Raw genomic sequence first — 54,591 nt, forward strand, 5'->3', positions numbered from 1 at the left:
TGGCGGCGGCGCGTCGGTTCGTCGAGCTCACGCTCGACGGTCTGCGATCGCGCGGAGCCGACTGAGGCAGTGGCGGGCGAGCCGCCAGGCGAGCCACCACGAGAAGCAGAGCCGCCGCGCGGGGGTCGTCGGAGTCACGATCGGATGCTCCTGAGCCCGGCCCTGATCTCGTCGACCAGGAGGTCGGGCTGCTCGAGCGCCGCGAAGTGACCGCCGCGGGGAGCCGAGCCGAAGTGAACGAGGCCGGGGTAGGCGGCCTCGATCCAGGTGCGCGGCAGCAGCGGGATGTCGCGCGGGAAGAGCGTGACGGCGACCGGAAGGCTCAGCGTCGGGCCGCTGAAGCCGCCGGCGCGGTTCTCCCAGTAGATGCGGGCCGACGACGCGGCGCTGTTCGTGAACCACGTCAGCGAGATCACGTCGAGCATCGTGTCGAGATCGATGGCGTCTTCGGCGCGGCCGGTGTTGTCGGTCTTCGACTGGTACTTCTCGTAGATCCAGACGGCCTGACCGACCGGGGAGTCGGCGAGGGCGAAGCCCACGGTCCCGGGCTTCGTGCCCTGCAGGTGGTTCGACCCGCCGAGCGCGCCCGTGTAGAGGGCCAGGGTCTCGAGCGCCCGCTGCTCGTCGGGCGTGGGCGAGGTCGGCAGCTCGGCCGGCACCGCGAACGCCGTGGTCAGGTGGATCCCGGCGAGGCCTTGGGGTCGCATCGCCCCCAAAGCGGTCGTGACCGCGCCGCCCCAGTCGCCGCCCTGGGCCGCCCACCTCTCGTAGCCGAGGCGTCGCATGAGCTCGGCCCACGCCCCGGCGATGCGCGGTGCCGTCCAGCCGGTCGCCGTCGGCTTGCCCGAGAACCCGAAGCCGGGCAGCGACGGGATGACGACGTCGAACGAGTCCGCCGCGTCTCCGCCGTGCGCGACCGGGTCGGTGAGCGGCCCGATGAGCTTCAGGAAGTCGGCGTTCGACCCCGGCCAGCCGTGCGTCAGGATCAGCGGCAGCGCACCCGGGTTCGCCGACCGCACGTGAATGAAGTGGATGTCGACCCCATCGATCTCGGTGACGAACTGCGGGTGGCCGTTCAGCTCACGCTCGAAGCGACGCCAGTCGTAGCCGTGCTGCCAGTGGTCGACGAGCGCGCGGGCGGCGTCGAGACGGACGCCCTGCGACCAGTCGTCGACTGTCTCGCGGTCGGGCCAGCGGGTTCGGGCGAGGCACTCGCGGAGGTCGTCGAGGTCCGCGTCGGGGATCGCCACCGTGAACGGGCGGATACCGTCCGAAGCGGCGGGGGTGGGGGTCGGGGTGGTCATGTCGGGCTCCTTCGGGATCCTGCGCATCAAGTCGTTGCACAGTGATGTGCAATGCACACCGGTGTGCAACCTACCCCGTTGCACACGGTTGTGCAATGATGAGTTTGTGGAGAACGACACGGCCCGAGCCCGCGCGCTCGACGAGACGCGCACGCGAATCCTCGACGTGGCGCTCGACGTGCTCGGGGCGAATCCCGACGCGGGCATGGCAGACATCGCCGCGGCGGCCGGTGTCGTGCGGCGCACCGTCTACGGCCACTTCCCGAACCGCGCCGAGCTCGTCCACACGCTGGCGCAGCGGGCTGTCGACGAGGTCGCGGGCGTTCTCGCGGAGGTCGATCAGGGCGCAGGAGCAGCCGACACCGCCTGGGTCGACTTCATCGCCCGGCTCTGGCCCCTCGCCGCCCGATACCGGGTGCTCGTCGCCCTCCGCCGGGGTGAGTTCGGCGCCGACATCCACGCCCTGCTGGCGCCGGTCGACCGTTCGCTCGCCGCCCTCGTGCAGCGCGGGCAGGACGCCGGTGTGTTCGCCCGCCACCTTCCGCCCGATGTGCTGAGCCAGATCGCCTACGGGGTGGTGTTCACGGTGGCCGACACGGCGCTCGCCGCGGGGGGACGGGGTGCCGGCGGCTCTGACGGTGCCGGTGCCGAAGCCGGTGCCGACACAGCGGCGGGTGGCGCGAGGGCCGACCTCGCCGCGGCCACGACGGCGAGCCTCCTCGTGCTGGGGGTGCCGGAGTCGCGCGCGCGGGAGCTGCTGGGCGGGCGTTCGTGAGCCCCAGGGCTCTCGGGCGAGGGTGAGTCGCGTGGCTCCTGCGCCCATGAGCGACCCCGACCCGATCGAGCTCGACGACCTCGTCGGGCCCGGCACGCGGCTGCTCTTCGTCGGCATCAATCCGAGCATGCGGTCGGTGGCCGACGGCGCTCCGTTCTCGTCGCCGAGCAATCGCTTCTGGCCTGCGCTGCAGCGGGCGGGCATCGTCGCCCCCTCGATTCGGCCCTCTCCGGAGCTGTCGCCGGCCGACCGCCGCGAGGTGATCGACCGCGGCATCGGAATCACGAGCCTCGTGCGCCGGGCCACCCCGTCGATCGCCGACCTCTCGCGCGACGAGCTCCGCGACGCCCGCGAGGGCCTGGCGGAGCGGGTCGAGGGCATCGCGCCGGTCGTCGTGGCGATCCTGGGGGTAACGGGCTTCAGGATCGCCTTCCGGCAGCCGACCGCCGGTCTCGGCCCCCAGCCCTCGCCGTTCGGCGGCAGTCGCCTGTGGGTCGTGCCGAACCCGAGCGGGCGCAACCGGAGTGCATCGCTCGACGCGCTCTCGGAGGCGTATGCGGCGGCGGCTGTTGCCGCAGGCGTCGAGCTTCTGCGGGTGGCCGGCGCCTGACGCGGCGCCTGCCGCCGCGCCTGCTCGCACGTTCACTGGTCCGGCCGAACGGCCGCCGAGTGGACTCGTTCTTGCCTTTCCGCCGGTCTTACCGTGGAGGCGTGGGGCCGCCGCGCCGGCCTCGAGAAAGGACTCCCCATGAGGATCTTCGTCGCCGGCGCGTCCGGCGTGCTCGGCTGTGCCTTCCTTCCGCTGGCGCTCGCCGCCGGCCACGAGGTCGTCGGCATGGCCCGGTCGTCGCAGGGCGCCGCCACGATCGAAGCGCTCGGCGGCACTCCCGTGGTCGCCGACGCTTTCGACCGCGAGGCCGTCACCGCAGCCGTGGTCGAGAGCCGCCCCGATGTCGTCGTGAACCTCCTCACCGACCTCGGCTCGGGAACCTCGGCCAGCAACGCCCGAATCCGCGTCGAAGCGGGTGCCACCCTCGTCGAAGCCGCTCAGGCAGCAGGATCCGACCGCGTCATCGCCGAGAGCATCTCGTGGGTGCACCCGCCCTCGCCCGAGACCGCGGACGAGTCCACTCCGCTCGACGTCGACTCCGGCGAGCCCCGCCGCACCACGATCCTCGCCGTGGAGTCGCTGGAGTCCGCGACGCTCGCCGGGCCGAACGGCGTGGTTCTCCGCTTCGGGCAGCTCTACGGCCCCGGCACCTGGTACGCGCGAGACGGCCGGTTCGCCGAGCTGGCCCGCGCCGGCGGATTGCCCGCGACCGAGACCGTGACCTCGTTCGTGCACGCCGAAGATGCGGCCGCAGCCGTGCTGCTGGCGCTCGACTGGCCCGCGGGCGTCTACGACGTCGTCGACGACGAGCCGGCCGCGGGCACGGAGTGGGGGCCGGTGTTCGCACGAGCGGTCGGGGCCCCCGATCCTGCGCCCTCGACCAGCGGCGACCTCGGCCGGCCCGTGAGCAATGCCGCTGCCCGGGCTCTCGGCTGGGCCCCGGCTCGCAGGAGCTGGCGGGAGTTCCTCGGGGCCTGAGCTCCCGGCGCCGGCCTCGAGACACCCTCGACCCGACATGACGTGGGCCCTTGCGGGCTCCTCCGCGTCGGGTCAGGGGTGCCTCGGCGTCGCGACTACGTGTGGGCAGCGGCGAGGACCGTACCGACCTGGACGGCGAGCAGGAGGAGTCCCCAGTGTCGGGAGGGGCGGCCGGCGACGAGGACGAGGACGTCGAAGACGACCGTGCCGAGCCAGAGCAGGAACGCCACGGCCACGATCGCCAGGGCGACGAACATCGACGGTGCGGGACCGCAGTACACGTCGCAGGCGGGCGACGCGGTGGCGCCGCCGAACGTCCAGGCTGCGGCGGCTGTCGCGGCCAGCCCGGCGGCGTTGACGAGCGCCAAGGGGAGCCACGTCGGGCGCGTCGCTGATCCTGCGGCCTGAGGCGCGTCGATCGCGCTGTCACCGGTCGGGATCACGGTAACGACGCTACGGGCTGTCCGGGCAGTGCGCCTCGGTCGCGCGGACGATGTTCCTCACGAAGGCCGGGCGAGCAGCGCGTCCCGGCAGGCCTCGAGCAACTCTGCGAGCCGGCGGGCGTCGGCGTCGTCGAGCGGCGCACGCATCGCACTGGCCACCACGGCCACGAGCGCGCGTGCCTGGCCGCCGAGCTCGACGGCGGCGGGCGTGAGGGTGGCGGCGCGCTCGCGGCGCGGGCCGGGCGACTCCGACCGCGTGACGAGCCCCCGATCCTGCAGCCCCTGGAGCAGCACGTTCATCGACTGCCTCGACACGAACGCTCGCCGGGCGAGCTCGGACGACGTGATGCCGGGGCTGTCGGCGAGGCCCTGGAGGCAGGCGTACTGCGGCACGGTGAGGTCGAGCGGCCGGAGCGCATCGCCCATGCTCTGGTGCAGCACCGACTGGGCGCTCTTGAGCAGGATCCCGAGCCTCTCGTCGAGGGTGACCGGCGCTGAAGCGTTCATGTCAAGAGTTTGACACACTCGTGCACGAGTGTCAGAATATTGACACTCACCACGACAGGCCAACAGACGGGAACCACCATGAGCACCTCCGACATCGACTTCGTGTCGTTCCAGGTCCGCGACATCGAGGCCTCGGCCCGCTTCTACACGGAGGTCGTCGGCCTCACCCCGATCCCCGTGCCGAACCCGCACGCGAAGGCGTTCTCCGACGGAACCGTCACGTTCGCCGTGCGAGTGCCGATGCCCGGGTTCGACCTCGACGCCGTCGGCACGCCCGGCGCCGGCATCGCGGTGTGGTTCAAGTCGCAGGATCCTGCGGCCGTCCACGAGAAGCTCGTCTCTGCCGGCGCCACCATCGCCGAACCTCCGTTCGAAGGTCCGTTCGGAACGACGTTCTCGTTCCGCGACCTCGACGGCTACCTCGTCACCATCCACGCCGCGTAGCGCTCGGTCCGCCGGTTCGGCCCCTGCCCCTCGCCCCGTCGCGCCCACGAGGGGCCCCAAAATGCTGATGCCGGCTGTGCCGGATCAGCAGATCGAGGCAACTCGCCGGACGGGGCTTGCCCGGCGAGCTACTCAGGCGAGCGAGCGCAGCGCAGCCAGCAGAGTCTCGCGCTGCGCGACGGGCAGGGCGTCGACGAGATGCGCGCGCACGGCACGAGCGTGAACGGGGAGCGCCGCGGCGATCGCCCGCGAGCCCTCCGTGGTGAGGGCTGCGGTGGCGCTCGAGGGGGTGTGGAGCTCTCGCGTGACGAGTCCCCGATCCTGCATTCTCGACAGCTGGTGAGACAGGCGGCTCTTCTGCCAGCCCATCGAGGCCGCGAGGTCCGCCTGTCGCATCGCGCCGTCGCTCAGGCGCAGCCGGTCGAGCACGCCGAACTCGGCGCCGGTCAGCCCCGTGGTCGCAAGGAGATCTCGCTCGACTGCGGCCGTCACGGCCTCGGACGCGCGCTTGAACGCGTGCCAGACGTCGAGCTCGTCGCGGGTGAGCGGACCCTCATCGTCAGACATGTCGGCTCCTCGTGGGTTGACACATCAACCCTAGCAGCGCATTCTGGTTGTCATGACAACCCAGACAATTCAGCAGGATGCGACAGCCGTCGCCATCGTCACGGGCGCGTCCGGCGAACTCGGCCGTGCCATCGCGCTGCGACTCGCTCGTGACGGGTTCGCCGTCGTCGCCCACTTCTCGCGGGGTGAGGCGGCGGCGCAGACCCTCGTCGCCGAGATCGTCGCCGGCGGTGGCCGCGCGCTCGCGGTCGGGGGCGACATCGCCGACCCGGCCACCTCGTCGCGACTGTTCGACGCCGCAGAACAGGAGTTCGGCGGTGCCGACGTGCTCGTGAGCAACGCCGGCGCGAGCATCCTCGGTCGCCTGGCCGACATGACCGACGCCGACTACGACACCGTGATGGACGCGAGCGCGCGCGGAACGTTCGCAGGGCTGCGCGAGGCGGCCACCCGCCTTCGGGACGGCGGGCGGATCGTCACCCTCTCGACGACGTCGCTGGCCGTCGGCACACCCGGGATGGGTCTCTACATGGCCGCGAAGTCGGCCGTCGAGACGCTCACGCGTGCGGCGGCGAAAGAGCTGGCGCCGCGCAGGATCACCGTGAACGCCGTCGCCCCGGGCGCCATCGCGTCGCGGATGTTCTTCGAGGGCAAGTCGCCCGAGCAGATCGCGCGAATCGCCGACGGGCATCCGGCAGGACGCCTCGGCGAGCCCGACGACATCGCCTCGGCAGTCGCCCTGCTCGTCGGCCAGGATGCCGGCTGGATCAGCGGCCAGGTGATCCGGGTCAACGGCGGCGTCGCCTAGACCCGCGCGGCCTCCCACTCGGAGCGCAGCAGACCCATGAGCACGATGTCCTCGTAGCGCCCGCGCACCCAGGCGTGCTCGCGCAGGCGACCCTCGACGACGAAGCCCGCCTTCTCGTAGGCGCGGAGGGCGGCGGCGTTCGACGAGATGGCCTGCAGGTGGATCCGGCGCAGGTTGCGACGCACGAACCCGAACTCGACCACACGAGCGATCGCCGCCGATCCGAAGCCTCGACCGCGCGCCTCCGGGACGAGCGCGATGCCGATCTCGGCGTAGCGGGCGAGCTCGTCGCTGTCGAAGAGGCCGATCGTGCCGACGGCGAGACCGTCGACGTCGATCACGAAGCGGACGTTGCCGTCGGCCGCCTGCGCCTCCTGCCGTGCCTCCCACTCGGCGCGGCTGAGGGGAGCCGGGCCGAGGGGTCCGCGCTCCTCCCACGAGTCGAGGTCGGCGGCCAGCGAGTACAGCGCGTCGAGGTCTTCGGCGGCCCGGGCGCGGAGGGTGACGGGTGGTTCGTCCATGCCCCGCACGCTACCGCGCTCCTGCGACAGGGGCTCGCCCGCTCGCGGCGCCCGCCTCGCGGCGCACGCTCGGCAACCGGGCGTAGGTTCGCGCCGACGAGTGTCGTCCGGCCTCGCCACACGCGCGACGCGCACCACTCGACTCAGGAGACAACCGTGACGGCTACGGCCACCTCGACGCTTCTTTCGGCAGGACCCCTTCTCTTCGCCCCCGACATCTCACCCGACGGCTCGGCCGTGCTGTTCGCGGCGGATGTCGCGCGGGCTTCGGTGATCGCCTTCGAGCTTCCTGCGGGCGACGGGCCCGCTGCTCCTGCGCCCGCCGCCGTCAGCGTCGACCGCCTCGGGGCCAAGCTCGCGTCGCTGCTCGGGGTGGAGGCCGACGACGTCGCGATCCGCGGCATGAGCGCGCACCCGGTCACGCACGACGTCTACCTCTCCGTCGCGCGGGGGCGCGGCGCCGAGGCAGCGCCCGCGATCGTCCGTGCGACGCCGGCGGGCGACGTCGAGGTGGTCGACGTCGACGGGCTCGCGTCCACCTCGTTCGCGCTCGACGACGCTCCCTCTCTCGATGACGAGCGCACCGACGTGTGGCTCGACGGAATCGACCCGTCGTCGCAGCCGCGGGAGTTCCAGGGGATCAGCCTCGACATCGCCCAGGTGCCGCTGCAGCGCTCGACGATCACCGGCCTCGCCTGGGTCGACGGCACGCTCTTCGTCGCCGGGACGAGCAGCGACGAGTTCACCTCGCGCCTGCGCCGCGTCAGCTACCCGTTCGACGGGGCGGCGATCGAGACGTCGGTCGAGATCTTCCACGTCGACCACGGCAAGTACGAGACCCAGTCGCCGATCCGCGCGCTGACGGCCTTCGGCGGCGGCACCGGGATCCTCGCGACCTACACCTGCACGCCGGTCGCCTACTTCGCCGTCGACGACCTCAAGGGCGAGGGCCTGGTCCGCGGGCGCACGGTCGCCGAGCTCGGGCCGATGAACCAGCCGTTCAGCATCGTCTCGTACGAGCGCGACGGCGAGGAGTTCCTCCTCGTGTCGAACACCCGCCACCCGCTGCTCCGCATCCCGGCCGCGTCGATCGCCGGTCAGGAGGCCCTCGACGTCCCGATCTCCGACGAGGGCGCCTCGCGGGGCGTGCCCCGCGACGAGCTGCCGCAGCCCGGCGTCACCTGGATGGCGAACCTCGACCGCTCCAACGTCGTCGTCGTGCAGCAGGAGGGCGGCGACCTCCACCTCCGCACCCTCCCCGCCGCCGAGCTCTGAGCGGCGGCGTCGGTCGGCTCGTCCAGGCGTCGTGGCGCCACGGCTCCTTCGTCGTGTCGGGCCTCGACCGGGCGCAGGAGCCGGCGATCGTCCCCCTCGGCGCCCTCTCCCTCGGCCCCGACCTCGTCCCGACCGCGGGGGTGTGGCACCGCTCGAACGAGGCCGACGTGTTCACCCCGCGCTTCCCGCCGGCACCGGGAGGCGTCTTCGTGGTGCTCGCCGGGCCCCCGTGGAGTGAGCTCGCACGCGTGGCGATCCCGGCGACCGTTCGGCGCCCGACGACCTCCGTCGTCGCGATCGAGACCGACGTCGACGTCGTGCCGGCGAACCTGCTCCGGTTCGCCGTGACGTTCTCCGGCCCGATGGACGAGGGGTCCGCCGCCGGGCGGGTCCACCTGCTCGACACCGACGGGGCGGAGATCGACGGTGCCCTCATGGAGATGCCGCCCGAGCTCTGGAGCCGCGATCGGCGTCGGCTGACGCTGCTGCTCGAGCCCGGGCGGATCAAGCGCGGACTCGTGCCCCACCTCGAGGCGGGCGCGCCCCTTCACGAGGGGGCCTCGGTGACGCTCGTCGTCGACGACGCACTGCTCGACTCGGCCGGAGCGCCGCTCGTGGAGTCCGCGCGGCGGACGTTCCTCGTGGGCCCGGAGATCCGCTCGCGCGTCGATCCCGGCCGGTGGCGGGTCACGTGGCCCGACCGCGAGCAGGAGCCCGTGATCGTCGCCTTCGACCGCCCGCTCGACCGGGTGCTCGTTCAGCGGCACCTGCAGGCGCTCGACGCAGGCGGGGAGCCGGTGGCCGGGAGTGTGGTGGCGGCTCCTGCGGGCTGGTCGTTCACGCCCGACGCCGGCGGCCGTGTCGCGGCCGTTCGCGTCGATGCGCTCCTCGAGGATCTCGCGGGCAACTCGGTGCGGCGGGTCTTCGACCGCGACCTCGCCTCGCCCGCCGACGACTCCCTCGCCGCTCCCTTCGTCGAGCTGCGCCCGCCCGCCTAGCCCCCGCCTCGCCTCGCCCCGCCCGTCCCGCCCACCCCGCCCCCACCTCCGCCGAGTGCCAAGAAAGTGCGGATGCACGGAGGCGCGCATCCGCAGTTTCTTGCCACTCGGCGGAGGAGGTCCTGCGGCGGACGAGGGCGGACGCGGGCCGGCGCGTGCGGAGGAGGTCCTGCGGCGGACGAGCGGGAGGGCTGGGGCGGCGGGGCGCCGGGCTAGAGCGGGACCTCGCGACCGACCACGATCGTGCGGTCGCGGGGCAGGGCGATGACGTCGAGGGGGTCGGGCGCGAGACGGTCCATGGCGAGGAACAGCATCTGGGCCCACTTGAGCATCCTGCTGCCCCGGTTGTAGCGAGGCACCGGGGTCGAGATGAAGAACACCGCGCGCGAGGCCGCGAAGTCGTCGAGGCAGCCGTCGTCGACGTGCGCCGCCTCCGTGAGCAGCGCCGTCATCTGCGGGCTCTCGCGGTAACCGACCTTGGCGGTGACCTGCACGATGCCGTCGCCGAGCGAGGTCACCGAGATGCGATGCGGCAGCCCGCGGGTCGTCGGCACGTCGACGGTCTTGTAGCTCAGCAGGATGGCGCGCTCCTGCAGGGCATGGTTCTGCGTCACCATCGTGCGCAGCGCGATCGGCACCACGCCGGGGCTGCGCGTGATGAAGACCGCGTCGCCCGGCACGCGGTGCACTGCTCCCCCGCCGCCGAGCAGGGCGGGCAGCTCGTCGAGCGGCATCTCGTTCAGCCGCCGCCCCGCAGCGATCCGCCGCAGCCCCACCCACGACGTCGCCATGACGACGAAGGCCACCGCCCCGAGGGTGAGCGGAAGCCAGCCGCCCGAGGTGATCTTGGGCAGGTTCCCGCCGAGGAAGGCGAGCACCAGCACCAGGATCGCCGACACCACGACCATCCGCAGCGTCCACCTCCGCCCCCGCGCCCACGAGAAGGCGAGATAGATGATCGAGGTGATCGAGATCGTCGCCGTGACCGCGATCCCGTAGGCGGAGGCCAGCGACGCGCTGCTGCGGAACCCGACGACCACGCCGAGCACCGCGACGGCCAGCAGGATCGTGATCGCCGGCATGTAGATCTGTCCCTCGCTCTCGGACGACGTGTGCACCGTCTTCACGCGCGGGAACACGCCGAGGTGCCCGGCCTGGTGGATCACCGAGAAGGTGCCCGAGATCACCGCCTGCGAGGCGATGATCGTGGCGAGCGTGGCCAGCACGACCATCGGCACGAGAGCCCACGACGGCACGAGGCCGAAGAACGACGTGCCCGCCTTCGACGGCTCCCGGAGCGCCAGCGACGCCTGCCCGAGGTAGTTGAGCACGAGCGCGGGGAACACCACGAACAGCCAGGCGCGCGTGATGGCGCGGCGGCCGAAGTGGCCGAGGTCGGAGTAGAGCGCCTCGGCTCCTGTGACCGCCAGCACCACGGCCCCGAGGGCGAGGAAGGCGAGCCCGGGCTGGTCGACGAAGAATCGCACCACCCACGTCGGCGACAGCGCCTGCAGCACGCTCGGGTCCAGGCCGAGCGACGCGGCGCCCGAGACGGCGAGGGCGGCGAACCAGAGGATCATGACCGGCCCGTACAGGCGTCCGATGAAGTTCGACCCGAACTTCTGCAGGGCGAACACCCCGAGCAGGATCACGAATGCCGCCGGAACCACGTACCTCGCGAACCCGGGTTGCACGACCTCCAGCCCCTCGACGGCCGACAGCACCGAGATCGCGGGCGTGATGACGCTGTCGCCGAGGAACATCGCGGCGCCGAACATCGCGACGACGGTGAAGACGCCGACCGTGCGGGCCTTCAGACTGCTGCGGCGGAGCAGGCCGAACAGCGCGAGGAGCCCGCCCTCGCCCCGGTTGTCGGTGCGGAGCAGAAAGCGGACGTAGAGCACCGTCACCACCAGGAAGAGCGACCAGATCAGCGTCGACGTCGCGCCGAGCACGAACTCGGGGGCGGGGCCGCCCGTGGTCCTCGTGTCGATGCCGAAGGTCGTGCTGGCGGCGTAGATGGGGCTGGTGCCGATGTCGCCGAAGACGACGCCGAGGGCCGCCAGGATCGGGCCGACGGCCTTCACCGCGCTGCGGCGGCGGCCGGCGGGGGTGGGGGCTTCGCGCGGGGTGGGCTGCCGATCCTGCGCCCTGACGGCCGCGGTGGCGGGGGTGGTCACAGCAGGCCCTGCTCGCGCTCGGCCTCGGCGACGGCCGTCACGAGGCGGTGCTGCTCGGCGGCGCGGCGCGGTTCGGTGACGTGTTCGCGGGCGAGGGCGTCGGCGAAGGCGGCAGGATCGGCGCCGACCACGTCGGAGAGAGCGTCGCCCCGGCTTTGGGCCGTCTCGAGCCGGGAGACGAGGTCGTCGAGGGCGTCGAGGAGACCGTCGCCGGCCGGGCAGGTCAGGACGAGGTAGCGCTCGATGGCGGTGAACGCGTCGCGGGCCGCCATCGGCAGCTGTTCGACGCGGAGGCGGAGGGCGTGACGGCGGCGGCGGTCGCCGCGGGTCGCGGGGATGTCTGGCATGGTGCGCCTCGAGATGGTCAGGCTCGCTGGAGCCGGCGCCCGTCCGGGCACCACGACGAGTACAGCCCCGACGCGGCTCGGCCGCCGCGATCCTCACGACATCCCTACGGCCCCGCGCGCGCCCCTAACGCTTTCCTTACGTGCGCTGCCCGCGCGCCGCCCGCGCCTCGCTATGTCCGTTCAGTGGCAAAAAACTGCGGATCCGAGTGGCCGCGCATCCGCAGTTTGGTGCCACTCGACGGAGGTGGGCGAGCTAGGGCACCAGCACGAGCTTGCCGTGGGGAGAACCGGAGAGGCTCAGCTCGGTCGCCTCCCGCCAGGCGTCGAGCGGGAAGGTACGCGCGACCGGGATCCGGAACGACCCCTCGGCCATGGCGCGCGCGTACTCCGGAAGGAAGTCACTCGACGGGAACCCTCCCTGCGCCATCAGCGCGTCGATGTTGACGGTCACGCCAGCGGCCCGCGCCTCGTCGTGGTTGCTCACCGTCATGATGCGGGCCGGGTCGCCGGCGATCTCGACCAGCTGCGCGATGGTCCCCGCCTGCGGGCGCGACGCGTCGAGCACGTGGTCGACGTCGCCGCCGACGATCTCCCGCACCCGCGACACCATGCCCTCGCCGTACGGCGTCACCGTCGCCCCGAAGCCCTCGAGATCGGGCGTGAACGTCGGCCCCGCAGTGGCGATGACCTTCAGGCCCCGCCGCAGAGCGACCTGGACGGCGGTGTAGCCGACCATGCCGCCGGCCCCGTGCACGAGAAGAGTGTCGCCCTCCGACAGCCCCATCAGGTCGAGGGTCCACACGGCGGTCTGGAGCACCATCCGCAGGCTGGCCGCGTCGACGGCGCTGAGACCCGACGGCACGGGGAACCACAGGTTCAGGATCGCGAAGTCCGCCGCACCCCCGCTGCTCTGCCCGACGAAGTCCGTCGCCCCGAAGACGAGATCGCCGACCGCGACATCGTCCACACCGTCGCCGACGGCGTCGACCACCCCGGCCACGTCGCAGCCGATGCCGCGCGGCAGGGTGCCCGGCATGAAGCCGCGGCAGAGCTCCCAGTCGGCGGGGTTGAGGCCGGCCGCGGCGACCTTCACGCGGATCGTGCCCTCACCGGGGTCGGGGATCTCGGTCGTCTCGAGGACCAGGACATCGAGGGGCTCGCCGGTCTCGTGGAATCGGACGGTGCGGGATGCGACTGCGCTCATGGGAGTCTCGCTTTCTCTGCGGTTCGTGTAGTGACAGTCGCTGACGCTATCACGTTGTGACAGCGACTGTCACTACGCTAGGCTGACCACGTGCCACGCAGCGGAAGAGAAGCCCGGGAGCGCCTCGAGAAGGCCGCCCTCGCCCTGTTCGCCGAGCGCGGGTTCGACGCCGTGACGACCGCCGAGATCGCCGAGCGGGCCGGCGTGACCGAGCGGACTTTCTTCCGGCACTTCCCCGACAAGCGCGAAGTGCTCTTCGACGGCGAGCGTCGCCTCTCGCAGTGGGTGATCGACGCCATGCAGGCCGTCCCTGTCGACGTGCCGGCGTGGAAGGCGCTGCGGCGCGCCGTCGACGCCGTTGTGCCGCCCCTCGAGGCGAACCGGGCGGAGAGCGACCGCCTCGGGCAGATCATCGCGGTGACGCCCGCGCTGTGGGAGCGAGGCGCGGCGAAAGAGGCTCACCTGGTGGTGCTGGTCGCCGAACTCCTGCTGGCTCGGGGTGTCGCCGACGACGAGGCGGACCTCCTCGCGCGCGTCGGCTGGGGTGCTCTCGCGCACGCGATGAAGACGTGGCGCGCCGATTCTCCGGATGCAGCGCTGCAGCCGCACGTGGATCGCGCGTTCGCCCGGCTGTCGCGGCTCACGGATGCCGCCGTCACGCGCTGACCGCCAGCGATGCGGCGCGTTCGACGCGATGCGGCGTGACGCGTCGCGCCGTGATGCGTGAAACGCGCCGCATCGTGCGCCCGTCGCACCTGGAACTCGACGCCGCGCCCGGAAAGCGACGCCGCGCCCGGAACGCGCCGTCACGCTGGAAAGGTGCCGCATCACGCGGCCTGCGACGTCACACCCAGCGCCTGAAGCCGCCCTCCGACGAGATGACCTGCCCGACGACCCAGCGGCCGGCGTCGCTCACCAGCCACTCGATGAGGCGGGCCGGGTCGTCGGGCTCGCCCATGCGATCGCGGGGGAAGTGCCGCAGCACCTCGTCGTGCGCCTCGGGCGCGAGCGACGCGTCCAGGTAGCCGGTGTTCACCGGCCCGGGATTGATGGTGTTCAGCACGATCCCCCGGTCGATCAGGTCGTTGGCCACCGACACCGTGATGCCTGCCAGCGCCGCCTTCGACGTCGCGTAGGCGATCTCGCCCGACATGGGGCCGGTCTGCTGCCCTGACGTGATCCACACGACGCGGCCACCGGGCCGCTCGTCGTCGTGCTGCGCGGCGAACGCCTGCGTCATGAGCAGCGAGGCGCGCGCATTCGTCTGCCAGTGCGCGTCGAACATCTCCGGCGTGAGGTCGGCGAGGCGCCCGTCGCTGCCGCTCAGGGCCTGATTGCAGACCAGGATGTCGATCGGCCCGAGCGACTCTCGGGCGGCGGCGATCAGGCGGGCGGGGTTCGAGGCGGGGGCGAGGTCGAGCTCGAGGTGGTCGAGCCGGGCTCCTGCGCCCTCGTCGGCACCGGTCGGCAGATGGGTGCGGAGCGCGGCGAGCACGTCGTCGAGCGAGTCGGCGCCGTAGGGCTGCGCGGCGTCGTGGGGCGCCCAGTGCTGCACGAAGACGCTCGCGCCGCGGGCGAGGAGCCTGGATGCGATCGCGAACCCGATGCCCCGGTGCCGACTGACGCCCGTGACGACGGCGGTTCGGCCCGCGAGAGTGTGCTCGTTGCGGAATCGCGCGTCGTCGTCGAAGCTCATGCCCCCACCCTGCCAGGCGGACGGGCCTAGCGCGTGAAGTAGTGCCCGGCGTCGAGATCCTCGATCAGGCGAGGGTGCGTGGGCTCCCAGCCGAGGAGCTCGCGCGTCGCGGCGTTGGGCATCGGCACGTTCATGCCCATGAAGATGAACGGCGCGAAGAACGCGGGCGCCTCGGCCGCGGGGACGCTCACGGCGGGAAGGCCGAGGTGCCCGGCGATGTTCTCGGCGATCCTGCGGACCTCCACGCCCTCGTCGCTCGAGCCGATGAGCTGCGAGCCGGCCGGGGCCTTCTCGAGCGCGAGGCGGAAGAGCACCGCCAGGTCGAGCGTGTGCACGGCCGGCCACACGTTGAGGCCCTCGTCGATGTAGCCCGAGGCGCCCTGGCGCTTCGCGATCCCGATGATCGTCGGGAGGAAGCCGTGCACGTCGCGGTCGCTGTGCGTCACGGGCGGGACGGCCACGAGAAGGGCGCGCACGTCGCGCGACACGAGCTCGAGCACCGCACGGGACACGAAGACGCGCGGGTTCGCCTCGAGGAGCCTGTCGCGCTCGGCGTCACCGGTGCGGGCGATTCCGATGCCGATGAACGTCTTGCCGGTGCCCGCGAGGGCGTCGCCGAAGGCGTTCACGACCGCGGTGTCGGCGTCGACGGCGGTCTGCATGTCGCCCTGCGCGACGCTGCCGTGGTCGAAGGCGAGGTGGATGACGGCGTCGACGTCGGCCGCCGCGCTCGCGAGGAGCGAGAGGTCGTTGACGTCGCCGTGCAGGGCGGTCGCGCCGAGCTTCTCGACGGCGGCGGCGGACGACTCGGAGCGGACGAGGCCGGTGACCTCGTGGCCGTGGCCGATGAGCTCGGCGAGGACGGCCTGGCCGATGTGGCCTGCGGGGCCGGTGACGAGAACGCGCATGATGACTTCCTTCGTGTGATGTGACTCGGTACCGTCACTGTACACCCGTCACGGTACCGAGTCACATCACTTCACGCCGAACCGATAGGCTGGGGGCATGGCGAGATGGGAACCCGACGCGCGTGGCCGGCTCCTGCGCGCTGCTCTCGACCTCTTCGCCGAGCAGGGCTACGAGCGCACGACGACCGCGCAGATCGCGTCGCGGGCGGGCCTCACGAAGACGACGTTCTTCCGGCACTTCCCCGACAAGCGCGAGGTGCTCTTCTACGGCCAGCCGATGCTGATGGAGCTCGCGACGAACGGGGTGCGCGACGCGCCTGCCGATGCCACGCCCCTCGATGCGGCGGCCGCCGGGGTCGACGCGATGGCCTCCGCACACGTCGAGGGTCAGCGCGAGTACGCCCCGCAGCTCGGGGCCGTCGTCGCGGCGAACGACGAGCTCCGCGAGCGGGCGGCGTTCAAGCGCGCGAGCATCGCCGGAGCCATGGCGGACGCCCTCGTCGTCCGCGGAGTCGACGAGAGGGTCGCGGCGCTCGCCGCCGAGCTCGGAGCCCGGGCGTACTACACGGCGTTCGACCGCTGGATCGCGCCCGCCAACACGGAGCCGATGCCCGACCTCGCCCGCACGGCCCTCACCGAGCTGCGCGCCGCTGCCGCCGCCCTCGCCTAGCAGCCCTCCGCCCTCCGCCCCCGCACCACCCCGCCCCCGCGAGTGGCAAAAATCTGCGGATGCGCCTGCCCCCGCATCCGCACTTTCTTGCCACTCACGGCATGCAGGGTGAGGCGCGGCCGAGGGCGGTAGGGTCGGCTCGAGACGACGCTCGCGCAACGACTTCAGGAGGCCCCGTGTCGAAGGTCCGAGTCCACAACTTCGCCATCTCGCTCGACGGGTTCGGCACCGGCGCCGACCAGTCGATGGAGGCTCCCTTCGGCCACGCCGGCGGCCGCCTGATGCAGTGGTTCATGTCGACGCCGACGTTCCGCGCGATGCAGGGCGCCGACGGCGGCACCGAGGGCGTCGACGCCGACTTCGCCGCCCAGTGGGCCGACGGCATCGGCGCCGAGATCATGGGCCGCAACAAGTTCGGGCCGCAGCGCGGCGACTGGCCCGACGACGGCTGGGTCGGCTGGTGGGGCGACGAGCCGCCGTTCCACACGCCCGTCGTCGTGCTCACCCACCACCCGCGCGAGGCCATCGCCGTCGGCGAGACGACCTTCCACTTCGTCGACCAGACGCCCGCCGAGGCGCTCGAGCTCGCCCGGTCGCTCGCCCCCAACACCGACATCAGGATCGGCGGAGGCGTCGACACGGTCCGCGAGTTCCTGGCCGCGGATCTCGTCGACCACCTCCACCTCGTGCAGGTGCCGATCGTGCTCGGCCGCGGAGAACGCCTCTGGGACGACGGTGCCGGCCTCACGCTCGAGGGCCTCGAGGAGCGCTTCGACATCGAATCGACGCCGTCGCCGAGCGGCGTGACGCACTTCGTCTACACGCGCAAGCCGCGCGACTAGCGACCGCGGCGGGCGGGGGCCGGGCGGCCGGGCAGCGGGGCTGCCGCCGGGCGGCCGGTCAGCGCGGCCCGGTGCCTCGGGCGTTGTAGACGGTCGCTGCTCCTGCGCCCACACGCCGGCCGTACTCGGCGAACACCTCGACGGCCTCCGCACGACGCACCCCGTCGACCACCTCGATGCCGCGCGCCTCGAACTGCTCGGCCCAGTCGTCGCGCACCGGGCCCTCGTCGAAGCGGGTCAGGTCTTCGCACTCCGGGCCCGAACCGGCCACGACCAGCCGCTGCACGCCCGACCACATCGTCGAGCCGAGGCACTGCAGGCACGGCCGCCAGTTGTTGATCAGGTCGAGGGCCGGGCGGTCGGCGGCGCCGAGATCCCAGGAGCCGAGGCGCGTCTGAGCCAGCGACAGCGCGACCACCTCGGCATGGGCCGACGACAGCCCCGAGGCCAGCACGACGTTCACGCCGACCGACACGATGCGCCCCGACTCGCGCTCGGTGACGATCGCGGCGAACGGCCCGCCGTTGCCCTCGGCCGGGTTGCGGGAGGCGAGGCGATTGACGAGGCGCATGCGGTCGTCGAGCGTCGGCAGCGACTCCGGCCAGTCGGCCAACTCGTCGGGCACCCAGGCCGGCAGATCGACGGAGAAACTGGTCGCGAGTACCGAGGTGTCCATGGTCTGACGGTAGCGAAGAGCGTGTTTCCGTCGTTTTTCACGGGCGCGGGCGCCGGAGTGGGCCGCAGGGTGGGGGCCGCGGGGCCAGGACGCCCCCACCCGCCCCGCGTTAGCGTGGAAGCATGACCGACGACCCGAACCCGCTGGGCGAGTACCTCCGCGCCCGCCGCGAGCTGGTCACGCCCGACCTGGTCGGCATCCCGGTGCTGGGCGTCCGCCGCGTCGCGGGCCTGCGCCGCGAGGAGGTCGCGATGCTGGCCGGCGTGAGCGCCGACTACTACCTGCGGCTCGAGCAGGGTCGCGACCGAAATCCGTCGGCGCAGGTGCTGGAGTCGATCGCTCGGGTGCTTCAGCTCGACGACAACGCCACGACCTACCTGCTCGGCCTCGCCAGCGGCAGCACGAGCCGCCCTCGCCGCCGCCCCCGCAAGCGGACCGTGCCGATCGGCATCGCGACGCTCATCGACACGATCGGGCTGCCCGCGTTCGTCGAGGACCGCTACTTCGACGTTCTGGCCGCGAACCGTCTCGCCACGGCGATCTCGCCCTGTCTGCGCCCCGGGCAGAACCGGCTGCGCGACGTCTTCCTCGACGACGCCGAGCGAGCTCTCTACCCGCAGTCGCAGCGCGCCGCCGAAAGCCTCATCGCCGGCTTCCGCAGGTCGGTCGGCAGCGACACCGACGACCCGCGGTTCATCGAGCTCGTCGGCGAGCTGTCTCTGGCGAGCCCCGAGTTCCGGCAGCTGTGGGCCCGCCACGACGTCGGGGTTCTGGCCGGCGCGACCGTGACGCTCGACCATCCGCAGGTCGGCGAGCTCACGCTGTTCCGCGAGAAGCTCGGCATCGGCGAGACGGGCGGCATGATGCTCGTGATCTACTCGGCCGAGCCCGGGTCGCCCGACGCCGAGAAGCTGTCGTTTCTCGCGTCCATGTCTGTGGAAGCGAGCCGGTAGACGATGTCCGACCCGACCCTCAGCGCCCTGAACGGCCAAGGCCTGCTGCAGATCGGCGAGCTCCTGCTCGCCTTCGCCCTGTCGTCGCTCGTCGGCCTCGAGCGGCAGCTGCGGGGGAAGCCGGCGGGTCTGCGCACGCAGGCTCTGGTCGGCACGACGTCGGCGCTGCTCCTGCTGGTGTCGAAGTACGGCTTCACCGACGTGCTCGTCACCGGCCACATCGTGCTCGACCCGTCGCGTGTCGCCGCCCAGATCGTGTCGGGCGTCGGGTTCCTCGGCGCCGGCCTGATTCTCACGAGGCGCGGGGCGGTGCGCGGGCTCACCACCGCCGCCGCCGTGTGGGAGACCGCCGCGATCGGCATGGCCGCAGGAGCCGGGCTGTGGCTCCTGGCGCTGATCGTGGTGGCGCTGCACTTCTTGGTCACCTACGGCTACACCGCCCTCTCACGGCGAGTGCTCGGGGGTCAGGACACCGCTGTGCAGCTGGAGCTCGCCTACCGCGACGGCAAGGGCGTGCTCCGCGAGGTGCTCGCCTCGATCACGGAGTCGGGCTGGGCGATCCGCCAGCTGTCGACCGGCGAGCCCGTCGACGAGGAGGGCACGGGCAAGCCGCTCGTGCGCGTCACGCTCGACGTGTCGGGCTCTGGCGACCCCGCGATGCTGCTGCAGCACATGAGCGACGCCCGCGGGGTGAAGTCGGTCGGCTTCGTGGCCCAGGAGGACCTCGACTGAGCCGACTCGCGCGCGAGCCGGCTCAGCCGAGAGGAACGACTAGTGCGACTCGTGCACGAGCCGCACCGGGCCCACGAGCCCGTACGGCTGCGGGCTGGTCTGCTGCGTCTGGTCGATCCCGAGGAACTCGGCCCCGATGTCGTGCAGCTCGTCGTAGTAGCCGCGCGCCAGCAGGCGGTTGTTGAGCGACGACGACACCCGCACTGTGAGCTCATTGGAACCCGACCGCACGAGCGACGTCACGTCGACGACGGGGTGCGAGGTGTCGAACCCGACCGGCTCCGACCCGTTCACCTGCACCGCACCGAGACCGCCCGAGGTCGAGCCCAGATCGAGCAGGATCCGATCGCCGCCCGCCGGCAGCGCTTCGACGGTGAACACGGTCTCGTACGACCCCACGCCCGAGACGTCCGGGCCGACCTCGGCCAGCTCCGTCCACGGGGCGAGCGTGCGCGTCGCCGCGGCCAGAGGAGTAACCGCAGTGAGGGGTTTCACCTCGGTGGTGACGTAGCCCAGCCCGCGATCCTCGGTGATCACCTGCAGCTCGCCGGCGTCCCAGCTCTCGACGGCGATGGTCCAGTCGTCGAGCGTGGCGAGGTCGCGGCGCAGCGGCAGCGACGAGTCGGCGGCCGGCGCGGCGGAACGGTCGAGCGTCACGAGGGCGATCTCGCCCGGGTCCAGCTCGACGGTGATCAGCGTGCGGTCGCCGCCCTCGGGCGTCGAGACGCTCCGCGATCCTGCGACCGGCCGGAGCGCGCCCGACCACGGGTCGAGACGCCAGGGCGTGCCGTGACCGGGCAGCGACACCTCGACCGCGGTCGGCGAGCCGTTGTCGTAGAGGAAGTTGTAGAGGTAGAGGTGCGTGAGGTCGCCGTCGTGCCGGAGGTGGCTCAGCACCGTCGTGTTGTCGGCGGTGAACTCGGCGCGGCCGACCACGCCGAGGTCGCGCAGCGCCTGGAGCGACGCCGCGGGAGAGTCGACCGCGACCACGCTCGGCTGCTGCAGGAGCTCGGCGACCACCTGCGCGAGCTCGTCGTCGCGCCCGTCGAGCCCCGGCGTCCGCGACCCGGCCTTCTCGTGCGTCGTGTACGTGCCCGCCGCGAGGCAGGCGAGCTCGCGCGCGCCGTGCACGAAGACGACCTTGAGCCCCTGCTTCGCCCAGTCGAGCAGGTGCGCGGCGTCGTCGACCTCGAGCGTCGACTGGTAGACGATGAGCGCCTGGTAGCCGGGGCCGCCGGGCTGCACGAGCGTGCCGTCGAACGACACGTCGTCGCGGCGCAGCAGCGAGCCGTCGAAGAACTCGTAGGTCCATCCGGCGTCCTGCATGCCGAGGTCTTCCCACCAGAAATTCTCTCGGTTGCGCATCCACCAGGTGCCGTAGGCGACCTCGTCGGGCCAGCGCTTGCCGTCCGGCCCGCGGAACGTCATGCCCGACGTGTTGTCGGTGAAGTGGTCGGTGCGCAGGATCCCCACGTCGATCCGCGGAAGGCCTCTCCGCAGCAGGTACTGCACCCGGCCCACCGCCGCCGTCCACTCGGGGTAGAACTCCGACGCCGGCTGCCTCGTGTCGAAGCGCTCCGAGAACATGCCCCACATGCCCTCGTGGCCGGGCCAGGTGGTGACGCCCTCGGCTCCTGCGGTCGACGCCCAGCCGTGCAGCACGGTCTTGGTGATGCCGGCGGCGAGCTGCGTCGCGATGATCTGGTCGTAGAAGCGGTGGTTCAGGATGTGGTTGCGCGTCGTCGCACCGGTCTCGGACGAGTACTGCTTGCCGAAGAGGTGCGCCGGCCCGGCGAGCAGACGGTACGCGTCGATCTGCGAGCCGAACTCGAGCGACTCGTTCTCGATGCCGTCGACCTCGGGCCCGGGGCGGGTCAGCTCGAACGGCAGGCCGTACGAGATCTCCGACCGGAGGGTCATGCCGCTCTCACGCAGGAACTTCCCGAACGGGCGCAGCATGTTCTCGATGTAGAGGTCGGTGAGCGTCTTCACGTAGTCGAAGCGCACCTTGTCGATCGTGATCGCGTCGGCGGCCTCGGCGTCCCAGTGGTAGCGGGTCGTGCTGGCCATCATCGGCACCGTCCGCGTGAGGAACGGCAGCCAGGGCAGGATCGAGTACCCGCGCCGCGACTCGAACTCGGCCGCCACCGTGTGCCCCCAGAACAGCCCGCCCGCGCCGTAGACGCTGAGCTCGAGGGAGTCCATGTACATCTGGGCGCGCGGGTTCTTCGCGATCTCGGCGCGGAGCTCGGGCGTCAGGATCACGGTGTCCCAGTAGTCGATGACGGCCTGGGCGCCCTCGGGGTCGAGGTAGGTCACCGTGTAGTTGATGCCGGCGGACGGGGAGGCGGTCTGGCCGGTGCCGTGCGACCAGAAGACGAAGAGCTTCCAGTCGCCGTCGTCGGGGGCCGTGAAGTCGAGGGTGGGCTCCGCGGATCCTGCGCCCTGCACCTGGTCGGTGAGGTCGACGACGCTGTCGACGGAGAGGACGCCCGGCGTGTGGCCGTCGCGCTCGGCCACGACGCGTGCCGCGATCGCGGCGACGAAGTGCTGGTCGTGGATCTCGCCGCGCTCGCCGGGAAGCATGCTCTCGGCGGGCGGCGGCGCGGCCAGGTCGACCTGGGGCAGGGCGCCCGTGCGGCCCGCGCCCGCGGCGAGGTCCTCGACGAGGACGTCGAGCTCTTTGGCGCTCGCGACGTGGTCGGGCGTGATGTTCGGGAGGTTCGCATTCGACCAGTTCGTGCCGGAGGTGAAGCTCACGGCCATGTCGCGCTTCGTCGTCTCCTCGACGACGATCTGCGAGTCGTGCACCCATTCCTCGGCTCCCCAGCCGTAGCGCGAGTGGTCGATCGCCTGCTCGTCCATGGCGAGGAACTCCATGCCGCCGAAGCCGAGGCGGTGCGCGGTGTCGATCTCGTCGCGGAGCGTCGCGTCGGTGTGGAGACCCTCGGCGAGCCACCAGCGGACCTCCGGCCGGAATTCGATGGGCGGATCCTGGAAGTCGCGTCGGATGTCGGCGAGTGCCACGTCGTTCTCCTTCGAACGGGATCAGAACTGTTTGGTTCGGGGTGTGTATAGTCACCCTCGCATGCTTTTGAAAGGATTCAACTCCATCATGGTGTGAGCGTGCAAGAGCGACTCAGGGGATTCGCACTCGCCGCACACGCGGCGCCGCACGTGCCGCAGCCGGCAGTTCAAAGGAGAACGCAATGACAACGAGTGTCGCCGAACAGAAGAAACGGCCCAACGAGTGGTGGGTGGCGGTGATCTCCGGCATGGCGTCGTACATCGACTCGGCCGCGATCGTCTCGTCGGGCACGGCGCTCGTGCTCTACCAGCAGGCGAAGACCGTCAGCGCGACCGAGATCGGCGTGCTCTCGGCGGCCCTCACCTTCAGCATCGCCATCGGCGCGCTGTCGGGCGGGCGTCTCGGCGACCTGTTCGGGCGTCGCAGCGTGTTCCTCGCGACGATGACGATGGTCGTGATCGGATCCGGGCTCCTGGTGCTCGCCAACGGCTACGTGCTGCTGTTCGTCGCGACGGTGCTCGTCGGCCTGGGCACGGGCGCCGATCTGCCCGTGTCGCTCGCGACGGTGTCGGAGGCGGCCAGCGACAAGTCGCGCGGCAAGCTCGTGTCGTTCTCGCAGGTGCTCTGGTACGGCGGAATCCTCGGCACGTACATCATCTCGTCGATCGTCGGAGGCATGGGGCGCACCGGCGGCCAGATCATGTTCGGCGCGGTCGGCGTGATCGCGCTGCTCGTGCTGATGTTCCGCCTCACGATCCCCGAGTCCGACAAGTGGACCGGCGCCCGCGACGAGAAGCGGTCAGGAGCGAAGACGCTGCGCTCCGAGCGCGTCGGAATCCGCGACGTCTTCAAGCAGCGGATCTACCTCGTGCCCTTCCTGGCGCTGCTCGTCTTCTACACGCTCACCAACCTCGGCGCGAACACCGGTGGCCAGTTCGGCACCTACGTCGCCGTGAACGTCGTGCACATCTCGGTGCAGCTGAACTCGCTGATCAACCTCATCGGCGTTCCGGTCGGGCTGCTGCTCGCGCTGCTGTTCACCCGCATCGCCGACACGCGGCTGCGGATGCCGTTCTTCATCGGCGGCGCGATCTTCTACGTGATCGCCTTCGGCGCCCCGCTCGTCATGGGCTTCTCGTTCGCCACGCTGATCGTCATGCAGTTCGCCAACGCGATCGGCGGCGCCTTCGCGTTCGAGGCGATCATGAAGATCTGGAGCCAGGAGTCGTTCCCGACGCTGCTGCGCTCGTCCGTGCAGGGCACGATCATCGCCGTGGCGCGTGTGGCCGCCGGTGCGCTCGCTCTCGTGACGCCGTCGCTGCTGACGATCCCGCTGACGATGTACGCGATCCTCACGGCCGTCGTCTTCGTCGGGCTGCTCGTCGGCTACCTGGCGTTCCGCAAGGCGCGCTTCAACGCGTTCACGGTCGAGGCGAAGGACCTCGACGAGGCGCGGGCGGAGCTGCGCGAGGCCGGCATCCTGCGGCCGTAGGCGGTCCTGCCGGCCCGCCGTCCCGTCGTGTGCGGGGGCCCGTCGGCCTCAGCGGTCGGCGGGGTCGATCAGGTCGAAGACGATCACGTCGTCGAGCAAGGGCCCGACGAAGGCCTTGTAGGCGTCGTGGGCGGCGCAGAAGTAGGCGGGGTCGGTGACGACGGGCTGCCCGACGTAGTAATTGCGGTCGCCCTCCGACGCGAACGTCACGATGAAGCCCAGGTCGACGACGTGGTCGGTGTCTTCGGGCGACGTCTGCGGGCCCGCGACGATCGACACGACGTAGGGGGCGCCGTCGTGGCGAGGCGCGTCGGCGAGTGCCCGGAAGCGGGCTTCCGCCTGCTCCTGCGCCGCCTGGTCGACGCCCTCGCGGAAACGGAACAGCACGACGTGCCGCACCAGCCCCGGTCGGTAGTCGCGGGCGGTCACCTCGGCGGCCTCGGTGCCGGTCAAGTTGCGGGTGGTCAGCGAGACGGTCGTCATGGGGCCACGCTAGCGCTCGCGTGCGTCGGGAGGATTACGCGGGAGTAGCGTCGGCTGCATGCCCGCTCTCATCGACACGTTCACCCTGTCCAACGGCGTCACGATCCCGAAGATCGGCTTCGGCACGTGGCAGATCCCCGACGGACCCGTCGCCTACGACTCGGTGGCCGCAGCCCTCGAGGCCGGCTACCGCCACATCGACACCGCCCGCGCCTACGGCAACGAGGCCAGTGTCGGCCGCGCGATCCGCGACTCGGGGATCCCGCGCGACGAGATCTTCGTCACGACCAAGCTTCCCGCCGAGGTGAAGAACGCCGACGCCGCCCGCGCCAGCTTCGAGACGACGATGTCGGCCCTCGAGATGGACTACGTCGACCTGTACCTGATCCACGCGCCGTGGCCGTGGAACGACATGGGCTCCGACCACCGCGCCGGCAACATCGAGGTCTGGAAGGTGCTCGAGGAGGTCTACGACGCCAAGCGCTCCCGCTCGATCGGCGTGTCGAACTTCAACGTCGCCGACCTCGAGAACCTGGCCTCGGCGACCGACATCACGCCGCACGCGAATCAGATCCGGTGGTTCGTCGGCTTCACGCAAGGCGACACGACCGCCTACTGCAAGGAGCGCGACATCCTCGTCGAGGGCTACTCGCCGCTCGCGACCGGCGCCATTCTCGACAACGCCGACGTGGCCTCGATCGCGGCGAAGTACGACAAGAGCGTCGCGCAGCTCTGCATCCGCTACCTCCTCGAGAAGGACGTCCTGCCCCTGCCGAAGACCACGACGCCGTCGCGCATCGTCGAGAACGCCGACGTCGACTTCGTCATCTCGGGCTCCGACCTCGAGTTCCTCGACGGGCTGACCGACACGACCGCGTAGGCGGCTGGAGGCGGGCCAGCCGCCCGCCTCACGCTGCGCGATTCCGGGCGACTTCACGCACTCCGGGCGATCGCGTTCGCCCGGGGTGACGGAAGTCGCCCGGACTCCGCCCGGCTACAGCGACGTCATCCCGCCGTCGACCCGGAAGATCGCCCCCGTGGCGAACGACGACTCGTCGCTCGCGAGATAGACCATGATCCCCTCGACGTCCTCGGGGCGGCCCGGGCGGCCGAGCGGCGTGCGCGAGACGATCGCCGCCCGCGACGACGGATCGCCCGAGATAGTTGTCACGAGCGGCGTCTCGGTGTAGCCGGGAACCACCACGTTGGCGCGCACGCCCTGCCCCGCGTACGCGGCGGCGACGGTGCGAGCCATGCCGTGGATCCCCGCCTTCGTGGTCGAGTACGCCGTGAAGTCCTGACCCTCGCCGTTGAGACCCGTGGGGCTTCCGGTCAGGATCAGCGACCCTCCCCCGTGCTCGACGAACCCGCGAACCGCATGCTTCACCGTGAGGAACGTGCCGGTCAGGTTGACATCGACGGTCGCCTTCCACACGTCGAGGTCGAGGTCGGCGGCCTTCGCGTCGCGCCCGAACAGCTGCACGCCGGCGTTCGCGACCACCACGTCGAGCGTCCAGCCGCGGTCGGCGACGGCCGCGTACGCCGCGGTGACCGACTGCTCGTCGGTGATGTCCATGTCGATGGCGAGGGCCTCGGCTCCTGCGCCAGCCGCCTCGAGTGCGGCCTGGGCGGCCGTCGCGGCGCCGGGCTGGTCGCGGTCGGCGAAGGCCACCCTCGCCCCCTCGGCGACGAACCGGGTGGCGACCTGCCGGCCGATGCCGGAGGCCGCCCCCGTCACGAGGATCTTCTTGCCGGTGAGTCTGTCGGTCATGTCATCTCCGTCGATGGTGGCTGTCGTCGTCGGCGTGCGACTGGTGCACCGCCTGCCGCCACCCTAACCGGTTGACCGATTTCGACGCTATCCGCCAGGACCTCGATCATCTGGTCGATCACGCCGTTACCCGAGCGCGAGACACCCTCGGCCCGACGCGAAGGGGGCCACACAGGGCCTGGCGGCGTCGGTTCGAGGGTGTCTCGGCGGGCTCGCGGCGCGGGGCGGCGCGGGGCGGCGCGGCGCGGCCGCTACGCGAGGGCGTTCAGAGCGGAGAGGGCCTCGTCGTCGAGCGTGAGCGCTGCTCCTGCGACGTTGTCGCGGAGGTGCGCGACGGACGACGTGCCCGGAATCAGCAGGATGTTCGGCGATCGCTGCAGCAGCCAGGCGAGGGCCACGGCCATCGGCGTCGCCCCGAGGCGGGTCGCGACGTCGTCGAGCGTCGACGACTGGAGCGGCGAGAATCCGCCCAGCGGGAAGTACGGCGCGTACGAGATGCCCTGCGCGGCGAGCGAGTCGATGAGCGCGTCGTCCTGCCGATTGGCGAGGTTGTAGAAGTTCTGCACCGTCACGATCGGCGCGATCGACTGTGCCTCGGCGATCTGCTCGGCGTTCACGGTGCTGACTCCGAGGTGCTTGATGAGCCCCTCCTGCTGCATCGCAGCGGCCGCCTCGAAGGGCCCGGCGATCGACCCGGGAGTCGGGCTGTCGAAGCCTCCGACGCGCACGTTCACGACGTCGAGCTGGTCGAGACCCAGGTTCGTCAGGTTGCTCTCGACCTGCTCGCGCAGCGACTCGGGGCTGTGCGACGGGATCCAGTTGCCCTCGTCGTCGCGCACCGAACCGATCTTCGTGACGAGGTGGAGGCCGGCGGGGTAGGGGTGCAGCGCCTCCTTGATGAGGCGGTTGGTGACGAAGGGCCCGTAGAAGTCGGACGTGTCGATGTGCGTGATGCCCATTTCGACCACGGTCCGGAGCACGCGGAGAGCCTCGTCGTGGTCCTTCGGCGGCCCGAACACGTGCGGGCCGGCGAGCTGCATCGCGCCGTAGCCCATGCGCGTGACGGTGAGGTCGTCGGCCATCGTGAAGGTGCCGCCGGGAAGAGCGGGGAGTGCGTCTGCTGCTGTCGCGTCTGTCATGCCCTCCACTCTGCGCCCGCTGCCTCGGGGCAGGCAGAGCCCCGGTCGTCCCTAGGAGCGAGGGGACCAGGATCCGACGGTCGCCGCACCCACGCCGGGCGTACCCTTCCGCCATGGCCGACGCCACGTCTCTCTACGAGGCCGCGGGCGGTGCCGAGGGTCTCCTCGCGCCCGCGGAGGCCTGGCACGCGCGCTGCCTGGCCGACCCGGTCGTGAGCCACGCCTTCTCGCACCCCGGGCAGCACCCCGATCACCTGCGTCGCTTGGCCGCCTACTGGGGCGAGGCGCTCGGCGGGCCGGCCGTCTACTCGTCGTCGATCGCCGACGAGAGCTTCGTCGTACGGCTGCACTCCGGCAACGGAGAGCACCGCGACATGGACGACCGCGCCATCGCGTGCTTCGAGGGGGCCATCGCCGACGTGGGGCTCGACCGTGACGCGGCGGTCGGAGCCTCTCTCGTGTCGTACTTCGCGGCAGCCACTCGGCGGCTCGCCGAGCATCCGGCCGGGGTCGCGGGGATCCCGGACGGGCTGCCCGTGCCCCGATGGAGCGTCAGCGGCCCGGGGTAGCCTGATCGCGTGGACCAGTCACGCATGAACGTCGAATCCTTCAACCTCGATCACCGCACCGTCGAGGCTCCCTACGTGCGCCTCGCCGACCACAAGGCGCTCCCCACGGGCAGCGTGATCGACAAGTACGACGTGCGCTTCACCCAGCCCAACCAGGCCCACCTCGAGATGAAGACGGTCCACTCGATCGAGCACCTCTTCGCCGAGTACTCGCGCAATCACAGCGACGAGGTCATCGACTTCTCGCCCATGGGCTGCCAGACCGGCTTCTACCTGACGCTGCACGGCGAGCCCTCGTACGACGACGTGCTCACTCTGATCGAGGCGACGATGCGCGACATCCTCGATGCCACCGAGGTGCCCGCGGCCAACGAGGTGCAGTGCGGCTGGGGCGCGAACCACTCGCTCGAGGGGGCGCAGGAGGCAGTCCGCGGCTTCCTCGCCGAGCGCGACGGGTGGAGCACGGTCACGGCGTCGTCGGCGGCTGGTGCGTCCGCGCCGGCTTCGCCCGCGCCCGCGTCGGGCTCAGTGGCCAGCTCCACGTCGGGCTCCGCGTCCGCGTGAGCGGCTTCCCCGCCGGGTCCGTGTCCGTCGACGCCGTCGTCATCACGGCGATGGCCGAGGAGGCCGAGCCGTTCCTGTCGCGCGCGACGACCGTGGCGGACCCTGCGCGGTACGGGCACGCCGAGCACCGCATCGTGACCCTCGACGGGCGCACCATTCTGGTCGTCCGCTCGGGAATCGGGCTCGTGAACGCGGCGGCGGCGACGGCCGAGGCGCTTCTGCTGGTCGGCGCTCCTGATCCTGCTGCCTCTCGGCCCCTGGTCGTGAGCGCAGGATCCGCGGGAGGCGTCGGCGCGGACGTGCGCGTCGGCGACGTGATCGTCGGCACGACCACGGTCAACGGGGGTGCCGACGCGCAGGTGTTCGGGTACGCCCCCGGGCAGACGCCGCAGATGCCGGCGTCGTATGCGGCGGATGCCGGGGCGCTCGCCGCGGCGGCGAGCCTGACGTCGGTCGCCGACGCGGCCGGCGTGCCGATCGTGGTGCGGCAGGGACTCATCGTGTCGAGTGACGCCTTCGTGGCGACTCCGGACGCCGTGGCCCGCGTGCGCGCGGGGTTCCCGGGAGTGCTCGCGACCGAGATGGAGACGCTCGCCATCGCGCAGGTGTGCTCGGTCTACGGGTTTCCGTTCGTGTCGATCCGGGGGATCTCCGACCTGGCCGTGCCGCCGCCGTCAGGAGACTTCGACACGCACGTCGACGACGCCGCCGATCGTTCCGCGAGGGTCGTGCTCGCCCTGCTCGCCGCTCTCTCTTCCTCGCCTGCGAGCTGAGTGTCCTCGATCTGCTGATCCGCCGAGCCTCACACCCGCAGAACGTGGAACCTCACGGCTCAGGGCGTGGCGGGGCGGGGCACGACGCGGGCGCGGGCGGCGTCGAGCATGTCGGCGAGGACGGTTCCCGTCGATCCTGCGTCTTCGGGATGCCACTGCACCGCCCACAGAGGCGCCGACTCGTGCTCGACCGCCTCGATCGTGCCGTCGTCGGCCCGGGCGACGATGCGGAGGCCGCGGCCGGGGCGCCCGACGGCCTGATGGTGCGACGACTGCACTGTGAGCGTCGTCGAGCCCACGATGCGCGCGAGGTCGCTGTCGTCCTCGACGTCGACCGTGTGCGCGAGCATGGGGCCGTCGGCCGGCCCGTCGCTCACGTGCCCGCCGCCCTCGAGATGCTGTACGAGGTCGCCGCCGAGGGCCACGTTGATCACCTGCATGCCGCGGCAGATGCCGATCAGCGGCACGGCGTCGGTCACGCACTCGCGCACGAGCGCGACCTGGGCGCGGTCGGCGTCGGCGAAGATCTGGCCCCGGTGCGGGTAGCTCTCGGCCCCGCCGTAGAGAGCAGGATCCACGTCCTCACCCCCGGTGAGCACCACCGCGTCCGCGCGGTCCAGCTCGGCCACGAGGCTCGGGCCGTCGGACGCAACGCGCTGCACGGCGAATCCCGCCCGGGCTGCCGCATCGGCGACGCTCGCGCTCAGTTCGCGCAGGCTCTTGCCGTAGAGGGGGTCGTCGCGATCGCGATCGGAGACGTCGACGATGAGGAGGCGGGGTCGATCTGCGGTCACGTGACGATCTTTCCGTATCGGTGGTGCGACCCATGCCAAGGTTTGCGGATCGCCTTGACAGTACGTGAAATGTCTGGTGTTAATAATTCCTGAGTCGGCGGAGTCGCACGACGGATCAGGAGCATCATGCGCACACCTACTTTCATCACGACGGCCGTGGCGGCCGGCCTGCTCGCTGCGGCGTGGCCATGACTTCGAACTCGACGAGTCGTCCGTCGCGGGGCAGGTGGATCTGCATCGTGGCCGTCGTCACGGCCGGTGTCACGGCACTCGCCGTGGGGATCACCTTCAATGACGCTCTGATGCGGACGCTCGGCGCCGTCCTCCTGGCGCTGCAAGTGGGCGCCCTTGCGGCGTGGTGGCTCCGCGTGCACAGGCGCTGAGGCACGACGAAGGCCCCGCCTCCTGGTGGAGACGGGGCCTTCGGGTGCAGCGCGCTGGGCTCAGCGACGACCGGCGGGGCGGGCGACGACGCCGTTGCTGGCGTGACGGGCCTCGGTGACGATGGCGGAGAGAGCGCGGACGATGGGGTTCGTGGTGGTCATGATGACACCTTTCTGTCGGGGTGGCGGCGGCGGTTCCGCCGAAGTCTTGATTCCATTGTGACGACGTGTCACCATCGGAACAACCGGCTCTTACCTGGGGTCAGCGTAAGGAGAACCGATGCTCGATCTGCACCGACTAGAGATCCTGCAGCGCTTCCGCTCGCTCGGCAGCATCGCCGCGGCCGCGGCCGAACTCGGGTACTCGTCGTCGGCCGTCTCGCAGCAGCTCGCGACCCTCGAGCGCGAGGCCGGCGTCGCCCTGATCGAGCGCACGGCGCGCAGCGCGAACCTCACCGCGGCGGGCCGCGATCTGGCCGAGCAGGCCGACTTCATCCTCGGGGCCGTCGAATACGCGCAGAACCTCATGCGAGAGCGGGCGGGCACGATCTCCGGGAGCGTCGAGATCCACTGCATCCCCGGTCTCGCGGCTCTGCTCGCGCCGCAGTTCGCACAGTTGCAGGACGACCACGCCGGCCTCCAGATCCTGGCCCGCGAGCAGCGCACCAACGAGGGCGGGGTCAGCGCCCTCCACGACGGTGCCGCCGACCTGGTCGTCACCGACGACTGGTCGCAGCGCACCCCAGCCGCCCCGGCCGGGCTGACTCTCTCCGTATTGCGGCGCGAGCCCGTCGTGCTCGCGGTGGGCGAGATGCACGAGGCGGTCGACTGGCAGGACGACGCCCCGCTCTCGACCGCGTCACTGCGGAAGATCATCCCGCTCTACACCTGGCTCTCGGCGCCCGTCGGCAAAGACAGTCGCGCCGCCGCCGACGACTGGCTGTCGCGACTCGCCGTCGAACCGCGCCGCCGCTGGGAGTTCGAGGGCCTCGACGTGCTTGCAGCCGTCGTCGCCACCGGCGCCGGCATCGCCCTCCTGCCTGAGACCATCGCCCGCTCGAACCCCGACATCGTCGCGCTCGAGCTGAAGCCCGACCTCTACCGCAGCATCGTCGGCCTCACGCGCACCACCAGTCAACGCGACCCCGCCATCTCGGCCTGCCTCGCCGTGGCGCGGGCCGCGGTCAACGCGCAGGATCGGGCACTCGCCTCGTCCTGAGTCTCGTCACCCCGCCCCCGGCGTTCGTGCCGCCGCATTTCGCGACCGCGGCGCGCGCCGGCCCGCAGGCCTGCGGTGACGGGTGTGGCGCCGGCCCCGATTCGGTCGCGAATTGCGGCGTGCGGCCGGGGCTACTGCGCCCGAAGGGCCTCCACGAGCCGATCGAGGAGGGCGGCGGTGCCGACCAGGAGCGCGCGTTCGTCCGGGGAGAGAGCCTGGTCGGCGGCGTTCTTCAGCCGGGTGGAGCGGTCGATGCGGGACTGGCGGATGACCTCGGCTCCTGCGGCCGTGATCGACACGAGGACACCTCGCGCGTCGGCAGGGTCGGCGGCGCGCGAGACGAGTCCGCGGTTCTCGAGCTCGGCGACCGTGGCGCTCATGCTCTGGTGGCGGATGCGTCGCAGGCGGGCGAGCGAGGCGATGCTCTGGGCGCCATCGCGCGCCAGGTAGCCGAGGGCCTCGAGCTGACCCTCGGGGTGCGGTTCGGCGAGGCGGCTGGCGCGGACGCTCTCGCCGATCGCGCGGCGCAGCTCGTTGGCGTCGTCGAGGGTGAACTCTCCGGAGCTCGGGACCGTGTTCGCGTCGTCGACCATGCGCCAACAATACAGTCTGACTGTATAGTGTGAAGCACCGAACTCGAGAAGGGCCACATGGAACTCACGAAGTACACCCACGCCACCGTCGTGCTCACGAAGGGCGATTCCACCCTGGTCATCGACCCGGGTGCGTACACCCCGAACTCCGCGGAACTGGTCGCCGGCACCACGGCCGTGCTCATCACCCACGACCACCCCGACCACTTCGACGCCGGTGTCCTGAACGCCGCCCTCGACGCCCAGCTCTCGCTGCGCGTCTGGGCGCCCGCGAACGTCGCCGCCGAGCTCGGCGACCACGACGGCCGGGTCACCGCGGTCAAGGCCGGCGACACGTTCGACGCCGCGGGCTTCGACATCACCGTCTTCGGTGAGGACCACGCGATCATCCACCCCGACATCCCGCTCATGTCGAACGTCGGCTACCTCGTCGACGGGAACGTCTACCACCCGGGCGACGCCTACTTCGCGCCGGCTGCCGAGGTGCAGACGCTGCTCGTGCCGACCAGCGGCCCGTGGGCGAAGCTCGGGGAGCTCGTCGACTACGTGCGCGAGGTCAAGCCCGCGAAGGCGATCCAGATCCACGACCTGATGCTGAGCGAGGCGGGTCGCGGGTCGTTCGCGCAGTTCTCGCAGCAGCTCACCGGCATCGAGCTCGTGACGCTCGCCGACGGCGAGTCGACCGAGGTCTGATTCGCCCCGCCGCCGACGGCTGCTCGCCCCTCGGGGTGGGCGGCCGTCGTCGTCTGCCGCCACCCGTGCGGCGTGTTCGGCAATTCAGGTTCCGCGTGCGCGACCCGCGGGTGCGTGGCCGTCGTTGCACGGGCGTGCGCCCGGGCGCGTCGAGTGGAGCCTGAATTACCGAATCCCGGCACGACCGGGCCCCGGCGCGGCAAGGCGGGGCGGGCGACACGAAGAGCGCGGGCTGGCGGAAAGGTTGGCTCAGACGGGGAACACCAGTAGCGTGCTCGACGCCGTCGCCACCAGCTTCCCGTCGGCGTCGCGCACCTCGCCCTCGGCGAAGCAGGCGCGGCGTCCGGGCTTGGTGACGCGGCCGACGGCGGTGAGCTTCCCGCTCGACGCGGTGAGCCCGCGCAGGTAGTTCACCTTGATCTCGAGCGACGTGTAGCCCTGCCCGGCCGGCAGGGTGGTCTGCGCGGCGCACCCGAGCACGGAGTCGAGCACCGTGCAGACGAACCCGCCGTGCACCGACCCGATCGGGTTGTAGTGCGACTCGTCGGGCGTGCACTCGAAGACGACCTCGCCTTCGACGGCCGAGACGGCGGTGAGGTTCATCAGCGACAGGATCGGCGGCGGCGGCAGTTCCCCGGCGAGCAGCGCCTGCATGAACTCGAGTCCGGCCATCTTCCGCGCCGCGAGGGCCGACTCCCGCGGGTCGTGCCACGTGACCGTCTTCTGGCGGGTGGTGGTCTCTGCCGTGGTGCTGTCGGATCCTGCGTCTGTCATCTCGACCCCTTCGTCGTGCGCCGCCTGCTGGCTTGCCGGGTGAAACCCAGGCTCACCCTAGCGTCACCGACGGGGTCTACGCTCACGGCCATGATCGGCGAGCAGAGAGATGTCACGGTCGGGGGCCGCACGCTGCGGGTGCACGACACCGGGGTGGTCGGCGGGGCGCAGGAGCAGCCCACGCTCCTCTGGCAGACCGGTTCTCCGCAGACGGGAGCCCTGCTCGCCCCCGTCGTCGAGGCCGCCGCGTCGCGGGGTCTGCGGGTGGTCTCGTACGGCCGCCCCGGGTACGGCGGTTCGACTCGTCTGCCGGGGCGCGCCGTGGCTGATGCCGTGGTCGACGTCCGGGCGATCTGCGACGCCCTCGGGCTCGGAGAGCTCTTCGCGGTCGGTGCCTCGGGCGGCGGACCCCACTCGCTCGCGGCCGCCGCGCTGCTCGGCGATCGTGTTGCGGGCGCGGCGACTCTGGCGGGGATCGCGCCGTACTCCGACGCGCCCGGGTTCGGGGGCGACTGGTTCGCCGGCATGCAGGCGCCGGGAGGTCTGCGGGCGGCCCGTCGGGGCCGCGGCGCCCGGGAGGAGTTCGCGCTCACCGACGAGTTCGACCCGTCGAGCTTCATCGACGCGGACTACGAGACCCTGCGGGGCGAGTGGGGCTCGCTCGGCGAGGACGCCGGTCGGGCGGGCGCGGAGGGCGACGAGGGCCTCGTCGACGACGACCTGGCGTTCGCGGGCGACTGGGGGTTCGACGTGCGGGCCATCACCGTGCCGGTGCTGGTGGTGCAGGGCGGGCTGGACCGCGTGGTGCCGGCGTCGCACGGGCAGTGGCTGTTCGACGCCTGCGGCACGGAGCTGTGGATGCGGCCGGACGACGGCCACATCTCGATCCTGCGAACGCTTCCGATGGCGCTGGACTGGCTGCTCGCGCGGTAGGGCGCGTGGCCGTGGCCTACCCGCGAGCGGGCAGCGCCAATCGGCCGGGGCGCACGTGCCGCACGTGGTGCACGCCCCAGATGATCAACCCGACGATCGGCAGCGCCGCCTCGAAGACGCACACGACCGGCCAGCCGCCCGCCGAGTAGAGCGCGCCGGTGATCGCCGACGCGATGGACCCGCCGACGAACAGCGTGAACATGTAGACGCTGTTGATCCGCGAGCGAGCGCCCGGGTCGAGCGCGTACACCTCGTGCTGGCCGATCACCTGGTGGCTCTGCACCGCGAAGTCGAGGAGTACGCCGCCGAGGGCGAGCAGGACGATGTCGCCGCCCGAGACGAGCGCGATGACGGCGGCGAGCAGCGCGAGCACGAGCGCCCCGCCGCTGGCCACGTGCCCGAGGCCGCGGTCGGCGAGCCGCCCGGCGACCGGGGCCGCGAGGGCACCGGCCGCGCCGACGAGGGCGAACAGGCCGATCGCCGTCTGCCCGAAGCCGAAGCGCGAGATGAGGTGGAACGAGATCGCCGTCCAGTACGCCGTGAACGCCCCGAACATCAGCGCCTGGCTGAGCGCCCGGCGCCGCAGCGGCTCATGCCGCCGAACCAGGGTGCCCATCGACTTCACGAGCGCCCAGTACGTCGCGGGCGAGTGCGGAACCCGACGAGGCAGCACGCGGAACAGCGTGATCGACAGCACCACCATGACGCCCGCCGAGATCAGGTAGATCGTCTGCCAGCCCCACGCCGCCGCGACGAAGCTCGACAGGGTGCGGGCCAGCAGGATCCCGAGCAGCAGCCCCATCATGACCTGGCCGACGACGCGCCCGCCCTGCCCCTCCGGCGCGAGGTTGGCCGCGATCGGCACGATCACCTGCACCACCACCGACGTGATGCCGACGAGCACCGACACGGCCAGGAACACCGAGAACGTCGGCGCGAGCGCGGCCACGAGCAGCGCCGCCGCCGTCCCGAGCAGGGTCCACGCGGCCAGCCCGCGATTCTCCAGCTTGTCGCCGAGCGGCACCACCAGGATCATCCCGAGCGCATACCCCAGCTGCGTCAGCGTCACGATCAGCGCCGCCGCGCTCTCGGTGACTCCGAAACGCGACGCGATCAGACCGAGCAGCGGCTGCGAGTAGTAGATGTTGGCCACGGTGAACCCGCAGGTCAGGGCCATCACGATCGTGACGAGTCGCAGATTTCTCATTTGGATCTATTCTCGCTCGCCCGAGTGCCGCGCTCCCGCGAGATGGCAGGTACCACCGCACCCCGTCTCGCGAGACCCCACTGCGATGTCGTTTTCTCGCCAGTCGATGTCGGCGGCACGAGGGAGACTGGACCCATGCTTCTCGACGACACCCTCTGCCTCGGCGCAGTGAAGAGCCGCGACCCGCGGTTCGACGGCTTCTTCTACACCGCCGTCTCGTCGACCGGCATCTACTGTCGGCCGAGCTGCCCGGCGCGCACGCCCAAAGACGAGAACATGACGTTCTATCCTTCGGCCGCCGCCGCCCAGGCCGCCGGCTACCGCGCCTGCAAGCGCTGCCGCCCCGACGCGACGCCCGGCTCGCCCGAGTGGAACGTCCGCAGCGACACCGTGGCCCGGGCCATGCGTCTCATCGCCGACGGCGTGGTCGACCGCGACGGCGTCCCCGCGCTCGCCGAACGCCTCGGCTACAGCACCCGTCAGCTCGAGCGGCTCCTGCGCGACGAGCTCGGCGCCGGCCCCGCCGCCCTCGCCCAGGCGCAGCGCGCCCAGTCGGCCCGAACGCTGATCGAGGGCACCGAGCTGTCGATGGCCGACATCGCCTTCGCTGCCGGGTTCTCGTCGATCCGCGCCTTCAACGACGTCGTCCGCGCGACCTACGCCTCGACGCCCCGAGAGCTGCGGGCCTCGCGCCGCCGCGTCGACCGAGCCGGGCAGGGCGCAGGATCGGGGGCGGCCGGCTCCTCCGTCGTCTCCCTCCGCCTCCCGTTCCGCAAGCCGCTCGATCCGTCGAACCTGCTTGGCCACCTCGTCGCCACCGCCGTCCCCGGCGTGGAGGAGTACCGCGACGGTGCCTACCGCGCCACGCTCCGACTCCCCCGCGGCGCGGCGATCGTCGAGGTGCGACCGCCCGTCGACGGCGCCTTCCCGGTGACACTGCGGCTCGGCGACGTCCGAGACCTCGCGGCGGCGGTCAGTCGCTGCCGGCGCCTGCTCGACCTCGACGCCGATCCGGTGGCGATCGGCGACGCCCTGCGGCACGACCCGCACCTCGCGGCGCTCGTGGAGGCGGCGCCGGGGCGTCGCGTGCCCCGGATCCTGGACCCGGAGTCGTTCGCGATCAGAGCCGTCATCGGCCAGCAGGTCTCGACGGCGGCCGCCCGCACCCACGCCGGCCGTCTCGTCGCGGCGCTGGGCGACCGCGTCGACGACCCGAACGGCGGGCTCACGCACCTGTTCCCGACGCCGCTGCAGATCCTGGCGGCGGCGCAGGAGCCCGCCGACGGCCCGACCGGGGCCGACGCCCCCTCGCGCCTCGACGCCGCCCTCCGCATGCCCGCCGCACGGAGGCGCACGCTCCTCGCCCTGGCCGAGGCCCTCGCCGACGGCCGGGTCGACCTCGGGGCCGGAGCCGACTGGCAGAAGACCCGCGCGGCTCTCCTCGACCTCCCGGGGGTGGGGCCGTGGACCATCGAGACGATCGCGATGCGGGCTCTCGGCGATCCTGATGCCTGGGTCGGAAGCGACCTCGGGGTGCTCAAGGCCATGGCGGCGCTCGAGCTGATCCCCACCGCGACCGTCGCGTCGCGTGCCGCCGCCGATCGGGCCTCGCTCGCCTGGTCGCCGTGGCGCTCCTACGCCGTCCAGTACCTCTGGGCCACCAGCCCGCACGCGGTCAACGCGCTGCCCGACACGTCACTCCCCCGCATCGACGCGGGCACCAGCCTGGCCGTCCCCGCGGACGACGACGAAAGGATCTCCGCATGAGCTACACCGTGATCGACTCCCCGCTCGGCGAGCTGACGCTCGTCGCCGACGACGCGGGCGCCCTCCGAGCGCTCTACATGGTCGAGCACCGGCACGCGCCCGACGTGTCGACGTTCGGCGAGAGGCTGGCCGGCGACGACGCCGACGAGGTGTTCGGCGAGGTGACGAGGCAGCTCGGCGAGTACTTCGCGGGCGAACGCACGACGTTCGATCTGCCGACGGCGCCCGCGGGCACGCCGTTCCAGCTGGCCGTGTGGGAGCAGTTGCGGGCGATCCCCTACGGCGAGACTCGCACCTACGGCGAGCTCGCGGTCGCCCTCGGCAACCCGAAGGCCGTGCGCGCCGTCGGGTTGGCGAATGGCCGCAACCCGCTGAGCATCATCGTGCCGTGCCACCGCGTGATCGGCGCCTCGGGCGCGATGACGGGCTTCGGGGGCGGCATCGAGCGCAAGGAGTGGCTGCTCGGGCACGAGGGCTACCAGGTCGTGCCGTCGCAGCCGGCGCTGTTCGCGTAAGGTCTCGGGGTCCGACCACGGGGTGGCCGGCGCCGCCCCTGCGTCGTACGCCGCAGGTGCGGCCCGCAGGGGCGGTTACGGGGTGGCCGACGCCGCCCCTGCGTCGTAGCGTGGAGGCATGGCCCGCCCCGACGACCACGCCACGCCCGACCCCTCGGTCGCGGCCGCGCGGTACCGGCTCGCGCGGGGCTCCGGCGCAGGCCCTGCGGCCGCCCGAGGCGGCCTGACGGGAGTTGCGGGCGGCGGCGCGACCACCGGCGGCGACGCCGACGAGCGCCCGCGCCCGACCGCCGATCAGCTGCGGTCGATCGCCAAGACGTCGCTCGACCTCGCGATCGAGCGCGGCGAGTTCGATCACCTGCCACTGGCCGGCAAGCCGCTTCCGGGGCTCACGGGCACGCACGATCCCGACTGGTGGATCAAGGCGAAGATCGAGCGCGAGGGGCTGACCGGAGTCGCGCCTCCTGCCCTCTCGCTCCGCACCGAGAACGAGCAGCTCGACGATCTGCTCGACACGATGGCGACCGAGTCGTCCGTGCGCGCGACCGTCGCCGGCTTCAACGACCGCGTCGTCGAGGCGCGACGGCAGCTGACCGGGGGCCCGCCGGTGGTGACGCCGACGCGCGATCCCGACGTCGAGGTCATCAGGTGGCAGGAGCGCCGTGACGCCCGCCGAGCCGAAGCCGCGCGGCAGGCCGCCGCCCTCGTGGCGGCGCAGCCCCGCACGTGGCGGGAGCGCCGCGCCGCCCGTGCCGCCGCTCGGGCGTCCCGCCGCCGTCCGTCGTAGGTTCGCGCGCGCCGCTCCGGCCGCCGCGCGCCCCCTAGGCCGCGCGTGGACGCCGCCGGCGCGCGCGGATGCCGCCGCCCGCGCCTACTGCGGCGCGTGCCCCGTCTCGGGCACGACCTCCTCGGCCGCGCGCTCCTCCCCCGCCTCCTTCGAGTTCGAGGGGCCGGAGCCGAGCTCGGGCGCCAGCGGCTTCCCGCGCCAGTCGCCGCGGGCCACGTAGCTGATCATCACGTTGAGCACGGCGATCGTCGGCACCGCGAACAGCGCCCCCGGGATCCCCGCGACGTACGACCCGCCGGCAACCGCGAACACGACGGCCAGAGGGTGGACCTTGACGGCGTTGCCCATGACCAGCGGCTGCAGCACGTGCGCCTCGAGCAGGTGCACGCCGAGCACGCCGGCGAGCATGATGATCGCCTGGATCGGCCCGACGAACACGAGCGCGATGACGACGGCGAAGACGCCGGACACGATCGCGCCGACCACGGGGATGAAGGAGGCCAGGAAGACGAGCACGCCGATCGGCACCGCCAGCGGCAGCCCGAGGAAGAACGCGACGAGCCCCACGCCGAGGCCGTCGACCGCGGCGACGAAGATCTGCACGCGCACGAAGGTGGTCAGCGTGATCCAGCCGCTCTGGCCGGCTCCGTCGACGGCGCCGCGAGCGCGCTTCGGGAACAGCCGCACGACCCACTTCCACACGCCGTCGCCGTCGATCAGCATGAAGATCGTCGCGAAGACGCACAGGAGCGCGTCGGCCAGGAGGTGCACGCCGGTCACGGCGCCGGTGAGAGCGCCCGAGAGCAGCTTCGAGCTCGACGACTGCAGCGCCTTCACGGCGTCGTTGATGTACTTCGTGTAGTCCGACGTCGTCAGGTTGAACGGCGGCCCGGCGAGGAAGTCCTGGATCACCTTGATCCGCGACGTCGTCTCCTTCTCCAGCGCCGGCAGCCCCGACCTGACCTCGAGCACCACGAGCAGGATCAGCCCGCCGAAGACGACGATGGCGGCGAGCAGCACGGCCACGATCGCGATCCACTTCGGCCAGCGCCGGTGCACGAGCCCCGTGACGAACGGCTTGAGCAGCGCCGAGATGAGCAGCGCGATCAAGAACGGCACCACGATCTCGCTGAGCGTCTCGATCAGCCAGACGAGGGCGGCGAGGCAGGCGAGCACGACGAGGATCCGCCAGCCCCACGCGCCCGCGATCTTCATGCCGCGCGACACGGTGTCGTCGGCCGACGCGGTCGCCGGGCGGGGGCTCTTCTCAGCGGACGTGCCGCCGAAGCTCGGAAGTCTCATTGCTGCATTCTGCCCGTGCGCGCCGGGGCGGGGCCGACGCCTGGCCGCAGAGCGACGACCCGACGACTCCTGCGAGAGGCATCAGGGCGCAGGATCGGCGAGAGCTACCCGTTCCCCCCGCCCGACGACCCGCCCGAGGCCTGCGCGCCCGGCGACGCCGTCGACGTGCCGGTGCCTGTGGCGCCGGTGCCCGTCCCCCCGGTCGACGTGCCACCCGTCGACGTGCCGCCGGTCGTGCCGGTGGAGCCGCCGGCTCCTGCGGATGTCGACGACGACGACCCGCTGCTGTACGAGGAGCCGCCGACCAGGGTCGCGTCGGGCGTGCCGAACGTCCCGCCGCCGTACGCGGCGTCGAGCGACTGCAGGATCGGCTTGGCGATGTAGAACTTGATGTTGTAGCCGTACGTGCCGTTGATGTACGTGTCGTAGAAGTCGGTGCTGCCCGACACGTTGCCCACCCACGTGGCGGTCGCGACCTTCGTCGTCGAGGTGACGAGCCAGTTCTGCTCGGCGTTGTCGTTCGTGCCGGTCTTCGCGAGCATGTCGACGCCGTCGTTCGGGTTGGCGAGCACGCCGGTGGCGCCGCTCTGCGTGAGCACCGTCTTCAGCGCATACGCCATCGTGTTCGCGATGTTGGTCGGGACGGCCCGGGTGCAGGTCGTCTTGGTCGGGGTGATCGACCGGCCGTTCGCGCCCGTGATGCTGTCGATCGCGATGGGCGTGCAGACGACGCCGCCGTTCGCGATGCCCGCGTACGCCGTCGCCATGGTGAGCGGCGAGATCTCGTTGACGCCGAGGATGCTCGACGGCGTGCTGCTCAGGGTGCCGCCGGTGGCCGCCGTGTGCACGTCGAACGCCTTCGCGATGTTGCGGATCGTGCACAGGTCGAGCTGCTTGCCCATCTGCGCGAAGACGGTGTTGATCGACTCCGCGGTGGCGTCGAGCACCGACATGCTGCTCGGCACCGACTCGGCGTTGGCGACCGACCAGTCGGGTGTTCCGTTGATGTTGACGCAGGAGTTCGAGAACTCCGACACGGGGTAGTCGTGCTGGGTCGTCGACACGTACTCCGACAGGGTGTGCCCCGCCTCGAGCCACGCGGCGAGCGTGAAGGCCTTGTACGAGGAGCCGGTCTGGAAGCCGGTGGACCCTCCGAACGCCTGGTCGGTGTTGTAGTTGACCGCCGTGGATCCTGCGCCCGCTGACGCGCTCTGCGTGTAGCTGGTGTTCTGCACCATCGTGAGGATCTGCCCCGTGCCGGGCTCGACCGAGACGTTGCTCGCGCCGACGTTGAGGCCCGAGACGGTGGAGGGCATGTAGGCGCTCAGGGCGTCCTGCGCCACCTTCTGCTGCTTCAGGTCGAGCGTCGTATAGATCTTGAGGCCGCCCTGGGTGAGGGTGTCGTAGCGCTCGTCGACGGTCTTGCCGAAGGCGGTGTCCTGCTTGATGCTGTCGACGACGTACTGGCAGAAGTAGCCGGCGTCGTACTTCGTCGCCGCCTGGCAGCCGTTGACCGAGTCGGTGATCTTCGGGGTGATCGGCTGGGCGATCGCGGCCTTCTCGGCGGCGGCGGTGATCATGCCGTGCTTCAGCTCGGAGCGGAGCACGTAGTCGCGCCTCGCCTTGGTGAGCTTGTAGCCGTTGGCCGAGCCGTTGGCGGCGTTGCCTGGCAGGTCGATGCGGAGGTTCGACGGGTTGTTGATGATCGCGATGAGCGTCGCCGCCTGGTTCGCGTCGAGCTGCGCGGCCGAGACGCCGTAGTAGTACTCGGCGGCGGCCTGGATGCCGTAGACGTTGCCGCCGAAGCCGACGATGTTGAGGTAGCCGCGGAGGATCTCGCTCTTCGTGTACTTCTTCTCGACCGTGATCGCGTAGCGGAGCTCCTTGAGCTTGCGCTGCGGTGTCACGGCGGTCACCTGGGCGTAGCAGGCGTCGGCCTTCTTCGCGTCGGAGTACTCGGTGGCGCACCGCTCGACGAGCACGTTCTTCACGTACTGCTGCGTGATCGACGAGCCGCCCTGCACGTCGCCGCCGATGGTGGTGGCGAGGATGCCCCGGATCGTCCCGGAGATGTCGAGCGCACCCTCGGTGTAGAACCGTGGGTCTTCCGCCGCCACGGCGGCGTCCTTCGCGGTCTGCGCGATCTGGTCGGAGGCCACGTCGGTGCGGTTCTCGGTGTAGAACGTGGCGATCTTCACGTTCGCCGAGCCGTCCTTGGCGTAGATGCTCGATGCCTGGGCCGGCTGGGTGATCTGCAGGTAGCTCGGCAGCGAGTTGAACGCGTTCACGCCGGTCGCGACGGCGTTGCCGGTCACCACGGCCCCGGGCAGCGCGAGAACGCCCACCAGCACCCCCGCGACCACGGCGAGGCCGACGAACGACACGAGCGCCGCGAAGATCCCGGGAGGGCGTCGAAGCGTCGAGGGTCGCGGCTGCACGGGTCGGGTCGGGGCAGAGGAACTCACACTGCACGGTAGGTCGGCGCCCTGTCGATTTCGCTGGGGTGAGGCCCGGCTCCAGGGTTTCCGGGGTCACTCGATAGGGTTTTGTCATGAATCCGGCTCCCGAACCCGACTCGGCACAGGTCGTGACCACCCCGGGCATCCTCCAGCCCGGCGTCGACGTGCCCGACGGAGCCCTGTACCTCCCCGCCACCGCCGCCCACACGCTCTGGGGTCGGCTCCCCTGCGCGACCGACGTCGCCGTGCTCACCGTCGAGCCCGGCACGGAGGTCGTCATCGACACCGTCAGCCACGAGGGGATCCTCGACGACCAGGGGCGTGACCCCGTCGCCTTCTTCGGCCAGCACGGGGTGCCGCGCGACGCGGTGCTCGACGACGCCATCGAGATCGCCGCGTCCGAGGGGCGACGGGACGCAGGATCCGACGGCCCGCACGTGATCACCGGCCCCGTCGCGGTCACCGGCGCCGAACCCGGCGACCTGCTCACCATGACCCTGGTCCGCGCCGAGCCCCGCGTGCCGTACGGCGTCATCTCGAACCGACACGGCCGCGGCGCGCTCCCCGACGAGTTCCCGCAGGGCGTCATGAACGTCAGCGTCTTCGCCGCCGCCGACGTACATGCCGGTGTCGGCATGCTTCCGCGAGTGGCGGGCGGCGAGCGGGACGTCACGTTCCCGCTACGCCCGTTCCTCGGCATCATGGGCGTCGCCGCGGCCGGGTCCTCGCGGCCCCATTCCGTGCCGCCCGGGCCGTTCGGCGGCAACATCGACATCAATCTCCTCGTCGAGGGCGCGTCGCTGCACCTGCCGGTGCAGGTGCCCGGGGGCCTCGCCTACGTCGGCGATCCGCACTTCGCCCAGGGCGACGGCGAGGTGGCGCTCACCGCGATGGAAGCCTCGCTGCGCGTGACGGTGCGCTTCGATCTCACCAAGCGCGACGAGGCTCTCGCCGCGTTCGGGGCGATCGCCGGGCCTCTCGCCGAGACGGCCGAGTACCTCGTGCCGACCGGGCTCTCGGAGGACCTCGACGAGGCCGTCCGAAACTGCGTCCGTGCCGCCATCGACTTGTTACATGCCCGATACGGCATGGACCCGGACCTCGCCTACGCGTACCTCTCGGCGGCGACGGACTTCGACATCTCCCAGGTGGTGGACCTGGTCAAGGGCGTGCACGCCCGCATCCGGAAGGCGGACTTCGGTGAGTGACACGAGCGGCTCGACGGCGCCGGCGGGAGCCTCGGCTCCTGCGCCCCTGATCTCGACCATCGACGGAGATGTGCCCGACGGGCTGCTCGACGCGTTCGACGCCTACGAGGCCGCGCTCGCCGCCAACGACCAGGAGGCGCTGGCCGACGCGTTCGAGGACTCCCCCGGATCGCTGCGCGCCGACGGCAACGGGCTGCTCGTGGGGCACGAGGCGATCACCGCGTTCCGCGGGCGTCGCGGCGTCGCCCCGTCACGCTCGGTGGTGCAGCGGCACATCCGCGTGCTCGACGACGGAGCGGCGCTCGTGGTGTCGGTCAACGCCCCCGCGTCGGGCGGCCGCGGCGTCGTCACGCAGCTCTGGCGCCGCAGTGCCGCCGACGGCACGTGGCGGATCGCCGTCGCGCAGGTGCAGGCGCCGACCCCGGTCTTCGACACTCGCATCTGGCGCGTCGTCGGCGCCCCGCTCGTGCCGTCGTCCGCCGACTCGGCCGCGGCCGACGCTCTGATCGACGGGCTCGGATCCGCCGACGACGAGTCGGTGCCCGGCCCTCTGACGGGCGAGACCGTGGCGGTCAAGGACCTCTTCGCGGTCGCCGGGCACCGGGTGGGGGCCGGGGTGCCGTCGTTCCTGAGCGAGCAGGATCCTGCGCCCTTCCACTCCCCCGCTGTGCAGGCGCTGCTCGACGCCGGCGCGTCCATTCTCGGCATCGCGCAGACCGACGAGTTCGCGTTCAGCATCGCCGGTCGCAACTCGGCGTACGGCACCCCGCCTAACGGCGTCGTGCCGGGCGCCATCTCGGGCGGGTCGACCAGCGGGCCCGCGTCGGCCGTCGCCCTCGGGCACGTCTCCATCGGGCTCGGCACCGACACCGGCGGCTCGATCCGCGTGCCGGCGTCGTACCAGGGGCTGTGGGGCCTGCGCACCACGCACGGCGTCGTGCGCCGGACCGACGTGCTTCCGCTCGCGCCGACCTTCGACACCGTCGGCTGGCTGACCCGGAGCGCGTCGCTGCTCGGCGCCGTGGCCTCGGCGACCCTCACGGGGGTCTCGGCGTCGGCCGTGCCGCAACAGCGCCCGGTTGAGTCGTCGTTCGTGGTCGATCCGCGGCTGCTGTCGTCGCTGTCGGAGGGCGTGCGCGATGCGTTCGAGGGGTTCCTCGGGGCGTCGATCGAGTCGGGGCTCATCGACGCGCCGGCCGAGGTGGCCCTCGGAGACATCGCGCACCTGTACGAGCTGTTCCGCGTGATCCAGGCCGCCGAGGCGTGGCAGTCGCACGGAGCCTGGATCGAGGCACACCCGGGGGCGCTCGCGCCCGACGTGTCGGCGCGATTCGAATTCGGCCGCAGCGTGACGCCGTCGCAGGAGTCCGCGGCCCGCGACGAGCTCGAGGTGCAGCGCGAGCATCTCGAGCACGTGCTGGCGGATCGGATCCTGCTGCTGCCCAGCGCCTCGTCGGCCGCTCCCTCGCTGACGGCGACGCCCGCCGAGTTCGACCGGATCCGCTCGAATACCCTCGGCCTGACGTGCATCGCCGGCGTGGGCGGGCTGCCCGCGGTCTCCGCGCCTCTGCTCGAGGTGCCGGCGGGCCCGGTCGGCCTGTGTCTCGTCGGCCCGCGCGGCGGTGACCTCGCTCTGGTGGAGGTGGCGGCGGCCCTCGCCGCGTAAGTTGACACGCGTGTGCGACGCCGTGCTACGCAGGCGTGCTACGCTGTGCTACATGGATACTGTCACTCATCGTGAGATGCGCAACAACAGCGGAGACCTCTTGAGGCGCGCCCAAGCAGGCGAGTCGGTCCTCATCAGCAACAACGGTCACGTGGCTGCCATGCTCGTGCCGGCGCCACTCGACTCCCTCGACGTCCTCGTCGACGGGGGCCAGGCGCGATCGGCCCGCAAGCCGATCTCCACCCTGAGCCTCATTCGCCGTAGCGCGTCGGACCGCACCTCGGCCCAGATCATCGACGATGTGCGCGGTCGCTGGTGACGATCACCTACCTCGACACGTCCGCCGCCGTGAAGCTGGTCATCGACGAGACCGAGTCGCAGGCACTCGTCGACGCCCTGACCGAGACGTCGCCGCGCCTCGTCGCCTCGTGGTTGCTGCACACGGAGCTGCACTGCGCTGCAGGTCGGAATCCCTCGGTCTTCGAACCGGCAGCTCTTCAGCAGGTGCTCGACGTCGTCACGCTGGTCGATGTCACGAGGGGTGACCTGCTCGCTGCCGGAACCCATTCGCCGCTCCGGTCGAACGACGCCATCCACCTCGCCACGGCACTGCGGGTCGGTGCCGACGAAGTCCTCACGTACGACGCCGAGCTGGCCGCGTCCGCGCTGGCCGCCGGACTCGCGGTGTCCGCGCCGTCCTGACACGGAATTCACACGCGTGAAACAGTCGTTGCGTAGAATGGCGGCGTGAAACAGACTTTTCAGCCGATCGCACCGCCCGCACGTCTGCTCATGGGCCCCGGCCCGATCAACGCCGACCCCCGGGTCCTGCGCGCCATGTCGGCCCAGCTGGTCGGTCAGTACGACCCCTGGATGACCCGTGCCATGGACGAGACGCAGGCCCTCTACCGCCAGGTCTTCAAGACCGCGAACGAGCAGACCATGCTCGTCGACGGCACCAGCCGCGCCGGCATCGAGGCTGCCCTCGTCTCGCTCATCGAGCCGGGCGACCGCGTGCTCGTGCCAATCTTCGGGCGCTTCGGGCACCTCCTGCGCGAGATCGCCGAGCGCGCAGGAGCCGAGGTGCACGTCATCGAGACCGACTGGGGCCAGGTCTTCCCGCTCCGTGCGATCGAAGAGGCGATCACCCGCGTGCGACCCAAGGTGCTCGCCGTCGTGCACGGCGACACCTCCACGACGGTCGCGCAGCCCCTCGACGGCCTCGGCGAGATCTGCGCCCGCGAGGGAGTCCTCTTCTACACCGACGTCACGGCGAGCATCGGCGGCAACGAGTTCCCGACCGACGACCTGGGCCTGGACGCCGTCACCGCGGGCCTGCAGAAGTGCCTCGGCGGCCCGTCGGGCTCCTCGCCGGTGACGTTCTCGCAGAAGGCCGTCGACGTGATCTATGGCCGGAAGTCGGTCGAGGCGGGCATCCGCGGCGAGGGCGACGTGGCCGCCGCCGACCCGATCCGCTCGAACTACTTCGATCTCGCCATGATCTTCGACTACTGGGGCCCGAAGCGCCTCAACCACCACACCGAGGCCACGACGATGCTCTACGGGGCGCGAGAGTGCGCCCGCCTCCTCGTGGAGGAGGGCATCGACGACGCGGTGGCCCGCCACGAGCTGCACGGCCGAGCCATGCTCGAGGGCGTCCGCGGCCTCGGGCTCGACGTCTTCGGCGACACCTCGCACAAGATGAACAACGTGGTCGCCGTCGTGATCCCCGACGGCATCGACGGCGACGGTGCCCGAAGCGCCCTGCTCGACGACTTCGGCATCGAGATCGGCACCTCCTTCGGGCCGCTGCACGGCAAGGTGTGGCGCATCGGCACCATGGGCTACAACGCCCGGAAGGACGCCGTGCTCACGACGCTGTCTGCGCTCGAGTCGGTGCTCCGGCGCGGCGGCGTCTCAGTCACTGCGGGCGGGGGAGTGGGCGCGGCGTACGACGTGTACGACGACGTCGTGTCGCCGGCTCCTGCGCCCGTCGTCACCGAGTCGCTCGACGCCGGGAGCGCGCGGTGACTGCCGACAGGCCGCCGGTCGACGCCGCCGAGATCCTCCGCCGGTGCGACGTGCTCGCGCGCGAGACGTCGAGCGACACGGGCATCGAGCGGGTCTACCTCTCGCCCGAGCACGCCGCCGTGAACCGGCTCGCCGGAGAGTGGATGCACGAGGCCGGCCTCAGCACCTGGATGGACGCCGCCGGAAACCAGCGCGGCCGGTACGAGGGGCTGCGCCCGGGTGGGCCGGCCCTGCTGCTCGGCTCGCACCTCGACACCGTTCCGAATGCCGGGCGCTACGACGGGATCCTCGGCGTGCTGCTCGCGATCGCCGTCGTCGACCGACTACGCGCCCGCGACGAGCGCCTGCCCTTCGCGATCGAGGTGCTCGCGTTCGGCGACGAGGAGGGCACCCGCTTCGGCACCGCGCTGCTCGGCTCGCGCGCCGCGGCCGGAACGTGGGACGACGCCTGGTGGGACCTCCACGACAAGGCGGGCACCACACTGCGCGAGGCGTTCGTCGAGTTCGGCCTGGACCCGTCGCGCGTCGGCGATGCGGCCCTCAAGCGCGGCGACGTCGTCGGCTACCTCGAGGCGCACATCGAGCAGGGGCCCTACCTCGAGGAGGGCGACCGCGCGCTCGCCATCGTCTCGTCGATCGCCGGCGCCCGCCGCTTCGGCCTCACCCTGATCGGCGAGGCCGGCCACGCGGGCGGAGTGCCGTTCCACCGCCGCCATGACGCACTCGCCGGAGCCAGCGAGGTCGTTCTCGCCGTCGAGCGCCTCGCCCGCGACGCCGGCGCGATCGCCACGGTGGGGCGCCTGCAGGCGTTCCCCGGCGGCGTGAACGTGATCCCGGGCCGGGTCGATTTCAGCCTCGACCTCCGTGCGGAGACCGACGCCGTGCGCGACTCGGTCTTCGCCGGGATCGAGGACGTCATCGCCGCCGTCTGCGAGAGGCGAGGCCTCCGCTGTGAGATCGACGAGACGCACAGCGCCCCTGCAGTGGTCGCCGCTCCGGCCCTCCAGTCGGTGATCGGCGCCGGAATCCGCGCCACCGGCGACGCCAGCCCGACCGTCCTCTTCTCGAAGGCCGGCCACGACGCCATGGCGATCGACTCGCTGACCGCGTGGGCGATGCTCTTCGTCCGCAACGGCCGTGGCGGCATCAGCCACCACCCCGACGAGACGGTGACGCTGGCCGACGTCGCGACGGCGCTCGACGCGTTCGAGGCGGCGGTGCTGGCTCTCGCGGCGACGTACGGGTCGTGAGCGACTCGGGGCCCGAAGACGCGTCGGTCGCCGACGCGTCCCCGCTCACCGGCGCCGGAATCCGTGTCCGCATCGACGCGAACTACGTGGCCCTCACAAGGCAGGAGCAGCGCGCCGCCGACTTCATCCTCGACCACCTCGACGACCTCGCCGTCTACTCGGCCACCGAGATCGCCTCGTCGAGCGGGGTGTCGAAGGCCACGGTGTCGCGGCTCTTCCGCCGGCTCGGCTTCGCCGACGCGCAAGAGGTCCGAGAGCACGCCCGAGAGCTCCGCAGCCGCGGCATCCCCGTCGGCGCGCCAGCAGACCTCGCGGCGCACGCCGCCACCGAGCACGCCGCCCTCGATCGCATGCTCGCGGGCCTCGCCGACGGCCGGCTCGACGAGGCGGTGCGGCTGCTCGCGGGCGCCGCGCGCGTGGTCGTGCTCGGCTTCCGCAACAGCTATCCCGTCGCCCTGCACCTCTCCAACCAATTGACGCAGGCGCGCCCCGACGTGCGGCTCGCGCCCGCCCCGGGGCAGTCGGTGGGGCAGGAGCTCGCGGGCCTCGGCCCGGCAGACGCCGTGCTGCTGGTGGCCTTCCGCCGCCGGCCGTCCGGGGTGGGGCTCGTGCTCGACGCGCTCGCGACGCGCGGGGTGCCGACCGTGCTGGTGTCGGATCCTGCGTTCCGTCCTGCCCTCGGCGCCGGGGTGCACCTGACCTGCCCAGTGGAAGCCACGGGGGCCTTCGACTCGTACGCCGCCGCCATGAGCCTGGCGCAGCTGATCGCCGTGCGGGTGCTGGCGCTCGGCGGGGGAGCGGGGCGGGCGCGCGTGGCGGACGTCACGGCGCTCTACGGCGAGCTCGGCGAGCTGGAGTAGCGCCCTCGTCGTCGTCGCCTCGCCGGACCTCTCCCGTCGGCCTGGCCCCAGCTTGCGCCTTCCCGTTCGGTAATTCAGGCCCCTCTCGTCGGGCATGTGCGCGCGGGCGCATGGCCACGCGCGGCGGCCGTCCGGCGGCGCACGAGGAGCCTGAATTACCGAGAGGGAGACGCCCGGCGATCGCGTCGGCCCGGCGATCGCGCCATCCGGGCGGCGGCCGCGCGGCGACGCCCCGAGAGCCCGGCTAGCGGCGGCGCAGCAGCTGCCCGCGCGCCTGGTCGCCGACGAGGGCGCCGGCCAGCCACGCGCGCGACACCTCGCCACGCAGCTCGGTGCCGTCGAACGCGCTCACCGGGTTCTTGTGGGCGAGCTCGCTCGCCGCGACGGTGAAGGTGCGGTCGGGCGCGAAGGCCACGAGGTCGGCCTTCGAGCCGGGCGCGATGCGGCCGAGGTGGCCGAGGCCCACGAGGTCGGCGGTGTTCGTCGACATCCACTTCACCACGGTCGACAGGGGGATCCTGCGGGCCGCCGCCCCCGTCCAGACCGCTCGGAACGACAGCTCGAGCCCCGAGATGCCGCCCCAGGCGAGCTCGAAGTCGCCGTCGCCGGCGAACTTCAGCGCCGCCGTCGAGGGGGAGTGGTCGCTGGCGACGAGGTCGATGGTGCCGTCGACGAGGGCGCCCCAGAGCAGCTCCTGGTTGGCGTGGTCGCGGATCGGCGGGCAGCACTTGTACTGCGTCGCGCCGTCGTCGATGTGCTCTTCGTCGAACGTGAGGTAGTGCGGGCAGGTCTCGACGGTGAGGCGCAGGCCCTCGTCTTTCGCGCGGCGGATCATGGGCAGCGCGGCGGCCGACGACAGGTGCAGGATGTGCGCCCGGCCTCCGGTCCGTCGCACGGCGTCGATCACGTGGGCGATCGCCGACTCCTCCGACTCGTCGGGGCGCGAGCGCACGAAGGCGGCGTACGAGGTGCCCTCGGTCGCGGGGGCGGCGTCGAGGGTCGCAGGATCCTCCGCATGCACGATCAGCAGACCGTCGAACGCGGCGATCTCGTCCATCGCCTGATTCAGCTGCTCGGTCGACAGGTGTGGGAACTCGTCGACGCCCGACGGCGAGAGGAACGCCTTGAAGCCGAAGACCCCGGCCTCCCAGAGCTCGCGAAGGTGTCCGAGCGACGACGGGATCGCGCCGCCCCAGAAGCCGACGTCGATGACGGCCTGCGGTGCCGCGGCCTCGCGCTTGAGGGCGAGCGCCTCCGGCGTCGTGGTCGGCGGGATGCTGTTGAGCGGCATGTCGACGATCGTGGTGACGCCGCCGTTCGCCGCCGCGCGGGTGGCGGTGGCGAAGCCCTCCCACTCGGTGCGGCCCGGCTCGTTGACGTGCACGTGCGTGTCGACGATTCCGGGGATCAGCACCTCGTCGTCGGCGAGCTGGACGTCCGACTCCGTCTCGACGATGGCGTCGGGCTCCAGGATCGCGACGACCCGGTCTCCGATCACGGCGACGGCCGCCGGCTGGAACTCCCCGTCGACGAGGACTCGGCTGCTGCGGACGACGAGGTCGTAGTTCATGCCCCGATCGTAGGCCCCGCGCTTTTCGAGCACGTTTCGTGCCGTGCCGCGGCGGTCAGTTCGCGGCGATGCGCAGCGCTTCGAGGTCGCGGGCCGAGAATGCGATCAGGGTGACGGTGTCGAGCGCGTCCGGGTGCTCAGCGATCCACGAGCGGATCGTGTCGACGGCGACACTCGATGCATCGGCCATCGGGTAGCCGTAGGCGCCGGTCGAGATGGAAGGGAAGGCGATGGTGCGGTAGTCGGCTCCTGCGGCCAGGTCGAGGGAGCTCCGGTAGCACGACGCGAGCAGGACCTCGTTCTCATCGGCGGAATGCTGCCGGTAGATGGGGCCGACAGCGTGCACGATCGCCTTGGCCGTCGTGATCTCGAACGCGGGTGTCATCTTCGCCTCGCCCTGCGCGGCGCCGTGAAGTCGACGACATGCCTCGAGGAGCCGTGGCCCCGCCGCACGGTGGATCGCGCCGTCCACGCCGCCGCCACCCACGAGGCTCGAGTTCGCTGCATTCACGATGACGTCGGCTCGAAACGAGGTGATGTCTGCCTGTTGCACGGCGAGCTCGGTCATTCGTCCGTTCTACCCGACGGACGAATCCGTCGGCACGAGGCGGCAGCGGCGGCGCCACAGATCAGCCGGACAGGAGCCGCGACTGCCAGCCGCCCGTGTCGGCGGACCGCGTGAAGCGCAGCCGCCGCGAAGCCGTGCCGACACCCGGCGTCCAGAACGTCAGCTCGGTGGGCCGCACGACCACGCCGAACCAGGTGTCGGGCTGCTCGAAGCCGTCGGGGTGGGCGGCGGCGAACTCGGCCCACTGCTCGCGGCGCACCGAGTCCGGCAGCTCGGCGAACGCCGGAGTGTTCTGCCACGCGAGCTGCTGCAGGTACGGCGACCGGGCCCGGTACGCCCACGCCGACTCGTCGGGAGGGGCGATGGCGGCGACTCCGCGCACGACGAGCTGCCGGGGGAGTTCGGGCCAGAGCAGGGTGAGGGCGACGTGCGGTTCGGCTGCCAGCTGGGCGACTTTCGCTGATCCTGAGTCGGTGTGAAAGTACAGCCCCTGCTCGTCGTATTCGGTGAGCAGCACGGCTCGGGCGTCGGGGCGGCCGGCAGGAGTGATCGTCGACAGCGTCATCAGCGGGCGATCGGGCGCGTCGTTCGACGGGAGCCAGGCCTGGAGCAGCGCCCACGCCTCGTCGGGCATCGGCCTGCCCGCAGTGAACGTCACGGACTCGATGGTGGCACGTCGAGCAGCGGCGCGGTGTCGACCACTCCGTGCAGCGGCTCGGTACCGGGCAGGGCGGGGTGGTCGAAGGCGGCGATCTCGGCGAGGGCCGCGACCCCGGCGTCGACGGAGCGACGGAACAGCGTGGCTCCCCACGCAGCGGTCGCGCCCGACGCGTCGCCGACGACCCCGGCGGGCCCGAAGTCGTTCGACAGCCAGCCGAAGTGCACCGGGCCTCCGTTGAACTTCACGTGCTGAAGCGACTCCATGTGCGGCGGCACCCATCGCGACGCCCGCGACAGGTCGACCAGGTCGGGCCGCAGGTGCAGGATCATGGACGTCTCGCTGTGGCCACCGTGCACGCCGAACCCGTGCTCGTCGGGGCCGGAGAGACCCGGGCCGCCGTCGGCACCGCGCACACCGTCGCCCGACGGGATCGTCGGCCCCATCAGGAACGTCCGCAGCCCGAAACGCCGCCGGATCTCGCGCAGGGCGACCTGCAGCAGCGCGATGTTGCCGCCGTGGCCGTTGTAGAACACGAGCGTCTTCGCGGGGGTGGCCGCGATCGACCGCCCGATGTCGACGACCGTGTCGAGCAGCGTCGTCGCATTCAGCCACACGGTTCCGGGCGCCCAGAAGTGCTCGTCCGACTTCGTGTAGGCAAGGGCCGGCAGGATCCACACGTCCTGCCCCGCGCTCGCCGCCTCGTCGACGATCGCCGCCGAGATGAGGTCGGCCATGAGCCAGTCGGTCGAGAGCGGCAGGTGGGGGCCGTGGTGCTCGATGGCTCCGGTCGGCAGCACCACGATCGAGCCCGCCCCGAGGGTGGAGGCGAGCGCGGGGCCGGAGAGGTGGACGAGTTCGCGGTTCACAGGTCGAGCGTAGGCCGCGCGCTTTTCGGGCACGTTTCGGCGGAGACGCGCGCGCCCTGCCCCGTGACGAGCCAGTGCCCCGCACGCCGGATGCGGGCGGGGCACTGAGAGTGCAAGCCGCGTTTCAGTCGACGACCACGGTCTGCGAAAGCGTGGTGATTTCTCCGAGGCGGTCTTCCGAAGCGGTGAAGGTCACGGTGTCGCCCGACTTCAGACCGTTGGGCAGCAGGACGGTGGCCCTCCAGCCGCGGAGTGTGTACGCGGCGCCTTCGGTCACCTGACCGTTCACGCTGACATTTACCGTGACGATGGCGTTGTACGCGCCGGTGCCAGACAGGGTCAGGGCCCGCGAGCCCGACAGGGCGGACGACATCGCACGGAAGGTGAAGGGCGTCGTGTCGGCGGGGTCGACGGGCGCGACGAAGCCGGGACCGCCGCCGCAGGTGGACGGGGCGCACGAAGCAGTGTCGACCGTGTTTGCCGCGTTGGCCGCCACCGGAGTCAGGATGAGCGCGGCGCCGATGCCTACTGCGGCGAGGCCCTTGAGGATGGTGTTCATGGTTGTCTGCCTTTCTGTCCAGGCTCTCCGGACACAGATAGTCAACCAGTGAAATATTACGTGATACTGCCTACGAGACCTTCGCCCCGGTCGAGAGCGTCGGCGCGACGAGCTTGCCGGGGTTCAGGAGGCCGAGCGGGTCGGTCGTCGCCGCCAGCTCGCGAGTGCGGGCGGGCTCGAAGTCGACGAACCACTGGTGCGGGTTGTGGTAGCCGACCCCGAGCTCCTGCAACTTCGCGAACCCCGCGTAGACGTCGTCGGCCGAGGTGTAGCGGCCCGCGAGCATGCCGATGGGACGGCCCTGGGAGGTCTCGATGTGGAGCATGCCTCCGTCGTACACGGCGTGCACCTCGTCGATCCGGTCGATGAGGGCGTCGCCCGAGACCTCGACGTGGAAGTACGTGTCGGGGTAGGCCTTCTGCAGCCACTCGATGGGGTGGTTGTACGAGATCATGCTCAGCTTCATCGCGGTCTGCGGGCCCTCGCGGACGTCTTCGACGCGCCCGCCGGCGGCCTCGACCAGCTCGGTGGCGCGGGCGACGGTCGCCTCGTCGAGAATGGCGCGCAGCGACGCGCGGCCGCGGGGGATCGCGGGGTCGGCCGGCAGGGCGTCGGCCAGCGTCGGCAGGTCTCCCGAGACGAGGCGGGGCGCAGGATCCAGCGCACCGA

General features: G+C 71.7%; 58 protein-coding genes and 1 pseudogene (2 of these 59 cut by a window edge). 32 read left to right on the top strand and 27 right to left on the bottom strand.

Going from position 1 to position 54,591, the window contains the following annotated elements; translation table 11 throughout:
- On the top strand, positions 1-65 hold the 3' end of the coding sequence (locus tag C8E83_RS15315) for a TetR/AcrR family transcriptional regulator (RefSeq protein WP_121370796.1). It extends 517 nt beyond the left edge of the window; only the last 65 of its 582 coding nucleotides appear in the window; its start codon lies off the left edge, out of view; its stop codon occupies positions 63-65.
- Positions 66-134: 69 nt separating this feature from the next.
- Here C8E83_RS15315 and C8E83_RS15320 read toward each other — a convergent pair whose 3' ends face one another.
- The gene (locus C8E83_RS15320) at positions 135-1,304 is read right to left on the bottom strand and encodes an epoxide hydrolase family protein (RefSeq protein ID WP_121371938.1); all 1,170 of its coding nucleotides are present in this window, start codon (positions 1,302-1,304) and stop codon (positions 135-137) included.
- Between the two features lie 106 nt (positions 1,305-1,410).
- Between C8E83_RS15320 and C8E83_RS15325 the strand changes: the two genes are divergently transcribed.
- The 3 genes from C8E83_RS15325 to C8E83_RS15335 all read left to right on the top strand — a co-directional run bounded on the left by C8E83_RS15325 (position 1,411) and on the right by C8E83_RS15335 (position 3,667).
- A complete protein-coding gene (locus C8E83_RS15325) occupies positions 1,411-2,079 on the top strand; it encodes a TetR/AcrR family transcriptional regulator (protein ID WP_121370798.1) in 669 nt (222 codons plus the stop codon).
- 31 nt (positions 2,080-2,110) lie between these two features.
- The gene (locus C8E83_RS15330; protein WP_245981710.1) at positions 2,111-2,689 is read left to right on the top strand and encodes a mismatch-specific DNA-glycosylase; all 579 of its coding nucleotides are present in this window, start codon (positions 2,111-2,113) and stop codon (positions 2,687-2,689) included.
- Positions 2,690-2,827: 138 nt separating this feature from the next.
- Positions 2,828-3,667, top strand: a complete 840-nt coding sequence (locus C8E83_RS15335) for an NAD-dependent epimerase/dehydratase family protein (RefSeq protein WP_121370802.1) — start codon at positions 2,828-2,830, stop codon at positions 3,665-3,667.
- A 95-nt stretch (positions 3,668-3,762) separates the two neighbouring features.
- Here the strand turns inward: C8E83_RS15335 and C8E83_RS15340 are convergent, their stop codons facing one another.
- Positions 3,763-4,110, bottom strand: a complete 348-nt coding sequence (locus C8E83_RS15340; RefSeq protein WP_121370804.1) for a hypothetical protein — start codon at positions 4,108-4,110, stop codon at positions 3,763-3,765.
- A gap of 57 nt (positions 4,111-4,167) precedes the next feature.
- A complete protein-coding gene (locus tag C8E83_RS15345; protein WP_121370806.1) occupies positions 4,168-4,617 on the bottom strand; it encodes a MarR family winged helix-turn-helix transcriptional regulator in 450 nt (149 codons plus the stop codon).
- A 78-nt stretch (positions 4,618-4,695) separates the two neighbouring features.
- Between C8E83_RS15345 and C8E83_RS15350 the strand changes: the two genes are divergently transcribed.
- On the top strand, positions 4,696-5,061 hold the full coding sequence (locus C8E83_RS15350; RefSeq protein WP_121370807.1) for a VOC family protein: 366 nt from the start codon (positions 4,696-4,698) through the stop codon (positions 5,059-5,061).
- Positions 5,062-5,193: 132 nt separating this feature from the next.
- On the opposite strand, the gene C8E83_RS15355 is transcribed toward C8E83_RS15350, so the two are convergent.
- Entirely contained in the window at positions 5,194-5,628 is a 435-nt protein-coding gene (locus C8E83_RS15355; RefSeq protein ID WP_121370809.1) for a MarR family winged helix-turn-helix transcriptional regulator, read from the bottom strand.
- A 52-nt stretch (positions 5,629-5,680) separates the two neighbouring features.
- Between C8E83_RS15355 and C8E83_RS15360 the strand changes: the two genes are divergently transcribed.
- On the top strand, positions 5,681-6,436 hold the full coding sequence (locus C8E83_RS15360; RefSeq protein ID WP_121370811.1) for an SDR family oxidoreductase: 756 nt from the start codon (positions 5,681-5,683) through the stop codon (positions 6,434-6,436).
- On the opposite strand, the gene C8E83_RS15365 is transcribed toward C8E83_RS15360, so the two are convergent.
- The gene (locus C8E83_RS15365) at positions 6,433-6,957 is read right to left on the bottom strand and encodes a GNAT family N-acetyltransferase (RefSeq protein WP_121370813.1); all 525 of its coding nucleotides are present in this window, start codon (positions 6,955-6,957) and stop codon (positions 6,433-6,435) included. The two genes, C8E83_RS15360 and C8E83_RS15365, sit on opposite strands and share 4 nt — an antisense overlap.
- 156 nt (positions 6,958-7,113) lie before the next feature.
- Here C8E83_RS15365 and C8E83_RS15370 point away from each other — a divergent pair, with 156 nt between their 5' ends.
- Complete coding sequence (locus C8E83_RS15370; RefSeq protein ID WP_121370815.1) at positions 7,114-8,232, top strand: hypothetical protein; 1,119 nt, start codon at positions 7,114-7,116, stop codon at positions 8,230-8,232.
- 53 nt (positions 8,233-8,285) lie between these two features.
- A complete protein-coding gene (locus C8E83_RS15375) occupies positions 8,286-9,230 on the top strand; it encodes a hypothetical protein (RefSeq protein ID WP_121370817.1) in 945 nt (314 codons plus the stop codon).
- A gap of 212 nt (positions 9,231-9,442) precedes the next feature.
- On the opposite strand, the gene C8E83_RS15380 is transcribed toward C8E83_RS15375, so the two are convergent.
- The 3 genes from C8E83_RS15380 to C8E83_RS15390 all read right to left on the bottom strand — a co-directional run bounded on the left by C8E83_RS15380 (position 9,443) and on the right by C8E83_RS15390 (position 12,961).
- Positions 9,443-11,410, bottom strand: coding sequence for a KUP/HAK/KT family potassium transporter (locus C8E83_RS15380; RefSeq protein ID WP_121370818.1), 1,968 nt, complete (start codon positions 11,408-11,410; stop codon positions 9,443-9,445).
- Positions 11,407-11,757, bottom strand: coding sequence for a DUF1048 domain-containing protein (locus C8E83_RS15385; protein WP_121370820.1), 351 nt, complete (start codon positions 11,755-11,757; stop codon positions 11,407-11,409). The genes C8E83_RS15380 and C8E83_RS15385 overlap by 4 nt, the downstream gene beginning before the upstream one ends.
- Positions 11,758-12,010: 253 nt before the next feature.
- Positions 12,011-12,961 (bottom strand): NADP-dependent oxidoreductase, encoded by a 951-nt coding sequence (locus tag C8E83_RS15390; RefSeq protein ID WP_121370822.1) that lies wholly within the window; start codon positions 12,959-12,961, stop codon positions 12,011-12,013.
- Between the two features lie 90 nt (positions 12,962-13,051).
- Here C8E83_RS15390 and C8E83_RS15395 point away from each other — a divergent pair, with 90 nt between their 5' ends.
- Positions 13,052-13,627: a TetR/AcrR family transcriptional regulator gene (locus tag C8E83_RS15395; RefSeq protein WP_121370824.1), complete on the top strand. Its 576-nt coding sequence runs from the start codon at positions 13,052-13,054 to the stop codon at positions 13,625-13,627.
- Positions 13,628-13,805: 178 nt separating this feature from the next.
- On the opposite strand, the gene C8E83_RS15400 is transcribed toward C8E83_RS15395, so the two are convergent.
- Together C8E83_RS15400 and C8E83_RS15405 are read right to left on the bottom strand one after the other, a co-directional pair.
- On the bottom strand, positions 13,806-14,657 hold the full coding sequence (locus C8E83_RS15400; RefSeq protein ID WP_121370826.1) for an SDR family oxidoreductase: 852 nt from the start codon (positions 14,655-14,657) through the stop codon (positions 13,806-13,808).
- A 26-nt stretch (positions 14,658-14,683) separates the two neighbouring features.
- Positions 14,684-15,565 (bottom strand): NAD-dependent epimerase/dehydratase family protein, encoded by an 882-nt coding sequence (locus C8E83_RS15405; RefSeq protein WP_121370828.1) that lies wholly within the window; start codon positions 15,563-15,565, stop codon positions 14,684-14,686.
- A 97-nt stretch (positions 15,566-15,662) separates the two neighbouring features.
- Between C8E83_RS15405 and C8E83_RS15410 the strand changes: the two genes are divergently transcribed.
- Both C8E83_RS15410 and C8E83_RS15415 read left to right on the top strand, forming a co-directional pair.
- Positions 15,663-16,235 (top strand): TetR/AcrR family transcriptional regulator, encoded by a 573-nt coding sequence (locus tag C8E83_RS15410; RefSeq protein WP_121370830.1) that lies wholly within the window; start codon positions 15,663-15,665, stop codon positions 16,233-16,235.
- A gap of 176 nt (positions 16,236-16,411) precedes the next feature.
- Complete coding sequence (locus C8E83_RS15415; protein ID WP_121370832.1) at positions 16,412-17,077, top strand: dihydrofolate reductase family protein; 666 nt, start codon at positions 16,412-16,414, stop codon at positions 17,075-17,077.
- 58 nt (positions 17,078-17,135) lie between these two features.
- Here the strand turns inward: C8E83_RS15415 and C8E83_RS15420 are convergent, their stop codons facing one another.
- Positions 17,136-17,753 (bottom strand): nucleoside deaminase, encoded by a 618-nt coding sequence (locus C8E83_RS15420; protein WP_121370834.1) that lies wholly within the window; start codon positions 17,751-17,753, stop codon positions 17,136-17,138.
- Positions 17,754-17,875: 122 nt separating this feature from the next.
- Here C8E83_RS15420 and C8E83_RS15425 point away from each other — a divergent pair, with 122 nt between their 5' ends.
- Together C8E83_RS15425 and C8E83_RS15430 are read left to right on the top strand one after the other, a co-directional pair.
- A complete protein-coding gene (locus C8E83_RS15425; RefSeq protein ID WP_121370835.1) occupies positions 17,876-18,706 on the top strand; it encodes a helix-turn-helix domain-containing protein in 831 nt (276 codons plus the stop codon).
- 3 nt (positions 18,707-18,709) lie between these two features.
- Positions 18,710-19,438: an MgtC/SapB family protein gene (locus tag C8E83_RS15430; protein ID WP_121370837.1), complete on the top strand. Its 729-nt coding sequence runs from the start codon at positions 18,710-18,712 to the stop codon at positions 19,436-19,438.
- 39 nt (positions 19,439-19,477) lie between these two features.
- Here C8E83_RS15430 and C8E83_RS15435 read toward each other — a convergent pair whose 3' ends face one another.
- Positions 19,478-22,465, bottom strand: coding sequence for a glycosyl hydrolase (locus C8E83_RS15435; protein WP_121370839.1), 2,988 nt, complete (start codon positions 22,463-22,465; stop codon positions 19,478-19,480).
- 182 nt (positions 22,466-22,647) lie between these two features.
- Between C8E83_RS15435 and C8E83_RS15440 the strand changes: the two genes are divergently transcribed.
- On the top strand, positions 22,648-23,958 hold the full coding sequence (locus C8E83_RS15440) for an MFS transporter (protein WP_211331712.1): 1,311 nt from the start codon (positions 22,648-22,650) through the stop codon (positions 23,956-23,958).
- Positions 23,959-24,006: 48 nt separating this feature from the next.
- Here C8E83_RS15440 and C8E83_RS15445 read toward each other — a convergent pair whose 3' ends face one another.
- Positions 24,007-24,441, bottom strand: coding sequence for a Dabb family protein (locus C8E83_RS15445; RefSeq protein ID WP_121370841.1), 435 nt, complete (start codon positions 24,439-24,441; stop codon positions 24,007-24,009).
- 58 nt (positions 24,442-24,499) lie between these two features.
- On the opposite strand from C8E83_RS15445, the gene C8E83_RS15450 reads away from it, so the two are divergent.
- Positions 24,500-25,321, top strand: coding sequence for an aldo/keto reductase (locus C8E83_RS15450; RefSeq protein ID WP_121370842.1), 822 nt, complete (start codon positions 24,500-24,502; stop codon positions 25,319-25,321).
- Between the two features lie 114 nt (positions 25,322-25,435).
- Here C8E83_RS15450 and C8E83_RS15455 read toward each other — a convergent pair whose 3' ends face one another.
- The gene (locus tag C8E83_RS15455; RefSeq protein WP_121370844.1) at positions 25,436-26,212 is read right to left on the bottom strand and encodes an SDR family NAD(P)-dependent oxidoreductase; all 777 of its coding nucleotides are present in this window, start codon (positions 26,210-26,212) and stop codon (positions 25,436-25,438) included.
- 251 nt (positions 26,213-26,463) lie between these two features.
- Entirely contained in the window at positions 26,464-27,351 is an 888-nt protein-coding gene (locus C8E83_RS15460) for an oxidoreductase (RefSeq protein ID WP_121371940.1), read from the bottom strand.
- Positions 27,352-27,464: 113 nt separating this feature from the next.
- On the opposite strand from C8E83_RS15460, the gene C8E83_RS15465 reads away from it, so the two are divergent.
- The 3 genes and pseudogenes from C8E83_RS15465 to mtnN all read left to right on the top strand — a co-directional run bounded on the left by C8E83_RS15465 (position 27,465) and on the right by mtnN (position 29,257).
- Positions 27,465-27,920, top strand: coding sequence for a globin domain-containing protein (locus tag C8E83_RS15465; protein WP_121370846.1), 456 nt, complete (start codon positions 27,465-27,467; stop codon positions 27,918-27,920).
- Between the two features lie 24 nt (positions 27,921-27,944).
- Positions 27,945-28,394, top strand: a pseudogene (locus C8E83_RS15470) (S-ribosylhomocysteine lyase); the annotation flags it as partial.
- Between the two features lie 86 nt (positions 28,395-28,480).
- The gene (gene mtnN, locus C8E83_RS15475; RefSeq protein ID WP_245981718.1) at positions 28,481-29,257 is read left to right on the top strand and encodes a 5'-methylthioadenosine/S-adenosylhomocysteine nucleosidase; all 777 of its coding nucleotides are present in this window, start codon (positions 28,481-28,483) and stop codon (positions 29,255-29,257) included.
- Between the two features lie 59 nt (positions 29,258-29,316).
- On the opposite strand, the gene C8E83_RS15480 is transcribed toward mtnN, so the two are convergent.
- Positions 29,317-30,051, bottom strand: coding sequence for a gamma-glutamyl-gamma-aminobutyrate hydrolase family protein (locus C8E83_RS15480; protein WP_170159965.1), 735 nt, complete (start codon positions 30,049-30,051; stop codon positions 29,317-29,319).
- 239 nt (positions 30,052-30,290) lie between these two features.
- Between C8E83_RS15480 and C8E83_RS19600 the strand changes: the two genes are divergently transcribed.
- Positions 30,291-30,434 carry a hypothetical protein gene (locus C8E83_RS19600; RefSeq protein WP_170159966.1) on the top strand — a complete coding sequence of 48 codons (144 nt, stop codon included), beginning with the start codon at positions 30,291-30,293 and terminating at the stop codon, positions 30,432-30,434.
- Positions 30,435-30,714: 280 nt separating this feature from the next.
- Entirely contained in the window at positions 30,715-31,653 is a 939-nt protein-coding gene (locus tag C8E83_RS15490; RefSeq protein WP_121370851.1) for a LysR family transcriptional regulator, read from the top strand.
- A gap of 131 nt (positions 31,654-31,784) precedes the next feature.
- Here the strand turns inward: C8E83_RS15490 and C8E83_RS15495 are convergent, their stop codons facing one another.
- The gene (locus C8E83_RS15495) at positions 31,785-32,246 is read right to left on the bottom strand and encodes a MarR family winged helix-turn-helix transcriptional regulator (protein ID WP_121370853.1); all 462 of its coding nucleotides are present in this window, start codon (positions 32,244-32,246) and stop codon (positions 31,785-31,787) included.
- Positions 32,247-32,303: 57 nt separating this feature from the next.
- On the opposite strand from C8E83_RS15495, the gene C8E83_RS15500 reads away from it, so the two are divergent.
- Complete coding sequence (locus C8E83_RS15500; protein WP_121370855.1) at positions 32,304-32,939, top strand: MBL fold metallo-hydrolase; 636 nt, start codon at positions 32,304-32,306, stop codon at positions 32,937-32,939.
- A gap of 249 nt (positions 32,940-33,188) precedes the next feature.
- Here C8E83_RS15500 and C8E83_RS15505 read toward each other — a convergent pair whose 3' ends face one another.
- The gene (locus C8E83_RS15505) at positions 33,189-33,713 is read right to left on the bottom strand and encodes a PaaI family thioesterase (protein ID WP_121370857.1); all 525 of its coding nucleotides are present in this window, start codon (positions 33,711-33,713) and stop codon (positions 33,189-33,191) included.
- A gap of 90 nt (positions 33,714-33,803) precedes the next feature.
- Between C8E83_RS15505 and C8E83_RS15510 the strand changes: the two genes are divergently transcribed.
- A complete protein-coding gene (locus tag C8E83_RS15510) occupies positions 33,804-34,646 on the top strand; it encodes an alpha/beta fold hydrolase (RefSeq protein ID WP_121370858.1) in 843 nt (280 codons plus the stop codon).
- Between the two features lie 16 nt (positions 34,647-34,662).
- Here the strand turns inward: C8E83_RS15510 and C8E83_RS15515 are convergent, their stop codons facing one another.
- Positions 34,663-35,853, bottom strand: a complete 1,191-nt coding sequence (locus C8E83_RS15515; RefSeq protein WP_121370860.1) for an MFS transporter — start codon at positions 35,851-35,853, stop codon at positions 34,663-34,665.
- A gap of 135 nt (positions 35,854-35,988) precedes the next feature.
- Here C8E83_RS15515 and C8E83_RS15520 point away from each other — a divergent pair, with 135 nt between their 5' ends.
- The 3 genes from C8E83_RS15520 to C8E83_RS15530 all read left to right on the top strand — a co-directional run bounded on the left by C8E83_RS15520 (position 35,989) and on the right by C8E83_RS15530 (position 38,922).
- Complete coding sequence (locus C8E83_RS15520; protein ID WP_121370862.1) at positions 35,989-37,620, top strand: AlkA N-terminal domain-containing protein; 1,632 nt, start codon at positions 35,989-35,991, stop codon at positions 37,618-37,620.
- Complete coding sequence (locus C8E83_RS15525) at positions 37,617-38,135, top strand: methylated-DNA--[protein]-cysteine S-methyltransferase (RefSeq protein ID WP_121370863.1); 519 nt, start codon at positions 37,617-37,619, stop codon at positions 38,133-38,135. Before C8E83_RS15520 ends, C8E83_RS15525 begins: the two co-directional genes overlap by 4 nt.
- Positions 38,136-38,253: 118 nt before the next feature.
- The gene (locus C8E83_RS15530; protein WP_121370865.1) at positions 38,254-38,922 is read left to right on the top strand and encodes a DnaJ family domain-containing protein; all 669 of its coding nucleotides are present in this window, start codon (positions 38,254-38,256) and stop codon (positions 38,920-38,922) included.
- 84 nt (positions 38,923-39,006) lie between these two features.
- Here the strand turns inward: C8E83_RS15530 and C8E83_RS15535 are convergent, their stop codons facing one another.
- Positions 39,007-40,224, bottom strand: coding sequence for an AI-2E family transporter (locus tag C8E83_RS15535; RefSeq protein ID WP_245981720.1), 1,218 nt, complete (start codon positions 40,222-40,224; stop codon positions 39,007-39,009).
- Positions 40,225-40,328: 104 nt separating this feature from the next.
- Entirely contained in the window at positions 40,329-42,689 is a 2,361-nt protein-coding gene (locus C8E83_RS15540) for a transglycosylase domain-containing protein (RefSeq protein WP_245981722.1), read from the bottom strand.
- An 86-nt stretch (positions 42,690-42,775) separates the two neighbouring features.
- Here C8E83_RS15540 and C8E83_RS15545 point away from each other — a divergent pair, with 86 nt between their 5' ends.
- The 7 genes from C8E83_RS15545 to C8E83_RS15575 all read left to right on the top strand — a co-directional run bounded on the left by C8E83_RS15545 (position 42,776) and on the right by C8E83_RS15575 (position 49,698).
- Complete coding sequence (locus C8E83_RS15545) at positions 42,776-43,891, top strand: acetamidase/formamidase family protein (RefSeq protein ID WP_121370867.1); 1,116 nt, start codon at positions 42,776-42,778, stop codon at positions 43,889-43,891.
- Complete coding sequence (locus C8E83_RS15550) at positions 43,884-45,557, top strand: AtzH-like domain-containing protein (RefSeq protein ID WP_245981725.1); 1,674 nt, start codon at positions 43,884-43,886, stop codon at positions 45,555-45,557. The genes C8E83_RS15545 and C8E83_RS15550 overlap by 8 nt, the downstream gene beginning before the upstream one ends.
- Positions 45,558-45,609: 52 nt before the next feature.
- Positions 45,610-45,876 (top strand): type II toxin-antitoxin system Phd/YefM family antitoxin, encoded by a 267-nt coding sequence (locus C8E83_RS15555; RefSeq protein ID WP_121370869.1) that lies wholly within the window; start codon positions 45,610-45,612, stop codon positions 45,874-45,876.
- Entirely contained in the window at positions 45,873-46,259 is a 387-nt protein-coding gene (locus tag C8E83_RS15560) for a type II toxin-antitoxin system VapC family toxin (protein WP_121370871.1), read from the top strand. The genes C8E83_RS15555 and C8E83_RS15560 overlap by 4 nt, the downstream gene beginning before the upstream one ends.
- Positions 46,260-46,349: 90 nt before the next feature.
- On the top strand, positions 46,350-47,588 hold the full coding sequence (locus tag C8E83_RS15565; RefSeq protein WP_121370873.1) for a pyridoxal-phosphate-dependent aminotransferase family protein: 1,239 nt from the start codon (positions 46,350-46,352) through the stop codon (positions 47,586-47,588).
- A complete protein-coding gene (locus C8E83_RS15570) occupies positions 47,585-48,838 on the top strand; it encodes an allantoate amidohydrolase (RefSeq protein WP_121370875.1) in 1,254 nt (417 codons plus the stop codon). The genes C8E83_RS15565 and C8E83_RS15570 overlap by 4 nt, the downstream gene beginning before the upstream one ends.
- Positions 48,835-49,698: a MurR/RpiR family transcriptional regulator gene (locus tag C8E83_RS15575; RefSeq protein ID WP_245981727.1), complete on the top strand. Its 864-nt coding sequence runs from the start codon at positions 48,835-48,837 to the stop codon at positions 49,696-49,698. The genes C8E83_RS15570 and C8E83_RS15575 overlap by 4 nt, the downstream gene beginning before the upstream one ends.
- A gap of 244 nt (positions 49,699-49,942) precedes the next feature.
- Here the strand turns inward: C8E83_RS15575 and allB are convergent, their stop codons facing one another.
- The 6 genes from allB to C8E83_RS15605 form a co-directional block, all read right to left on the bottom strand.
- A complete protein-coding gene (allB, locus tag C8E83_RS15580) occupies positions 49,943-51,268 on the bottom strand; it encodes an allantoinase AllB (RefSeq protein WP_121371947.1) in 1,326 nt (441 codons plus the stop codon).
- Positions 51,269-51,323: 55 nt separating this feature from the next.
- A complete protein-coding gene (locus tag C8E83_RS15585; protein ID WP_121370877.1) occupies positions 51,324-51,836 on the bottom strand; it encodes an O-acetyl-ADP-ribose deacetylase in 513 nt (170 codons plus the stop codon).
- Between the two features lie 61 nt (positions 51,837-51,897).
- The gene (locus C8E83_RS15590; protein ID WP_121370879.1) at positions 51,898-52,494 is read right to left on the bottom strand and encodes a pyridoxine/pyridoxamine 5'-phosphate oxidase; all 597 of its coding nucleotides are present in this window, start codon (positions 52,492-52,494) and stop codon (positions 51,898-51,900) included.
- The gene (locus C8E83_RS15595; RefSeq protein WP_121370881.1) at positions 52,491-53,363 is read right to left on the bottom strand and encodes a creatininase family protein; all 873 of its coding nucleotides are present in this window, start codon (positions 53,361-53,363) and stop codon (positions 52,491-52,493) included. Before C8E83_RS15595 ends, C8E83_RS15590 begins: the two co-directional genes overlap by 4 nt.
- Before the next feature lie 124 nt (positions 53,364-53,487).
- Positions 53,488-53,922, bottom strand: coding sequence for a hypothetical protein (locus C8E83_RS15600; RefSeq protein ID WP_121370883.1), 435 nt, complete (start codon positions 53,920-53,922; stop codon positions 53,488-53,490).
- A gap of 70 nt (positions 53,923-53,992) precedes the next feature.
- A protein-coding gene (locus tag C8E83_RS15605; protein ID WP_121370884.1) for an FAD-binding oxidoreductase crosses the window boundary here: on the bottom strand, positions 53,993-54,591 show its end. The gene runs 742 nt beyond the window's last position; the window shows 599 of its 1,341 coding nt (coding positions 743-1,341); its start codon lies off the right edge, out of view; it ends in the stop codon at positions 53,993-53,995.

The sequence above is a fragment of the Frondihabitans australicus genome, assembly GCF_003634555.1.
Classification (GTDB): Bacteria; Actinomycetota; Actinomycetes; order Actinomycetales; family Microbacteriaceae; genus Frondihabitans; species Frondihabitans australicus.

What these genes read in the sequence shown, in the direction of transcription:
- C8E83_RS15510 (WP_121370858.1), top strand. Translation starts at nt 33,804, where the DNA reads ATGATCGGCGAGCAGAGAGATGTCACGGTCGGGGGCCGCACGCTGCGG.
- C8E83_RS15600 (WP_121370883.1), bottom strand. Translation starts at nt 53,922, where the DNA reads ATGAACACCATCCTCAAGGGCCTCGCCGCAGTAGGCATCGGCGCCGCG.
- C8E83_RS15500 (WP_121370855.1), top strand. Translation starts at nt 32,304, where the DNA reads ATGGAACTCACGAAGTACACCCACGCCACCGTCGTGCTCACGAAGGGC.
- C8E83_RS15355 (WP_121370809.1), bottom strand. Translation starts at nt 5,628, where the DNA reads ATGTCTGACGATGAGGGTCCGCTCACCCGCGACGAGCTCGACGTCTGG.
- C8E83_RS15410 (WP_121370830.1), top strand. Translation starts at nt 15,663, where the DNA reads ATGGCGAGATGGGAACCCGACGCGCGTGGCCGGCTCCTGCGCGCTGCT.
- allB (WP_121371947.1), bottom strand. Translation starts at nt 51,268, where the DNA reads ATGAACTACGACCTCGTCGTCCGCAGCAGCCGAGTCCTCGTCGACGGG.
- C8E83_RS15495 (WP_121370853.1), bottom strand. Translation starts at nt 32,246, where the DNA reads ATGGTCGACGACGCGAACACGGTCCCGAGCTCCGGAGAGTTCACCCTC.
- C8E83_RS15420 (WP_121370834.1), bottom strand. Translation starts at nt 17,753, where the DNA reads ATGGACACCTCGGTACTCGCGACCAGTTTCTCCGTCGATCTGCCGGCC.
- C8E83_RS15465 (WP_121370846.1), top strand. Translation starts at nt 27,465, where the DNA reads ATGGCCGACGCCACGTCTCTCTACGAGGCCGCGGGCGGTGCCGAGGGT.
- C8E83_RS15360 (WP_121370811.1), top strand. Translation starts at nt 5,681, where the DNA reads ATGACAACCCAGACAATTCAGCAGGATGCGACAGCCGTCGCCATCGTC.
- C8E83_RS15385 (WP_121370820.1), bottom strand. Translation starts at nt 11,757, where the DNA reads ATGCCAGACATCCCCGCGACCCGCGGCGACCGCCGCCGCCGTCACGCC.
- C8E83_RS15585 (WP_121370877.1), bottom strand. Translation starts at nt 51,836, where the DNA reads ATGACCGAGCTCGCCGTGCAACAGGCAGACATCACCTCGTTTCGAGCC.
- C8E83_RS15350 (WP_121370807.1), top strand. Translation starts at nt 4,696, where the DNA reads ATGAGCACCTCCGACATCGACTTCGTGTCGTTCCAGGTCCGCGACATC.
- C8E83_RS15545 (WP_121370867.1), top strand. Translation starts at nt 42,776, where the DNA reads ATGAATCCGGCTCCCGAACCCGACTCGGCACAGGTCGTGACCACCCCG.
- C8E83_RS15515 (WP_121370860.1), bottom strand. Translation starts at nt 35,853, where the DNA reads ATGAGAAATCTGCGACTCGTCACGATCGTGATGGCCCTGACCTGCGGG.
- C8E83_RS15535 (WP_245981720.1), bottom strand. Translation starts at nt 40,224, where the DNA reads ATGAGACTTCCGAGCTTCGGCGGCACGTCCGCTGAGAAGAGCCCCCGC.
- C8E83_RS15455 (WP_121370844.1), bottom strand. Translation starts at nt 26,212, where the DNA reads ATGACCGACAGACTCACCGGCAAGAAGATCCTCGTGACGGGGGCGGCC.
- C8E83_RS15525 (WP_121370863.1), top strand. Translation starts at nt 37,617, where the DNA reads ATGAGCTACACCGTGATCGACTCCCCGCTCGGCGAGCTGACGCTCGTC.
- C8E83_RS15520 (WP_121370862.1), top strand. Translation starts at nt 35,989, where the DNA reads ATGCTTCTCGACGACACCCTCTGCCTCGGCGCAGTGAAGAGCCGCGAC.
- C8E83_RS15390 (WP_121370822.1), bottom strand. Translation starts at nt 12,961, where the DNA reads ATGAGCGCAGTCGCATCCCGCACCGTCCGATTCCACGAGACCGGCGAG.
- C8E83_RS15425 (WP_121370835.1), top strand. Translation starts at nt 17,876, where the DNA reads ATGACCGACGACCCGAACCCGCTGGGCGAGTACCTCCGCGCCCGCCGC.
- C8E83_RS15335 (WP_121370802.1), top strand. Translation starts at nt 2,828, where the DNA reads ATGAGGATCTTCGTCGCCGGCGCGTCCGGCGTGCTCGGCTGTGCCTTC.
- C8E83_RS15345 (WP_121370806.1), bottom strand. Translation starts at nt 4,617, where the DNA reads ATGAACGCTTCAGCGCCGGTCACCCTCGACGAGAGGCTCGGGATCCTG.
- C8E83_RS15445 (WP_121370841.1), bottom strand. Translation starts at nt 24,441, where the DNA reads ATGACGACCGTCTCGCTGACCACCCGCAACTTGACCGGCACCGAGGCC.
- C8E83_RS15530 (WP_121370865.1), top strand. Translation starts at nt 38,254, where the DNA reads ATGGCCCGCCCCGACGACCACGCCACGCCCGACCCCTCGGTCGCGGCC.
- C8E83_RS15450 (WP_121370842.1), top strand. Translation starts at nt 24,500, where the DNA reads ATGCCCGCTCTCATCGACACGTTCACCCTGTCCAACGGCGTCACGATC.
- C8E83_RS15565 (WP_121370873.1), top strand. Translation starts at nt 46,350, where the DNA reads ATGGGCCCCGGCCCGATCAACGCCGACCCCCGGGTCCTGCGCGCCATG.
- C8E83_RS15490 (WP_121370851.1), top strand. Translation starts at nt 30,715, where the DNA reads ATGCTCGATCTGCACCGACTAGAGATCCTGCAGCGCTTCCGCTCGCTC.
- C8E83_RS15555 (WP_121370869.1), top strand. Translation starts at nt 45,610, where the DNA reads ATGGATACTGTCACTCATCGTGAGATGCGCAACAACAGCGGAGACCTC.
- C8E83_RS15440 (WP_211331712.1), top strand. Translation starts at nt 22,648, where the DNA reads ATGACAACGAGTGTCGCCGAACAGAAGAAACGGCCCAACGAGTGGTGG.
- C8E83_RS15460 (WP_121371940.1), bottom strand. Translation starts at nt 27,351, where the DNA reads ATGACAGACGCGACAGCAGCAGACGCACTCCCCGCTCTTCCCGGCGGC.
- C8E83_RS15430 (WP_121370837.1), top strand. Translation starts at nt 18,710, where the DNA reads ATGTCCGACCCGACCCTCAGCGCCCTGAACGGCCAAGGCCTGCTGCAG.
- C8E83_RS15505 (WP_121370857.1), bottom strand. Translation starts at nt 33,713, where the DNA reads ATGACAGACGCAGGATCCGACAGCACCACGGCAGAGACCACCACCCGC.
- C8E83_RS15405 (WP_121370828.1), bottom strand. Translation starts at nt 15,565, where the DNA reads ATGCGCGTTCTCGTCACCGGCCCCGCAGGCCACATCGGCCAGGCCGTC.
- C8E83_RS15400 (WP_121370826.1), bottom strand. Translation starts at nt 14,657, where the DNA reads ATGAGCTTCGACGACGACGCGCGATTCCGCAACGAGCACACTCTCGCG.
- C8E83_RS15365 (WP_121370813.1), bottom strand. Translation starts at nt 6,957, where the DNA reads ATGGACGAACCACCCGTCACCCTCCGCGCCCGGGCCGCCGAAGACCTC.
- C8E83_RS15320 (WP_121371938.1), bottom strand. Translation starts at nt 1,304, where the DNA reads ATGACCACCCCGACCCCCACCCCCGCCGCTTCGGACGGTATCCGCCCG.